47 protein-coding genes and 6 pseudogenes are annotated in these 51,374 nt (G+C 62.7%); 25 read left to right on the top strand and 28 right to left on the bottom strand.

Features of this window, described 5'->3' with window-relative positions; translation table 11 throughout:
- Positions 1-53: 53 nt before the first annotated feature.
- From LH400_RS00260 to LH400_RS00250, 3 genes and pseudogenes are all read right to left on the bottom strand, one after another.
- Positions 54-2,922 (bottom strand): annotated as a pseudogene (locus tag LH400_RS00260) (Tn3 family transposase); the annotation flags it as partial.
- 3 nt (positions 2,923-2,925) lie between these two features.
- Positions 2,926-3,510, bottom strand: coding sequence for a recombinase family protein (locus LH400_RS00255; RefSeq protein WP_229150644.1), 585 nt, complete (start codon positions 3,508-3,510; stop codon positions 2,926-2,928).
- Between the two features lie 342 nt (positions 3,511-3,852).
- Positions 3,853-5,001 (bottom strand): annotated as a pseudogene (locus LH400_RS00250) (ISKra4 family transposase); the annotation flags it as partial.
- A gap of 144 nt (positions 5,002-5,145) precedes the next feature.
- On the opposite strand from LH400_RS00250, the gene LH400_RS00245 reads away from it, so the two are divergent.
- Complete coding sequence (locus tag LH400_RS00245; protein WP_229150643.1) at positions 5,146-5,955, top strand: tyrosine-type recombinase/integrase; 810 nt, start codon at positions 5,146-5,148, stop codon at positions 5,953-5,955.
- Here the strand turns inward: LH400_RS00245 and LH400_RS00240 are convergent.
- Together LH400_RS00240 and LH400_RS00235 are read right to left on the bottom strand one after the other, a co-directional pair.
- Positions 5,933-6,622 carry a plasmid pRiA4b ORF-3 family protein gene (locus LH400_RS00240; protein ID WP_229150642.1) on the bottom strand — a complete coding sequence of 230 codons (690 nt, stop codon included), beginning with the start codon at positions 6,620-6,622 and terminating at the stop codon, positions 5,933-5,935. The two genes, LH400_RS00245 and LH400_RS00240, sit on opposite strands and share 23 nt — an antisense overlap.
- Positions 6,623-7,683: 1,061 nt before the next feature.
- Positions 7,684-8,274 (bottom strand): recombinase family protein, encoded by a 591-nt coding sequence (locus LH400_RS00235; protein WP_229150646.1) that lies wholly within the window; start codon positions 8,272-8,274, stop codon positions 7,684-7,686.
- Positions 8,275-8,633: 359 nt separating this feature from the next.
- Here LH400_RS00235 and LH400_RS00230 point away from each other — a divergent pair, with 359 nt between their 5' ends.
- Both LH400_RS00230 and LH400_RS00225 read left to right on the top strand, forming a co-directional pair.
- The gene (locus tag LH400_RS00230) at positions 8,634-8,918 is read left to right on the top strand and encodes an AbrB/MazE/SpoVT family DNA-binding domain-containing protein (RefSeq protein ID WP_229150641.1); all 285 of its coding nucleotides are present in this window, start codon (positions 8,634-8,636) and stop codon (positions 8,916-8,918) included.
- Positions 8,915-9,307, top strand: a complete 393-nt coding sequence (locus LH400_RS00225) for a type II toxin-antitoxin system VapC family toxin (protein ID WP_229150640.1) — start codon at positions 8,915-8,917, stop codon at positions 9,305-9,307. The genes LH400_RS00230 and LH400_RS00225 overlap by 4 nt, the downstream gene beginning before the upstream one ends.
- Before the next feature lie 35 nt (positions 9,308-9,342).
- Here the strand turns inward: LH400_RS00225 and LH400_RS00220 are convergent, their stop codons facing one another.
- From LH400_RS00220 to LH400_RS00210, 3 genes and pseudogenes are all read right to left on the bottom strand, one after another.
- Positions 9,343-10,026, bottom strand: coding sequence for a Mu transposase domain-containing protein (locus LH400_RS00220; RefSeq protein ID WP_229150639.1), 684 nt, complete (start codon positions 10,024-10,026; stop codon positions 9,343-9,345).
- An 18-nt stretch (positions 10,027-10,044) separates the two neighbouring features.
- The gene (locus LH400_RS00215; protein WP_229150638.1) at positions 10,045-10,599 is read right to left on the bottom strand and encodes a helix-turn-helix domain-containing protein; all 555 of its coding nucleotides are present in this window, start codon (positions 10,597-10,599) and stop codon (positions 10,045-10,047) included.
- Positions 10,600-10,788: 189 nt separating this feature from the next.
- A pseudogene (locus tag LH400_RS00210) lies at positions 10,789-10,980 on the bottom strand (transposase); the annotation flags it as partial.
- Positions 10,981-11,492: 512 nt separating this feature from the next.
- On the opposite strand from LH400_RS00210, the gene LH400_RS00205 reads away from it, so the two are divergent.
- The 3 genes and pseudogenes from LH400_RS00205 (at position 11,493) to LH400_RS00195 (ending at position 12,422) form a co-directional block, all read left to right on the top strand.
- The gene (locus LH400_RS00205) at positions 11,493-11,705 is read left to right on the top strand and encodes a cold-shock protein (protein WP_229150637.1); all 213 of its coding nucleotides are present in this window, start codon (positions 11,493-11,495) and stop codon (positions 11,703-11,705) included.
- Positions 11,706-11,919: 214 nt separating this feature from the next.
- Positions 11,920-12,044 (top strand): annotated as a pseudogene (locus LH400_RS00200) (ribbon-helix-helix domain-containing protein); the annotation flags it as partial.
- 63 nt (positions 12,045-12,107) lie between these two features.
- Entirely contained in the window at positions 12,108-12,422 is a 315-nt protein-coding gene (locus tag LH400_RS00195) for a hypothetical protein (RefSeq protein ID WP_229150636.1), read from the top strand.
- Positions 12,423-13,298: 876 nt separating this feature from the next.
- On the opposite strand, the gene LH400_RS25920 is transcribed toward LH400_RS00195, so the two are convergent.
- Together LH400_RS25920 and LH400_RS00190 are read right to left on the bottom strand one after the other, a co-directional pair.
- The gene (locus tag LH400_RS25920) at positions 13,299-13,430 is read right to left on the bottom strand and encodes a hypothetical protein (protein WP_255616727.1); all 132 of its coding nucleotides are present in this window, start codon (positions 13,428-13,430) and stop codon (positions 13,299-13,301) included.
- A pseudogene (locus LH400_RS00190) lies at positions 13,408-16,234 on the bottom strand (Tn3 family transposase). The gene LH400_RS25920 and the pseudogene LH400_RS00190 overlap by 23 nt, the downstream one beginning before the upstream one ends.
- A gap of 95 nt (positions 16,235-16,329) precedes the next feature.
- Here LH400_RS00190 and LH400_RS00185 point away from each other — a divergent pair.
- Positions 16,330-16,950, top strand: a complete 621-nt coding sequence (locus LH400_RS00185) for a recombinase family protein (RefSeq protein ID WP_229150635.1) — start codon at positions 16,330-16,332, stop codon at positions 16,948-16,950.
- On the top strand, positions 16,947-17,504 hold the full coding sequence (locus LH400_RS00180) for a hypothetical protein (RefSeq protein WP_229150634.1): 558 nt from the start codon (positions 16,947-16,949) through the stop codon (positions 17,502-17,504). The genes LH400_RS00185 and LH400_RS00180 overlap by 4 nt, the downstream gene beginning before the upstream one ends.
- 619 nt (positions 17,505-18,123) lie before the next feature.
- On the opposite strand, the gene LH400_RS00170 is transcribed toward LH400_RS00180, so the two are convergent.
- Positions 18,124-19,497 carry a hypothetical protein gene (locus LH400_RS00170; RefSeq protein ID WP_229150633.1) on the bottom strand — a complete coding sequence of 458 codons (1,374 nt, stop codon included), beginning with the start codon at positions 19,495-19,497 and terminating at the stop codon, positions 18,124-18,126.
- Positions 19,481-20,098, bottom strand: coding sequence for a recombinase family protein (locus LH400_RS00165; protein ID WP_229150645.1), 618 nt, complete (start codon positions 20,096-20,098; stop codon positions 19,481-19,483). The genes LH400_RS00170 and LH400_RS00165 overlap by 17 nt, the downstream gene beginning before the upstream one ends.
- Here LH400_RS00165 and LH400_RS00160 point away from each other — a divergent pair.
- Positions 20,090-23,170, top strand: coding sequence for a Tn3 family transposase (locus LH400_RS00160; RefSeq protein WP_229150632.1), 3,081 nt, complete (start codon positions 20,090-20,092; stop codon positions 23,168-23,170). The genes LH400_RS00165 and LH400_RS00160 overlap by 9 nt on opposite strands.
- 1,380 nt (positions 23,171-24,550) lie before the next feature.
- Here LH400_RS00160 and LH400_RS00150 read toward each other — a convergent pair.
- From LH400_RS00150 to LH400_RS26205, 4 genes are all read right to left on the bottom strand, one after another.
- Positions 24,551-24,937, bottom strand: coding sequence for a helix-turn-helix domain-containing protein (locus LH400_RS00150; RefSeq protein WP_229150631.1), 387 nt, complete (start codon positions 24,935-24,937; stop codon positions 24,551-24,553).
- A gap of 389 nt (positions 24,938-25,326) precedes the next feature.
- Entirely contained in the window at positions 25,327-25,629 is a 303-nt protein-coding gene (locus tag LH400_RS00145; RefSeq protein WP_229150630.1) for a WGR domain-containing protein, read from the bottom strand.
- The gene (locus tag LH400_RS00140) at positions 25,626-26,195 is read right to left on the bottom strand and encodes a recombinase family protein (protein WP_229150629.1); all 570 of its coding nucleotides are present in this window, start codon (positions 26,193-26,195) and stop codon (positions 25,626-25,628) included. Before LH400_RS00140 ends, LH400_RS00145 begins: the two co-directional genes overlap by 4 nt.
- Positions 26,196-26,207: 12 nt before the next feature.
- Positions 26,208-26,711, bottom strand: a complete 504-nt coding sequence (locus LH400_RS26205; RefSeq protein WP_370638294.1) for an SH3 domain-containing protein — start codon at positions 26,709-26,711, stop codon at positions 26,208-26,210.
- Positions 26,712-27,021: 310 nt separating this feature from the next.
- Between LH400_RS26205 and LH400_RS00135 the strand changes: the two genes are divergently transcribed.
- The 3 genes from LH400_RS00135 to LH400_RS00125 all read left to right on the top strand — a co-directional run bounded on the left by LH400_RS00135 (position 27,022) and on the right by LH400_RS00125 (position 28,392).
- Entirely contained in the window at positions 27,022-27,453 is a 432-nt protein-coding gene (locus LH400_RS00135) for a hypothetical protein (protein ID WP_229150628.1), read from the top strand.
- A gap of 270 nt (positions 27,454-27,723) precedes the next feature.
- Positions 27,724-28,092 (top strand): hypothetical protein, encoded by a 369-nt coding sequence (locus LH400_RS00130; RefSeq protein ID WP_229150627.1) that lies wholly within the window; start codon positions 27,724-27,726, stop codon positions 28,090-28,092.
- 117 nt (positions 28,093-28,209) lie between these two features.
- A complete protein-coding gene (locus LH400_RS00125; protein WP_229150626.1) occupies positions 28,210-28,392 on the top strand; it encodes a hypothetical protein in 183 nt (60 codons plus the stop codon).
- A gap of 257 nt (positions 28,393-28,649) precedes the next feature.
- Here LH400_RS00125 and LH400_RS00120 read toward each other — a convergent pair whose 3' ends face one another.
- The 8 genes from LH400_RS00120 to LH400_RS00085 all read right to left on the bottom strand — a co-directional run bounded on the left by LH400_RS00120 (position 28,650) and on the right by LH400_RS00085 (position 36,230).
- Positions 28,650-30,839: a putative bifunctional diguanylate cyclase/phosphodiesterase gene (locus LH400_RS00120; RefSeq protein ID WP_229150625.1), complete on the bottom strand. Its 2,190-nt coding sequence runs from the start codon at positions 30,837-30,839 to the stop codon at positions 28,650-28,652.
- 205 nt (positions 30,840-31,044) lie between these two features.
- Positions 31,045-31,446: a response regulator gene (locus LH400_RS00115; RefSeq protein WP_229150624.1), complete on the bottom strand. Its 402-nt coding sequence runs from the start codon at positions 31,444-31,446 to the stop codon at positions 31,045-31,047.
- 61 nt (positions 31,447-31,507) lie between these two features.
- The gene (locus LH400_RS00110; protein WP_229150623.1) at positions 31,508-32,560 is read right to left on the bottom strand and encodes a sensor histidine kinase; all 1,053 of its coding nucleotides are present in this window, start codon (positions 32,558-32,560) and stop codon (positions 31,508-31,510) included.
- A gap of 405 nt (positions 32,561-32,965) precedes the next feature.
- Positions 32,966-33,736: a DUF998 domain-containing protein gene (locus LH400_RS00105; RefSeq protein WP_229150622.1), complete on the bottom strand. Its 771-nt coding sequence runs from the start codon at positions 33,734-33,736 to the stop codon at positions 32,966-32,968.
- A 197-nt stretch (positions 33,737-33,933) separates the two neighbouring features.
- Positions 33,934-34,365, bottom strand: a complete 432-nt coding sequence (locus LH400_RS00100; RefSeq protein ID WP_229150621.1) for an EF-hand domain-containing protein — start codon at positions 34,363-34,365, stop codon at positions 33,934-33,936.
- 96 nt (positions 34,366-34,461) lie between these two features.
- Positions 34,462-35,160 (bottom strand): PRC-barrel domain-containing protein, encoded by a 699-nt coding sequence (locus tag LH400_RS00095; RefSeq protein WP_229150620.1) that lies wholly within the window; start codon positions 35,158-35,160, stop codon positions 34,462-34,464.
- Positions 35,161-35,229: 69 nt separating this feature from the next.
- A complete protein-coding gene (locus tag LH400_RS00090) occupies positions 35,230-35,574 on the bottom strand; it encodes an EF-hand domain-containing protein (RefSeq protein WP_229150619.1) in 345 nt (114 codons plus the stop codon).
- A gap of 215 nt (positions 35,575-35,789) precedes the next feature.
- Positions 35,790-36,230, bottom strand: coding sequence for a DUF6328 family protein (locus tag LH400_RS00085; protein ID WP_229150618.1), 441 nt, complete (start codon positions 36,228-36,230; stop codon positions 35,790-35,792).
- A gap of 290 nt (positions 36,231-36,520) precedes the next feature.
- Here LH400_RS00085 and LH400_RS00080 point away from each other — a divergent pair, with 290 nt between their 5' ends.
- On the top strand, positions 36,521-37,534 hold the full coding sequence (locus LH400_RS00080) for a TerC/Alx family metal homeostasis membrane protein (protein ID WP_229150617.1): 1,014 nt from the start codon (positions 36,521-36,523) through the stop codon (positions 37,532-37,534).
- 700 nt (positions 37,535-38,234) lie between these two features.
- Here LH400_RS00080 and LH400_RS00075 read toward each other — a convergent pair.
- Positions 38,235-39,587, bottom strand: a complete 1,353-nt coding sequence (locus LH400_RS00075; protein WP_229150616.1) for a GumC family protein — start codon at positions 39,585-39,587, stop codon at positions 38,235-38,237.
- A gap of 300 nt (positions 39,588-39,887) precedes the next feature.
- Positions 39,888-41,315 (bottom strand): TrkH family potassium uptake protein, encoded by a 1,428-nt coding sequence (locus LH400_RS00070; protein WP_229150615.1) that lies wholly within the window; start codon positions 41,313-41,315, stop codon positions 39,888-39,890.
- A gap of 262 nt (positions 41,316-41,577) precedes the next feature.
- Here LH400_RS00070 and LH400_RS00065 point away from each other — a divergent pair, with 262 nt between their 5' ends.
- Positions 41,578-41,985, top strand: coding sequence for a hypothetical protein (locus tag LH400_RS00065; protein WP_229150614.1), 408 nt, complete (start codon positions 41,578-41,580; stop codon positions 41,983-41,985).
- A gap of 39 nt (positions 41,986-42,024) precedes the next feature.
- On the opposite strand, the gene LH400_RS26200 is transcribed toward LH400_RS00065, so the two are convergent.
- Complete coding sequence (locus tag LH400_RS26200) at positions 42,025-42,579, bottom strand: SH3 domain-containing protein (protein WP_370638292.1); 555 nt, start codon at positions 42,577-42,579, stop codon at positions 42,025-42,027.
- A 289-nt stretch (positions 42,580-42,868) separates the two neighbouring features.
- Between LH400_RS26200 and LH400_RS00060 the strand changes: the two genes are divergently transcribed.
- The 4 genes from LH400_RS00060 to LH400_RS00045 all read left to right on the top strand — a co-directional run bounded on the left by LH400_RS00060 (position 42,869) and on the right by LH400_RS00045 (position 44,815).
- The gene (locus LH400_RS00060; RefSeq protein WP_229150613.1) at positions 42,869-43,063 is read left to right on the top strand and encodes a hypothetical protein; all 195 of its coding nucleotides are present in this window, start codon (positions 42,869-42,871) and stop codon (positions 43,061-43,063) included.
- Positions 43,056-43,448 (top strand): hypothetical protein, encoded by a 393-nt coding sequence (locus tag LH400_RS00055; protein ID WP_229150612.1) that lies wholly within the window; start codon positions 43,056-43,058, stop codon positions 43,446-43,448. Before LH400_RS00060 ends, LH400_RS00055 begins: the two co-directional genes overlap by 8 nt.
- Before the next feature lie 370 nt (positions 43,449-43,818).
- A complete protein-coding gene (locus LH400_RS00050; protein ID WP_229150611.1) occupies positions 43,819-44,268 on the top strand; it encodes a hypothetical protein in 450 nt (149 codons plus the stop codon).
- Between the two features lie 283 nt (positions 44,269-44,551).
- Entirely contained in the window at positions 44,552-44,815 is a 264-nt protein-coding gene (locus LH400_RS00045; RefSeq protein WP_491014606.1) for a DUF6894 family protein, read from the top strand.
- 193 nt (positions 44,816-45,008) lie between these two features.
- On the opposite strand, the gene LH400_RS00040 is transcribed toward LH400_RS00045, so the two are convergent.
- On the bottom strand, positions 45,009-45,710 hold the full coding sequence (locus LH400_RS00040) for a Crp/Fnr family transcriptional regulator (protein WP_229150609.1): 702 nt from the start codon (positions 45,708-45,710) through the stop codon (positions 45,009-45,011).
- Positions 45,711-47,488: 1,778 nt separating this feature from the next.
- On the opposite strand from LH400_RS00040, the gene LH400_RS00035 reads away from it, so the two are divergent.
- The 7 genes and pseudogenes from LH400_RS00035 to LH400_RS00005 form a co-directional block, all read left to right on the top strand.
- Complete coding sequence (locus LH400_RS00035; RefSeq protein ID WP_229150608.1) at positions 47,489-47,698, top strand: hypothetical protein; 210 nt, start codon at positions 47,489-47,491, stop codon at positions 47,696-47,698.
- The gene (locus tag LH400_RS00030) at positions 47,695-48,366 is read left to right on the top strand and encodes a DNA methyltransferase (RefSeq protein WP_370638291.1); all 672 of its coding nucleotides are present in this window, start codon (positions 47,695-47,697) and stop codon (positions 48,364-48,366) included. Before LH400_RS00035 ends, LH400_RS00030 begins: the two co-directional genes overlap by 4 nt.
- Positions 48,367-48,730: 364 nt before the next feature.
- The gene (locus tag LH400_RS00025) at positions 48,731-48,934 is read left to right on the top strand and encodes a hypothetical protein (RefSeq protein ID WP_229150606.1); all 204 of its coding nucleotides are present in this window, start codon (positions 48,731-48,733) and stop codon (positions 48,932-48,934) included.
- Between the two features lie 4 nt (positions 48,935-48,938).
- Positions 48,939-49,541 carry a Fic/DOC family protein gene (locus LH400_RS00020; protein WP_229150605.1) on the top strand — a complete coding sequence of 201 codons (603 nt, stop codon included), beginning with the start codon at positions 48,939-48,941 and terminating at the stop codon, positions 49,539-49,541.
- Positions 49,542-49,716: 175 nt separating this feature from the next.
- Positions 49,717-50,355: a nucleotide-binding protein gene (locus LH400_RS00015; RefSeq protein ID WP_229150604.1), complete on the top strand. Its 639-nt coding sequence runs from the start codon at positions 49,717-49,719 to the stop codon at positions 50,353-50,355.
- Positions 50,352-50,651, top strand: coding sequence for a hypothetical protein (locus tag LH400_RS00010; RefSeq protein WP_229150603.1), 300 nt, complete (start codon positions 50,352-50,354; stop codon positions 50,649-50,651). Before LH400_RS00015 ends, LH400_RS00010 begins: the two co-directional genes overlap by 4 nt.
- 262 nt (positions 50,652-50,913) lie before the next feature.
- Positions 50,914-51,330, top strand: a pseudogene (locus tag LH400_RS00005) (Tn3 family transposase); the annotation flags it as partial.
- Between the last annotated feature and the right edge of the window lie 44 nt (positions 51,331-51,374).

The following is a 51,374-nucleotide window of genomic DNA, read 5'->3' as shown; positions in this document are numbered from 1 at the left end:
CGCAAAACAACGATCTCACCCCCGGCCCGCAAGGCGGCTCACGCCGTAGGAATACCGAGCGGGGACAGATGGGCGAGGTGTTCGTCGGGAACCGGGCTGCCTGCCTTGGCGAGCGCCGCGAGGGCCGCTTGCAGATAGGTCGTGTTCCATAAGACGATCGCGCCCACCACGACGTTGACGGCGCTGGCCCTGTGGGTCTGCGCCTGGAGACCGTGATCGCGAAGGCGGCCGACGCGATGGAAGAAGATGGCGCGCTTCAAGGCGTTCTCGGCCTCGCCCTTGTTCAGCTCCCTCGTGGTGCGGCGGCGCTCGTCCGGGCTGTCGATCCAGCCGAGCGTGAACAGGGTGCGCTCGACGCGGCCGATCTCGCGCAGCGCCAGGGCGAGCCCGTTGGCCCTGGGATAGGATCCCAGCCGTTCGAGGAGCAGCGAGGCGCTGACGACGCCGGTGCGGATCGATGTCGCCATGCGCAGGATGTCCGGCCAGTGGCTTTCGATAAGGCCCTCGTCGATCCTGCCGGCGACGAAGGGGGCAATCGACGGCCCGGGAATGTGCCCGGCGAAGAGGTGCAATCGGCGCGCGCCGATATTGGGAATGCGCGGCGCGAAGCGGAAGCCGAGGAGGTGGCAGAGCGCGAACACATGGTCGGAGACCCCGCCGCCATCGGTATGGTGGTCGGTGATCGCGAGATCGGCGGCATGATGGAGAAGTCCGTCCAGGACGTGCGCCGCCTCGCCGGCGGTGGCGGAGATGACCTTTGAATGGAAGGGCGCATAGCGGTCGGAGACGTGAGTATAGAAGGAGACGGCCGCCTCCGAGCTCTTGTGTGGATTGACGGCACCGGTCGCCTGGGCACGTCTGTCGAGCGGGAAGTGCTGACCGTCCGAGCTCGAGGATGTTCCCGAACCGAACCGGTCTGCGAGGGGCAGGCGGTGCTGGGCGTCGACGAGACGGCCCAGGGCGCGGCCGTAGGTGCCCTCGCGCAGGTGCCAGGCCGCCAGCCAGGACAGTTGTCGATGGCTGGCAAGGCTGCACGCATCCGCCATGCGGCGCAGGCCGAGATTGGTAGCGTCCGCCAGCACCGCGGTCAGGATGGTGCGCGGATCGTCCGCCGGCTGGCCTGTGTGGAGATGGGCGAAGGCGTCGGTGAAGCCGGTCCAGCGGTCGACCTCGGCGAGAAGGTCGGTGATCCGGACGAAGGGCAGGCAGGCATAGAGAGGCGAAAGCGCGGCTTCGGTCTCGTCGGGCGTGACGGCCTGGAGCGGGGTGATCCGCATCCGCCCGTCTGACAGAACGACGTCCTCCAACGTTCCGAGATCGGCCTTGCGGCCGACGTCGGCGAGGCGGCGATCGAGCAGCGCTCGCCGCTCGATGAGCCAGGTTCGCGCGTCGGCTGGGACGGCGATCGGCAGGTGGCCCGCATCCTGCATGACGGTGAAGAGATCGCGGGGAATGAACTGTTCCTCGACGGCCCGGTAGCGTCGGCTCCCCTGGATCCAAACATCGCCGGCGCGCAGCCGATCACGAAGCTCGACGAAGACGCAGAAGGCGTAGAGGTTGCGATCGGGAAGGCCGTCGTTCTCGATGCGGCGCCGCCAGCTTGGGCGGATGAAGCCACGGGGCGCATCGGCGGGAAGCCGCCGCAGGCGACCGGCATGGAGATCGTTCAAGAGGGTGGCGGCACGCAGGAGCGAAGCACAGGCAGGAACCGCGTCGAAGCGGAACGCGCCGAGAAAGGCCGGGCCAACCTTCCGCAGGATAGCTTGCGCCCCCGCCGCGATCTCGACGGGATCGAGGCCGTCGGGCCGGACCAGCCGGCGCGCCTCGTCGACTTCGCGTCCGAGGTCGTCCCAGCGGATGACGGCTTCCACGGCACCGTAGGCTTCGCGCCCATCGCGCCGTGCGGTCAGAAGAGCGTCGCCGAGACGGGCCAGGAGGCGGACCTTGGCGTTGATCGCCCCGCGATCCCGCTTGAGAGCGGCTTCCGCATGCCGCTCGGCGCGTCGGAACAGGCGACCGACGATCCGGTCGAACATGAGGACCGCGTCATCGGTGCGGGACGCGATGGTTTCCAGCACGGTTGCGACCAGGACGGCATGGCGACGCGCGGGGCGGATCGCGGCAAGGTGTTGGGCCGTCAGGCGAGCGCCCTCCTGGGCAAGCTGGCGGAGCCGCTCGGGATGGACGCCATTGGCGCCTTGGCTGGCGACCTCTGTCGCCCGCAGGATCGTCAGGCGATCCAGAATGTCGGTGAAGGCACGGTGCCCGGCAACGCCCGGAGGTTGGCGGACCCATGCGAGCGTGACTGACCGCTCGGCCCGGTTCGATGCGGAGAAGCCCATCGAGGGCGGCTCGCGTCGAAGCATCGAGCGTGCCGGCGAGGATCGCTTCGACGCGCTGTTCGGCTGTAAGCATGGCCTGCCCGCTCATGCGCTCCAACGCCGAGACGCCCGGAATGATGATGCGACGGCGCCGGAACTCCGCCCCGAGGCGTGCAGCCAGGTCCGCCCCGTTCGTCGTGGTGAGGGCGACCGGTAGGAGCCAAGCCTGGAGGGACGCCCGTTCGGGTCGGCTGAGCGTGGCAAACCCGAACAGTTCGCGCAGCGTGCCCAGTTGCTCGTAGCGGGTCGGACCACGCGCGGCGTAGTCGGCGAGTGCGTCCGATGGGACCGCCAACTGTCCGGCCACGAACCGCAGGGCCTCGTCCGGAATGAGTTCGCCCGGACGCAACAGGCGGCCGGGATAGCGCAGGGCGCAAAGCTGGACGGCGAAGCCGAGGCGGTTGTGCGGCCGACGCCGCCTGGCGATGGTCGCCAAGTCCTTGTCACCCAGCACCCAATGACGGGCCAGCGTCGCCTCGTCGGTCGGGATCGCCAATAGCCTATCGCGCTGCGCCTCCGTCATGAGAGCGCGGCGCGGCATGGCTCAGGCCCTCTCAGGGGCGGACCAGCCGATGCGCGCCAGCGTATCGATCAGCGTCGAGCGGGCGACCTTGAAGCTGCGGCAGACGGAGGCCTTGCTGGCGCCGCCGGCAAGGGCGGCGGTGATCTGTTCGACCTGTTCGCCGGTCAGACTGGGCGGACGCCCGCCACGGCGTCCCCGTCGTCGCGCCGCCGCCAGTCCCGCCACGACGCGCTCCCGGGTCAGCGCCCGCTCGTATTGCGCGAGAGCGCCGAAGAAGGAGAACAGGAGTTCACCATGCGGGGTTTGCGTGTCCATCGCCTCGGTCAGCGAGCGGAAGGCGACCCTGCGCGCGCGCAGGTCCGCGACGATCGACAGGAGGTGAGGAAGCGAGCGGCCGAGGCGGTCGAGCTTCCAGACCACGAGCGTGTCGCCGGGCTTCAGGTACTCGATGCAGGCCTTCAGTCCCGGTCGATCGTCCCGCGCTCCGGACGCCTTGTCGGAATACAGATGCCGCTCGTCCACCCCGGCCGCGATCAGCGCGTCGCGCTGCAAGGCGACGGACTGGCGATCGTCGCCGGAGGAGACGCGCATGTAGCCGACGAGCATGTACGGAAATCCTTCGATCGAGACTTTCCGTACGCCTATTCAATCCGACAGGGTTTGTCGCGCAAAATTGCAAGGTCCCTGCCAACGACAAACCGGTTCTCGCTTACCCTGCCGGGAAACAGGTGTTTTCCGACAGGTAAGAGTCGACCCGGTCGAGCCGTTAGCGGACGGCTAGCTTCAACCGCCGCGGTGATCGGTTAGCGTATATCTGGGTCCGTTCTATGTGCTGACCCCGGCTGCGGGAGGTAAGTACCCCGAGGATCTTCCGCCCCTCTGATCATATGCCGCGTTCCTGATTTGTCCGCTTAACGTGGTTTGGTGCCCGCTCTATGTCGGCTCCCCGTTGCGCCGGATATAGGTGGCGAATTCCTCGGCCGTTTTGATGAACGCCTTCAGCTTTGGATAGGCGCAGTCCTCTTCGAGCCCGTACAGTTCGTCGACCAGACCCTCGGCCCACAATAGCCCGGCCCGGGAGTTGCCGTGCCACAGGTATCGTTTAATCCGCAGAAGATCGCGGGCGATCCGCTCGCCCTCATTCCTGTCGTGGTTGACGAGGCCCGTGGCGAATTGGCCGAGGACGGTCAGACGCATGGTGACGTGGAACCAGTCGAGGTGATGTTCGGCGTAGGGGGCCATTTCGGCCGCCAGATTGCGGACATCGTCACCGCCGTCGATCAGGAAGGTGACGGTCTGGTTCATCTGCAGGCCTTGGGAGCAAAGGAGTTCCCACAGCCGGCGCTTCGGCTTGGCATCGAAGCTCTGCACCAGGCCGAGATAGCGATCCTGGCGATCGCGCGGCAGCGACTTTCCGACGAGAACGCCGAAATGATCCTTCTTGTCGGCCCAGTCGCGCACGTAGCCACCGTCGATCCCGACCACGATTTCGCCCTCTGGCGGCGGCAACTCCCGCCAGTCGGCCTGGCAGCTGTCGATGAAGTTCGGCCGCTCGTCCCCGAGCGCGGCTTCGGCGCGCACCGCAACCCGATGCAAATGGTTGCGTACGGTCTTGGGATTGAGCCTGGCGTCGATCGGCAGCACGTCCTTCAGGAGGTCGACGGTCATGCCGTAGGAGACCAACGACGCCCATTTGCTTTCGAGATAAAGCAGCTCGGGCGCGGTGTGCGAGGTGAACAGCGCGGGCAGCGGGCTGAAGGTTTGCGGTCCCGCTGCATCCGTGCACCGGCAGCGATGGAGGCGCGGACTGTCGAGCGGCACATTGCCGAACGGCGTGCGGAAGGTCAGCGAGGTGCGCCCTTTGCTGCGCAACGGTCGAGCGCAGTGCGCACAGCACCGTCGCTCGGTGACAAACGCTGTGGCCTGAGTTGCGATGAGGTACTGCTGCACGCCAGCCAGAAGATCCTTGCCCTCGGCAAGAGACAGGCCGATCGCCTCCAGCCGATCATGGCGCTTGTCGAGCGCGAGCACCTCCGCGTCATCGCACAGGATTTCGCCGTCGCCGCTGACGACCCGCAGTTGGACTTCGACGCGCATGGCTGCTCTCCTTTTGATTGGGTTGCCACAATGCGGGGAGAGGAAAGCTCATGACGCTCCCTTCGCCAGCTTCCCCTGTCAGGAGGCGCCGTTTCGCGGTAGCGTGCAAGCCTGTTTGTTCTCCAGAACCGTCAAAGCAAACTCATGGTCGGCTACATCGAGCGCATCTCCGATCAGGTCGCTGCTCTCATCGTGAAGAACGGGCTGGACTATTTGCAGACCAAGGCGGTGTTCAAGGAGGCCCGGCGAAAGGCGAACCTGTCCGCTCCACCGGTGAGGCGCGGGGCGCCGAACCGGCTGACGCTTGAGGAGGAGCTGCGGTTCATCGACGGCGCTTATCAGAAGGGCGGCCAAGTCGGACTGATGATGCAGACCCTGCTTGAGACCGGCGCACGGGTGTCCGAATTCGTCGCGTTGAAGGTCGAGGATGTCAGCCTGGCGGAACGAGTGGTGATCATCCGCGCCGGCAAGGGCGGCAAGCGCCGTGAGGTGCCGATCCGCGACGAACTCGCCCGCCTCCTTGCCCTGCATATCGGCAAACGCCGCGGCGGACCGCTGTTCGTCAGCCGCGAGAAGGGATCGGGCGAGACCGCTTACGTCTACAGCCGTCAGCGGGTCGGTCAGATCGTCCGCACGGTCGCCCAGGGCGCCGGCATCGCCAAGCGCATCTACCCGCACCTTTTGCGTCACACGATGGCGACCCGGCTTCTCGGCCTCGGCATGGCGATCACCGATGTCCAGCGCATGCTCGGCCACGAGGATATCGGCACCACCCGGATCTACGCCGAGACCAACGCCGCGCTGCTGCGGCGCGCCTTCGACAAGCTCACCGTGCCCCTCGGAAGACAGGTCGTCCGCGAGATCGACGATGCCCGCGGTGCCGACGCGGCAGTGTTCGCCGCCGAGGTGCTGGCGGACCGGGAGCGTCGTCTCAGCAAAGGTGCTGGTGCTTGAAGACATGATGATCGCCAGCATGCAGCCGCGCGTTCACCGCGCGTCGGGAGAAACGGTCTTTCCAGAAGGGCTCACGGGCCCGGTTCCGCTCCAGGGTGTCCTCGAGCTGCCAGCGGATCGCCTCGTCGGCCAAGAGATGTGGCTGGCTCTGCAGGACGATCTGATCAAGAAGATCGGCAATCGTGTCCATGTCCTCGAAAGCCTCCAATCCCAGCGCTTGCGCCCTGCGCTCGTCGTAGCCGCGTGGGCCGCCGCAGTCTTCGGGCGGACAGGCGCCTTTGCCGCCGATGCAGACGGGATACCGCTTGCGGGGCTGCGGCCTGATCCACGCCTCGACCCGGACTTCATGCTCCCAGAAGTCGGTCATGTCGTATTCGTAGACGAACTTGTCGCCGTCGCGGAGATTGAAACTGCCCAGCGTCCGATCAGGCATTTCCGCTCCCAGGTCCCAGGAGCCATAATGCACGGCGTGGATCCGAAACTGGAAAAGGTGCAGGCTCCGCCAGCCTATCGCCACCTGAAAGACGCCGTGCAGATCGTGAAGCGTCATGGTCGTCGGCACCAGCAAACGCCGCCAGGTCATCGGGCTGATGTCGATCAGGCGAACCTTCAGCTGCAGGATCGAACAGCTGTTTCCGTCCAAGGGATCGGTCGTCACATCCGGCATGCGAGGGTCCGGTTCGGTGCCAAGGCGACGAGCCTACCGCCGGTTTGACCGGGACACCACCGGCATCACCCCACAGATTTTCCTGCTCCCCCTTGCAGAGGAACTTCGACAGGTTCGACGGGTCGATCGCAACGCCATGCTGGCCCTCGAGCCAGGCGGCCAGGTCCGGCATCGTGACGTCAGGCTTCTCCTTCACCTTGTCGATGATCGCTTGCCGATATGGCCCGAGCTTGCCCGACCCCTTGGGACGGCCTTGCTTGGCCGGCGCCACCGAGCCGGTCGCCGCATAGCGCGCCTGCACCCTGACCGCCGTCGAGGGCGCCACTTCAAACCGCGACGCCATCGACCGGCGCGAACTCCCCGCCTCAATGCCTCGCACGATCCGGAGCCGAAGATCCGCCGAAACCGATTTGCCCATGGTGCACCTCCGGCCATAGGGAATCAGCATTCACATCAAAAGGAAATCCTGCGATTCATACTTCCTGCCCGATGCTCTAAGGAGTTCCCACCCGGTAGCGACGCAAGGTGAAAGCGGAAATGGTGGTATCCGTCGTCAAGGCGTATCGCTCCTCTGGAGGTTCGGACTGGCTTCAACAGCTCCGCCGATACGCCGCCTTTCCCACACCGTCATCACCCAGACTCCGCCATAGCTGCAGAACCCTTGATCGTAGATCTTCCGCGCTAAGCGGGCCAAGCGATCTTCTGGGATGGTGCCGGCCTGGTGCTGGTTGCCAGGGGCTGGAGACGGCGCGTTCAAATGGCCGGGTATCGCGGGCGGCTCCATTCGCCTCAGCGCGGCGCAGTTCTCGGCGCTTCTCGAAGGACTGAATTGGCGCCGGGTTGACGAATCCGGAAAGACGAAGGTTCCCGAAGCGGTGAGTTGAGCGGCATTGGCGGCAACAATACTCTCGCCGAGAGCGCGGCGTCGAACCAGCATCCGTCCGCAAGCTACCGCACAAGCGTTAGATGTAGCCGCTTGTGCCGTTGGCACCGGCCGCCAGTGCGCCAACCGGATGGCCTGCGAGAGCTGCGGCCAGTCAATGGGATAAAATTCACGATGTTCAGGCCTCATTGGCATCGGCGCCTTCCCGTACCCGGCGAATGGTCGTACGGCTAACGCCGTAGCGCCTGGCGAGAGCCGAAACCGACGCCCCCTCACCCAGTGCCGCCACCACGTCGCATCGTACCGCCGCAGCCAAACTGGGCCGGCGGCCGAGCCTTTTTCCCTCGGCCTTTGCGCGTTCGAGGCCAGCGCGCGTGCGCTCGATCAAGAGGTCGCGCTCGAACTCGGCGACGGCATTGAGGACGCTCATCGTCATGCGCCCCGCTGAACTCGTTAGATCGACCCCGCCCAGCGCCAGGCAGTGGACGCGGATTCCAAGTCGGTCGAGATGCTCGACCGTGGTGCGCACATCCATGGCGTTGCGGCCGAGCCGGTCGAGCTTGGTGACGATGAGAACATCGCCCTCCTCCATCCGGTCGACCAGCTTGGCAAAACCGCTGCGCTCGAAGGCCGCGACCGAACCGGAGACGGTTTCCGTAACGACACGCTTTGGCTTGACGTCAAAGCCTGCGGCCTGGATCTCGCCAAACTGGTTCTGCGTGGTCTGATCGCTGGTGGAGACGCGGAGATAGGCGAAACTGCGAGACATGAGGGAGCCAAGGTGGATAAATACGCCGTCAACATATCGTCCATAGACGAAATGGCAAAACCCTTCTTTTCGTTCATCTGCCCAGCGAATGGATAAAAACGGTCGATTCCGGGCAGAGCCAATGGCACTCATTAACCCCTATTAGCACCATTAACCCCATCAGATCAGATTGGGTAATATAGCAGGCTTTGCCTGTTTTTGCCACGAGCGTTCTGTTCCCGGAGAAACAGCCGCCCGGAGGAATAAACCATGCAGCAAGACATATGGACAAGAGGGGATCGGTGACCTAAATTGATGATAGGTCGGTATAAGGATAGCAGATCCAATTGCGGCTCTTGGACTACATAGGATCAATTGCCATGAAGCGCTATGAAATCCCAATGCAAGAGAATGGGCGCATCATCTTGCCCGCGGACCTTCGGAAGTCGCTTGGGATCGGGAAGGGCGATAGGGTTCTAATTGAGGCGGACGGCGATCATGTAGTGCTCACGACAGTTCGCCTCCGTCGCAAACGCGCGCAGGAGATCGCTTCGCGCTATGCAAAACCCGGTGTCAGCGTCGTCGAGGGTTTTCTGGCAGAAAAGCGCACCGAGGCCGAGCGCGAGATCGACAGGATTGATGCCAGCGAAGCGGACGCGTCGTGAGCCGGTGCGTCATCGATACTTCGGCAATTCTCGCCTACGCCTTCAGGGAGAGAGGCGCGACAAAGGTCGAGCGCTGGATTGATGGCGGAGCTGCCGTCTCGACCCTGACCATTCAGGAGACGGCCTCGAAACTTTGCCAGAATGCCATGCCGCCGGACGAGATCGAGGAACTGGTCGTTTCACTGGGTCTTGCAGTTCACGACCTCGATCTCGCTCTCGCCTTTATGGCCGCGAAAACATTTGCGATCACAAAGCCCTTCGGCCTCAGCCACGGCGATCGCGCGTGTCTGGCTCTCGGCTTGGCATTAGGCGTTCCAGTGGTCACCGCGGACAAGGCTTTGTCAGAGGTGGCTGCGGATCTCGGAGTGCAGGTCGAGCAATTCCGATAACTCCGCGTCATCCCCGTTGCGAGCCCGCAAAATCGCTACAGAAGAAACCGACGGCGGTAGGGGCGGAAGAAATCAACCTTCCGCCGCGGGCTATCGCTTCCAGCGTGGTAGATGACGTTTCCAGCGTTCGCCGATCGTTTTGCGCACCGCCCGGCGGGATCTGCGTCGACCTTTCGGAGGAGTATGCCCCGGTGGAAGATCTCGATCGTCTTCGCCGTCGCCCGGACATCGACCTGCTGTCGGATCAGGCCGTGCGGCACCGAGTAGAAGAAGCTGTCGAATTCGACATGGTAGTCGGTGCCGACGCGGGCGAAGCGCCATTCGGCGAACTCATAGTCGTTCCCCGACAGGTCCGCGAGCGCTGGCCGCTCGACGGTCTCGAAGAGATGCCGACGGCTGACACCGAGCCGGCGCATGACGTGGTCGTTGATGCGATCGAGCGCGCCGGCGATTGCCGCGTTGGCCTCGGCGAGCGAGAAGAAGGTCTGCTTACGCAGTCGGCCCAGGATGCAGCTCTGGGCGAACCGCACGCCGTTCTCGACCTTCGCCTTGTCGCGCGGCTTGCGGGGCCGCGCCGGCAGGACGCCGACGCCGTAATGGGCGGCCATCATGCCGTAGCTTCGGTTGATCTCCGGATCGTAGAACGAGGCGCGGTTGACGCCGGACTTCAGATTGTCGGGCACGATCAGGCGCGGGACGCCGCCGAGAAAGCGGAACATGCGCACATGGGCGCCGATTCAGTCGGGAAGTGCCTGCGTCCACGTCGCCTCGGCATAGGTGAAGCCGGAGGCGCCGACGACGGCGATGAACAGCTCGGCCTCGCGGATCTCGCCGGTCCGGGGATCGACGATGGCGATCTTCTTGCCGGAGTAGTCGACGAAGACCTTGTCGCCGGCCACGTGCTCCTGGCGCATCGTCGGCGAAAGCCGACGCTCGAAGCTGCGGAACAGTTCGCAGAAGCGGCTGTAGCCGTAGCCGCCGGGATGAACGGCCCGATACTCGTCCCAGAGGATCTGCAGGGTGACGCCGGGCTTCTTCAGCTCCACGGCGACCTCCGCCCAGTCCGGTTCGGGACGACGCCGCATGCCCTGCTTGACCCCGGCATGGTCAAAGAGCCTGTTCTCGATGACATCGTCCGTCATCTCGCCCGGCAGCGGCCAGCTCAGACCGGCCGCCGCGGCGCGCTTCAGGTTGTCCTGAATGGTGCTCCTCGCCACGCCGAGCGTCTCGGCGATCTCCCGGGCACTGACGCCGTCCCGGGCAAGCCGAAGCATCTGTCGTAATTGTCTCATGGTCAGCCTTCTCTTTGCCGGCATCACGCTCTCCTCGTTCGACAAGGAGGGTGATGCCCGAGTTGCTGACCCAGGGGCTTCAGACGCCGGAGGGTGGCCGGTTATTGATCGGAATGCTGGCCGGCTTCATCCCGGAATGGCGGCCGACTTCAAATTGGAATACCCGGCCGGTTTGAATCGGAATCCGCATGCCATCAGCCGGGTCGTCAGCGGCGGATGGCCGGGCGCGTCCGTGTAGACCGCGCCGAGCCGCTCTTCCAGAAATTGCCAGTCGATCGCCCGGCCGAGCCTGGCGAGAGCGTGGTTCGTGTCGACGATCTGGTCGAGCCGGGCACGGAACATGTCCGTCTGCCCGCTGTCCCGCCGCTCCTTCGGACGCATCCCGACGCTCCCGATTCATGGACCCGAAAGCCATGGAATCACGCCAGCCGCCGCAACGCAATTTGCAAGTTTCTCAGCCCACAGACGGGCCAAACTGGCAGAAAGCAATTCTTTCCTGAAACCGATCAGACCGCCATTTCAATGGCTTCGACATACTTCACGGGAGACGCTTGACTTCCACCGTGAAGGGTTTGGACTGCCGTCTCATAATATCTCGTAGAATGGGATGAAAAACGCCACGGGCGGAAACGTGTGAGACATCACACGTCTCTCCGTTCGGGTCGTCTCATTATGGGGCCGCACAATTGCCTAATCCAGAAGCAATTTTGCTTCCCCATAAAAAACCCCGCTTGGCGCAAATCTTCCGACGAACGCCCGTCGTGGACTGTTTCAGCCCGTCAGGAACTCCCAAGGTTGGTGCAAGATCTGGCGTCCATCTTGCCGCGCGGGCTGGTTACGGTGATGCTGAACGCATCAGGCAGCGTGTTTAGGGATTAGAGCGGATCATTCGCATGGCACAGACAGGCACCGTGAAGTTCTTCAACGCGGATAAGGGGTTTGGTTTCATCAAGCCGGATAACGGAGGTGCAGATGTTTTCGTCCACGTCTCGGCCGTTGAACGCTCCGGCCTTTCGACTCTCACGGAAAACCAGAAGGTGACCTTCGACACGGAGCCGGACAATCGCGGTAAGGGGCCGAAGGCGGTTAACATCAAGCTGGCCTGATCTCAGCTGCCAGGGAACGAATGTTCCGGGCCTTTTCCAGTAGCCGCGAGACCGCGCTGGAGCACCAGCACGGGGTGCAGGTCACGTCCCGGCCGCGCGGGCAGGAGTGGAAGGCGGAGGCACGGCGTCAACTAACCCTTGAGGCCAAGTGTCAGAAATCCGATAGATTTAAATGTGTCGTGTGGTGTAAGGCTCCATGACGGAAGTCACAGCCATGCATACCACACAATCTCTCCGCATCACCCCGCCCCTGGAATTGGCGCAGATGTGAAGGACAAAGTCAGCTCCGGCGAGTATGCCAGCGAGAGCGAAGTCATCCGCGACGGTCTGCGGACCCTCTGGCTATTCCAATTCATTTCTTGCTAGAATTGCTTAATTTGCCGTTACGGTATGTTAACTCCTATGTCCGAGCTGCACCAGCTCAATCTTCGAGTTCCTCGTATTGCCTCTGCGGAGATGCGCGATGTCGCCAAAGCGCTACGCGAGGATCCTGCCTTCCGCCATCAGGTGCGCCGGCTCCTCGACGAGCGGACGAACCCCGCGGTTCTAGCCACTCATGGCCAGCGGCTTGATCGGCTGGAAAAGCAGTTGGCGGAACTGACAGAGAGCATCCAACCTGGACGACAGGCCGAACTGACGAAGGAAAATGTCGAACCCAATCAAGGCGACTTATGCCCCTCATTGTCTGAAGCTCGGAGACATGGTTTCACGCGCTGAACCGGCCGGATTGGCGTGACTTCTCCTGTTTCTGCGGGAGGAGAGACAGCGAGGCCGGCGGCGGGGCAAGCCGCTGGAGATCTGGTTCCAAGACGAGGCGAGTGTCGGTCAGCCGGGTATCTTGACCCGCATCTATACCCCGCAGAAAAGCGGGCCGCGCGATCGGCTCTTCAAGTCGCCTACATCTTCGGTGCCGTCTGCCCAGAGCGGGCGAAGCCCAGCCCTGGTTCTGTCCAGCGCCAACGCGGAGATTGCTGTCGCTGCATCTTGCCGAAATCGCAGGTCAGGTCGCGCCTGACACGCATGCCGTTCTCGTTTTTGCCTGCACCGGCTACCGCGCTGTCCGCGATCTCGTCATTCCTGACAACATCACGCTCCTGAAGCCCCATTATCCGCCCGGCTTGAACCCGATCGAAAACGTTCTGCAACGGTCACCAATTAGGACCCGTATAACACAGTTTTTAAGTACTTCTTGTGATGCCCTAATATTACTCAGCCTCCACCAGTTTGGCAGGTAGGCAGACATCTCTTCCCGTTTGCCGAGCAATACCCTATAAAAATTGCACTTCAGCAGCGACCTAGTCCAGCCTGAAGAGCAAGCCGACGTCCGCTCCCGCCAATGCCCCAGGAGGAGCGGACGTCGACGCAATCCGCCGAAGCGGACATCGGCCTTAGATCATCTTCTATGCAGATAAAATACGACGAAATGCCTCGGCAGATATCGATCCACAACCATGTCGGGAGCGGATGCAGGCATTAATGTCCGCTGTGCGCCGCGTCCAGCGGCCTCGCCATCGAGAACTTGATCGTTCGGCCGACGAAACAAATGATGATCTTCTCGTTCTGGCCCGTGGACGAACTTGGGTCGAGATTCGGTCAAACACAGAAGGCGATGATGGTGGCGAGGGTGACGGCGTAGAGGAAGTTCGCGGCAAGCCTGTCGTAGCGTACTGGGGAGCCGACATAGAACGGGCACCAAACCACGTTAAGCGGACAGATCAGGAACATTAAGGTTCTGCGCTGCTGGGGTTCGGTTGAGCGCGCGGAATCCATCGGCCTCGATCCGCGGCTCGTCGGACCAGATGTAGTCGCCGGTGAGGTTGATGTGCTGCCAGCCGAGGGGCGCCAGATGCGGCAGCCATTCGGCAGGAACGTCCTCTCCGCGGCCGCGCAGGTGGTGGATGACGCGGTTCATGTAGACCGTGTTCCAGAGGATGATGGCGGCGACCACGAGGTTGAGGCCGCTGGCCCGGTGCTGCCGGCTCTCGGCGGTCCGGTCGCGCAAGCGTCCGAGCCGGTGGAAGCAGACGGCGCGGGCGAGGGCATTGCGGGACTCGCCCTTGTTCAGCTCGGCGCTGGCTTGCCGGCGAAGCGAGGGATCGTCCAGCCAGTCCAGCGTGAAGAGGGTGCGTTCGATCCGTCCCACCTCGCGAAGGGCCAGGGCCAGCGCGTTCTGGCGCGGATAGGAACCGAGCCTTCGCAGGAGGAGCGAGGCGGGCACGACGCCCATGCGCACCGACGTTCCCGCGCGCAGCATGTCGTCCCAATGCCTTGTGATCAGCGGCTCGTCGATCCGGTTCCCCAGGAAGGGTTCGAGCGTCGGCCACCGGCTGGACGGGGCGAAGGCATGAAGCTTTCGGTGGGAGAGGCTCGGAATGCGCGGGGCGAAGCGGAACCCGAGCAGATGGCAGAGCGCGAACACATGGTCGGAGACGCCGCCGCCGTCGGTGTGATGGACGGCAATCTCGACCTCGCTCCCCAGAAGGCCGTCGAGGACGTGGACGGCTTCGCCCTCGGTCGCCGAGATGACCTTGGTGTGGAAGGGCGCGTAGCGTCCGGAGACGAAGGTGTAGAACGAGACGGCGGGGTTCGACCCCTTGTGCGGGTTGACCGTACCGGCGACCTCGCCCCGCCCGCCGAGCGGGAAGTGCTGGCCGTCCGAACTCGACACGGCGGCGGACCCGAAGGCGGCCGACAGCGGCTGGTCATGCTGGGCGGCGACGATCCTGGCCAGGGCTCGGCCGTAGTTCTCCTCGCTCAGATGCCAGCCTGCGGTCCAGGCGAGCTGACGGTAGCTGGTGTGGGCGCAGGCCTCGGCCATGCGCGTCAGCCCGAGATTGGTGGCGTCCGCCAGCACCGCGGTCAGCACGACGCGGGGATCGGCTGCCGGCAGTGCCGTGCGCGCGTGGGTGAAGTCGTCGCACAGGTTCGTCCAGCGCGCGACTTCGGTCATCAGGGCCGTGATGCGCACGCGGGGCATCAAGGTCTGGATCCGCTCGGCGAGCCGTTCGGCCGCCGCGGGCGTGACCGCCTGCGGCGGCGTGATCCGCAAGGCGGTGCCGGTCACGCGGACATCGGCCAGAAGATCGCGACCGGCGCGTCGTTCGATCTCGTCCAGCCGCTCGGCGAGAAGCGCCCTACGCTCCTCGAGCCAGTGCCGGGGATCGTCCGGGACGGCGAGCGGCAAGGGACCGGCCTGCCTCATCGCCCTGAACAGGGGCGTGGGGATCATCTGATCCTCGACGGCGCGGTACTGACGGCTGCCGACGACCCAGACATCGCCCGCGCGCAGCCTGTCGCGCAGCTCGGCGAACAGGCAGAGTTCGAAGGCCGCGCCGTTGATCCCTCCCTCGTGATGGACGGCGTTGCGCCAGCTCTTGCGCACGAAGCCGGTCGGGAGATCGGCGGGGAAACTGCGGCGCGATCCCTGGTAGAAGGTCCGCATGGTCTCGACGCCGCGCAGGAGGCTGGCGCAGCTTGCGATCCCCACGAACGCGAACCCGTCGAGGAACGCGGGGCCGATCCGTCTCAGGAGCGCGTGGCTGGCGCTCGCCAGCGCGACATAGTCGGGTCCGTCCGGACGCGACAGGCGGTCCGCCTCGGCGACGGCGGTGAGGAAGTCTGCCCAGGGGATGACGGCATCGAGCGCCGCAAAGGCGTCACCATGCGCATTCCTCGCCTCGGCCAGCGCGCCTCCGACCCGTGCGAGAAGCCGGATCTTCTCGTTCGTGGCGCGGGCGTTGACCTGAAGGTCCCGTTCGGCCCTGCGCTCAGCGCGGCGGAACAGGCCGCCCACGAGGCGGTCGAACAGGCCGATGGCCTCGTCCGTGAGGCGCGTGATGGAATCCAGCGCCGTCACGGTGAGAATAGCCCGTCGCCGCGGCCCCGGGAGACTGGCGAGCCCAGGCCATTGGGCTCAGGACGGCGCCGGCGGGAACCTCCAGGAGCGCGTCGAGATCAAGGCGCTTGCGATCGTCGAGACCGGCATCGATCTGCCGTTCGACATGGCGTTCCGCCTGGGACAGGGCAGCCGCGACCAGCCGTTCGATGACCGTCGGCCCTGGAGCGGCGACGGCACGACGGCGAAGTTCCTCGAGGAGAAGAGCGGCCAGCGCGGCACCGCTCGTGGTGCCCAGAGCCGGGGCGAGAAGCCATCGCGCCATCTCGGCGCGGTCGGGGCGGGTAAAGGTACGGAACCCGTAGAACGCATAGAGGGCATTGAGCTGGTCGTATCGGGTCTGCGAGCGCACCGCGTAGTCGGCCAGGGCCTCTGGAGCCAGGTCGAGCTGGTCGGCCAGAAAGGTCAGGATCTCTTCGGGCACGACCTCGCCCGGATGGAGAAGGCGTCCCGGATAGCGAAGGACGCAGAGCTGAACGGCGAAGCCGAGGCGGTTGTGGGCTCTGCGCCTTCGCGCGATCACGGCCAGGTCGGCGGCGGACAAGGTGTAGTGCCGGACGAGATCGGCTTCGTCCGTGGGCAGCGCTAGCAGGGCTTCGATCTGGCCCTGCGTGAGAGCACGGCGACGTGGCATGGCAGGCCTGTCCCAGTTGGAGTAATGTCTGTTTGCGATGCTATCCGTGTCAGGCGGGACAGGGCCTTGCGAGGCCTCGCGCCGGGAGGGTTCAATTGGGACAGCGGGCCGCGATCTACTGCCGGGTGTCGACCGCCGATCAGTCCTGCGAGCGTCAGGAGCGCGAGCTTCGTGCTTTCGCCGACCGCGCCGGCTACGAGACCGTGGAGGTGTTCCGGGAGACAGGCTCGGGTGCGAAGGTGAACCGAGCCGAGCGCCGCAAGGTGATGGCGCTCGCCCAGAGCCGGAGCATCGACGCGGTGCTCGTGACGGAACTGTCGCGCTGGGGCCGCTCGACGCTCGATCTCCTGGAGACGCTGCGCGAGCTCGAAGCGCGCCGCGTCTCGGTCGTGGCGATGACCGGCATGACCTTCGACTTGTCCAGCGCCACGGGCCGCATGATGGCGACTGTGCTGGCCGGGATCGCCGAGTTCGAGCGCGACCTGTTGCGAGAGCGCGTTCGCTCGGGTCTGGCTGCCGCCCGTGCGCGAGGCCGGGTCCTCGGTCGACAGACGGGCCAGCGGCCGAAGTCCGATCGCCTGGCACCGAGGGTCCTGGCGCTGGTGGAGGCGGGACGCAGCTACCGGCTGATCGGGCGGGAACTGGGCCTGAGCAAGAACACCGTGGCCGCGATCGTGCAGCGCCATCGCCCGCCGGTAGCGGAACGCGCCTCGTGAGCCGCGCGAAGGGTCCTCCGTCCGATCCGTATCGCAAGGCCCGGTTCCGCGAGGAGGCACGCGACATCGTGGCCAAGGATCGCTGGGAGCGGAAGTACGGCCGCGCTGTCGACACAGGCGGCGCCATTGCCCGTGCCCTGGAGCGGGCCTACAAACAGGGCTTCAGCGATGCGCAGGGCGATCCGCGTCCCGCTTTCACCGCGATCCCGGCGAATGGCCCGCTGGACTGGGCGCTCATCCCGCCAAGGCCCCGCAATGCCTTCTGGTCCTGCTGTCTTTATATGTACGGTCGAAAGGGCGACCGGGAGCGGCCCGGGTGGCTGGAACCCGCCCCGACCAGCCGCGGCACGATGGGCTGGCGTCTCGTCGTCGATGGCACCAACCCTGAAAAGGTCATCGGCAACAACTCGATCGGTCCGTTGGTCGATCTCGACCTCATCGAACGCGTTCCCGGCACCCAGGATCACATGACCATCAGCGCGCGCGGCCGCGCAACGTGGGAACGCTTCCTCGCTGAGGGAGGACAGTACCCCGACGATCTTCCGCCCTTCTGATCACCGCAACTGTTCATCGTTTGTCCGCTTAACGTGGTTTGGTGCCCGTTCTATGTCGGCTCCCCGTACTGCGATGCGTCGGAAGTTTTTCAGGCGCAGCGATCGCGGTAGCGTCGCTTGTCGCAGGCGATCGGCCCCTCGGTGGGAGCGTCCAGGCAATCACCGGCGTGCAACCCATCACACAGAGAGGCGCCGCCGCAGGGCATTGGAGTCATACCTCTTGTCGGCAGTGAGCCAGCGCACCGGTCCCGTTACTGTCAGAGGTTGTCCGCGGCCCCCATGTCGCTGACGGTGCCAAGCGTCGCCGGAGGATCGCTGGGCGGCCGACGCAGTCGGTGATGGCATGGATCTTGGTGGTTTGCCTGCCTCTGGAAGGTCCGATCGCCTGCGCCTTCGCCCCCATTTCTGCCGTGGGCGGAGCGCTGGGCCTTTCAAATAGGTAGAGTTGATTAATGCCGACCGGCCCGAGAAACCCGTCGCCACCAGTGCTTTTAGAATGTTGCTCTAGATGCGGCACCATAGGTTGAAGCGGTTATTGATCGTCGTGGAAGGATCGTGTCCGCTGGGCAGTCGCTGCCAGGCCCCTGTGCATTATTGGGGCACGGATTCACGGTAGAAGTCAGCGTCGCAGGTCTTCGAGGCCGAGTTCCTTCCACATCCAGCCGAAATCGTAGGATGCCATGGGATCGGTGGGATCTCGGGCCTTGCGGGACTGGTTCTCGAGGTATTTGAGCCAGTCCACGGCCTTTACGCGGTGGACGTCGCTGGCTGCGGCGGCACGTGGAGACAGTCCCCCCAGCATTGGCACCGGCTCATCGAGCGTGCGGCGATATTGTCCGTCGAGGAGGCGATGCACCAGAGAGGCGGTGATCTCGGGCGGAATCTCCATGTCTTCATCGAGATCGGTGTCGTCGTCGAGGAACGCCTCTTCGGCCATGTCGTCGAGCGTCTCTATCCGAACCGTCGGCTCAAGGATGCGATCGCCGAGAGCTTCTCGAAGCATGGCCGTCGCCTGGTCGGCGCGGGAAACCGAATTGGTTGTGAGGATCAGGGTCCGACCCTCAAGTTCGACATGACCCAGGATAATCCGGCCATCGGGCCTAATCGCTTCCGCGACTGCGCCGGACGCCCTATCGCTATCCGCCGTGACACCGTCCGGTCGCTCGCCGAGCCAGTCCCAGATCTTTGTCCGCACCGGCGTCAGAACGCCGGTCGCGTTCAGCAGGACTGTAAGATCCTTCTGCCGAATGCCCTTGGCCAGTGGATAGCGGAACTGGTGGAACACCGGTTCTTCGCCGTCGCTGTTCACCATGGCCGGCATCTCCCCGAGCGCCCTCGGCAGGACGTCAAGCAGCCAGGCCGTGGTGAAGAGCGGCCCGGCGCGACACAGAGCCTCTTCGTCGATCGGAGGCGTCGGTTCGGCTTGTCCGAAATCATCCGCCTCATCGCCGCGCAGTCCGCGCAGTATCGCGTCGGACGCCTCGGGGCCGAAGGGCAGCAGTCCGCCGCCAATGACGGTGCGCTCGCCAAGATCGACCAAGCGTGCGCCGATCCTGTCCCAGGGCTTCAGGGACTGCGTCGCGCTCTTCTCGTGGACGAGACGCGGCTCGCCGCCCAGGATGAGATCACGCGCCCGAAAGGACGCGCCTGGCACGATGTCGCTGACCTCGTAGAGGCTCATGAAGGAGGACCGGAGAGCCGCCATGTAGCGTCTACCTTGAGCGCTTTCCTTCCAGCCGCGGCGCTTCAGGTAGTCCTCAACAAGATTGCGACCGGTCGGGCCGCCCCTGCGTGTCAGGAAGTCCTCGAAAGCACAGCCCCACAGCGTCCCGGCCCAGTGCTCCCCAAGCAGGTCCGGGATTTCGTCATAGTCGAGATCGAAGGCCTCGAGCGCCATGGCGAAGTGCTCAGCGAGAACGTCCTCGAACGCCTCCGCCCATTCCGGGCGGCCAACGAACTTCATCAGGCCGGCAAGTTCATGTCCGCTGTTCATGGAAGGGGCCTCCAAGGGCGATCGGACTCTGCCGGAACGCGGCAACGATGCGTGAGACGGTGGGTTCGCTGACGCCATAGAGCCGGGCCATCTCGGCACCGGACTTACGGCCCGAGAGGACTGACTCGGCGATCTCGCGGCGCTGTTTCTCGCCAAGCTTGCGCCGGCGCCCGCCGATGCGCCCTTCGGCGCGCGCTTGGGCGAGCCCGGCGGAGGTACGCTCGCGGATCATGGCCCGTTCGAATTCGGCGAAGGAACCCACCATCTGCATCATCATCCGGCCAGCGGCCGTGGTCGTGTCGATCGCTTCGGTGAGTGAGCGAAAGCCGGCGCCGGCGAGTTCGATACGCTCCATGATGTGCAGCAGGTCCTTCAGGCTGCGTGAGAGACGATCAAGCTTCCAGACGACCACCACGTCGCCCTCGCGCAATTGTCCGATCATTTCCTGCAGCTTCGGTCGATCCCAGCGCCCGCCACTGGCGGTCTCTTCGAAGACACGCCGGCATCCGGCAGCGTCGAGCGCGCGGCGCTGAGCCGCGTTCGACTGATCGTCGCCTTTCGAGATGCGGGCATAGCCGATCAGGTAGGGAGGATGGCTCACGCTGGCTCTTTCACAAACGGCCGTATCCGGAGGATGAAACGTCCTCACGGCATTGCGCCACATTCCGTCTTTCATAATCCTCTTTCATTTCAACGCCGAAAGGCAAGAGATTTTTGGAGGCCGGACGTGCCAGGACACATACCCATGACCAAGAGACAGCGCGCGGACCTGCTCGCCCTGCCGGGCAGTGAGACGATGGTGGTTCGCCACTACGCCCTTGATGCGAACGACCTAGCTGCTGTCGCGACGGCGCGCACGCCGGCAACCCGGCTTGGCTACGCCCTCCAGCTCTGTGCCCTGCGCTATCCGGGCCGCCATCTTCGTCGGGGCGAGCTGATGCCGGCAGCCATGCTCGACCATATCGCAGAACAGGTCGGGGTCGAAACCGATGTCATCGCCGACTTCGCGCGACGTACTCCGACGCGCTACGATCAACTCGCCGCCATCAAAGCCCGCTTCGGATTCAGCGATCTCAGCCGTCCGCTGCGCGCCGAGCTGATGACATGGCTGACGCGGGAAGCCGAGACCATCGTTGATGGCCGCGTTCTCCTCGACCGCCTGCTGGCCGAGATGCGCTCCCGCTGCATCGTCATCCCCGGCATCAGCGTCGTCGAGCGCATGGCGGCCGAGGCGATGCACCGGGCCGACGCCGCGTTTGTCGCCACGATCGATGCCAGTCTCGAGGGCGACATGCGAGTGCGTCTCGACGCCTTGATCGACGATAAGGTGCACGAGCGCCAGAGCCGCCTGTCCTGGCTGCGTGAGCCGACACCACGCGTCTCGTCCGCTTCGCTGAGCGAGATCCTGGAGAAGGTCGAGGCGATCCGCCAGACAGGAGCAATAGACACTTCCGTCGGGCCCCGACACGAACCACGCCTCACCCAGTTCGCTCGTGAAGGCGTCCGCTACACCGCGCAGGCCTTCCAGCAGATGCGCCCGATCCGCCGCCGCGTCGTTCTCGTCGCTACGCTGCGCGAGATGGAAGCCACGCTGACCGACGCGGCGATCGCGATGTTCGACGCGCTGGTAGGCCGCGCCCATCTTCGTGCTCGCAAACGGCTCGAGCAACGGGTCGCAGCGTCCGGACGCGAGGGACGGGAGCGGCTGGTGCGCGTGGCGAACGTCCTCGAGGCGATGACCCGGGCGGCGCGTTCAGGCGCCGATATCACGCTTGCGGTGCAGGCGATCGCACCGCTGGAGACGATTGACGCCGATGCCAGCATCATTCGTCGTTCCGCCTCACCTCACAAAGGCGACGTACTGGAGGAGATTGCGGCGGAGCATCGGACATTCAAACGGGTGGGACCCGTCTTCCTGCGGGGCTTCGACTTCCAGGGCCGGCCCAGCACCGCTGCCCTTCGTCAGGCAATGACAACTCTATCGGCTCAGGGCGGTGACGGGCGCAAGCCGTTGCCGTCGCACATACCGCTCGACCATATCGAGCGGCGCTGGCTCCGTCAGGTCATGGTGAACGGCGAGATCGATCGCACGCATTGGGAACTGGCGACCTACAGCGCGCTCGCCGACGCCTTGGCGTCTGGAGCTATCTGGGTTCCGTCCTCCCGGACGCATCGTTCTCTCGGCGTGATGCTCGCCGCGCCGCCCGGCGCTTCGCCGCGACAGGCTTTCTCGCTCGGCGATCCTCATGCCTGGCTGGAAGAGCGGTCTGCGCGGCTCGACCAGGCGCTGCGCGAGGTCGCCAGCAATCTCGGCGGCCGCGATCCTGCTCTCTTTGCCGGCGATCGGCTGCGCTTTCCCAAGGACGGGAACGCGGGAGACCATGACGATGCAAGGCCGCTCGCCCTGGCCTGCTACGGCATGGTACCGACGACGCGCATCACCGACGTCCTATCGCAGGTCAGCCGTTGGACCGGTTTCGTCGACCACTTCGGCCACGTCTCCACGGGTCTCCCGCCGACTGACGAACGCGCCTTCCTCGCCACGTTGATCGCGGAGGCCACCAATCTCGGCCTGGCACGTATGGCCGAGGTCTGTGGCGCCGCCTCTCGGCGCGTTCTTCTGCGGATGCAAACCTGGCATATGCGCGAGGAGACGTTCCGCGCGGCGCTCGCCTGTCTCACCGACGCCATCCATGCCGAGCCCCTGGCAGCCTGGTTCGGTCCAGGTCACAACGCGTCTGCCGACGGGCAGGCCTACTATCTCGGCGGTCCCGGCGAAGCTGGCGGCGCGGTGAACGCCCACTACGGGCGCGATCCCGTGGTGAAGATCTACACCACCGTCACCGATCGCTACGCCCCACTGCACCAGACCGTCATCGCCGGAACGGCGGGCGAGGCCATCCATGCCCTCGATGGCATCCTCGGCCACGACAGCGACGTCGACCTCACCGCGCTGCATGTCGATGGCGGCGGCGTCTCCGACATCGTCTTCGCCGTCATGCATCTCATCGGCCTTCGCTTCGAGCCGCGCATTCCCCGGTTATCAGATCGCCGCCTCTACGCCTTCGAGCCGCCCCGGCGCTACGGCAGGCTCGCGCCGCTGTTCGGTCGCCGGCTCAACCGAGAGCTGATCGTCGGGCACTGGTCAGAGATCGAGCCGGTGATCGGGGCGATGCGGGATCGAACCGTGACGCCGTCGCTGATCCTGAGGAAGCTGGCGGCCTATCGCCAGCAGAGCAGCTTGGCCGCGGCACTGCGCGAGGTCGGCCGCATCGAGCGCACCCTGTTCACGCTGCGCTGGTTCGAGGACCCGGCACTGCGCCGCACGGTCACTGCCGAGCTCAACAAGGGCGAGGCGCGCAACAGCCTGGCGCGCGCTGTCGCATTCCATCGTCTCGGCCGCTTCCGTGACCGCGGTCTGGAAAACCGGACAACGCGTGCGGCCGCTCTCAACCTAGTCACCGCCGCGATCATTCTGTTCAACTGCCGCTATCTCAGCCGAGCTATCGATGAACTACGGCGCCAGGGCCGGTCGATAGACCCGGCCCTGCAGGCGAGGCTCTCGCCTCTCGGTTGGGATCGCATCAACCTCACCGGAGACTACGTCTGGTCCGACCAGCTCAATCTTGGTGCGGACGGCCTCATGCCGCTCCTGACCGACGCCCTACCGTGAATCCATGTCCCAATAATGCACACGGGCCTGCCAGCGACCGCCGATCTTGAGCACGTGCAGGATGCCGCTGATCACCTGGCGATCATCGACCTAACGTGCACAAGGCTGACTCGAGTTTGGAAAGGATTTTTCTACAAGTAGTAGTACAAATGCTTTGGACGTTCTTTTTCGCCGCGTGGGCCCGGTGGAAATTCAGGTCCCTAGGCTTCTTTCATTTTCCTATCAAAACACTGCAGGCTGCTCGCAGCCTTGATTCCCTTGCGTTAATAATGTTTTATTACGCTGCGTGAGGTAAACTCTCCCGCGCGCGTGAGGCCCGACGGGTTCGATATGCTCTCCCCGTCGGGCCGTTCGGCGAGAGTTCTGTGGTCACCGTTTAAACTCATCCAACGTCATCGCAGGCTCGTCCGACCAGCCCAGCCAAGCTTCGTGCAAGCCTCCAAGGCTAACTTCGACCCTGATGACGCTAGTGCTGCGGTGCCGCCACATCCGCAGCGAAGGCCCGGCGGGAATCTCAGCCCCGCTGGGCCTTCTTGCGGGGTCTGTCTGCGGATCCTGATGCGCCGGTTCGCCTGCAGGAACCTTTCGTGCGGACGGTGGACCTTCATTGAGCCCCTGTAGGCTCTTCCCGACCATTCGCCCGTCGCTCCGCCAGCTACGGGAAGTCCAGCGACACCTTCTCAGCGCGAAGCCGCCGAACATCTCTCCCATTGTCTTGGCATGCGTACGAGCGCCAGCACCTTTTTGCGTCTTGTGCGCCCGGGACAGGGTCGCTGCGGCCGTGTCACCGCAGCCCCCATCCACGCCTGACTGGACTGCTTCACTGTGCCACACCTCTATGTCGAAAAATCGCCGATGACGTTGCGCGCGCCCCGGCGCGGCAACATCGAGCGGCCGGACTTCCTGGTGGGGGTACCCAGCCTTGATCTTCTGGCCTTTGATGTGAAGGCCAAGGCGCTGTCGACGGGTGGAAACTTTCGCGCGGCTGTTTCACGTCACGATGATTTTCGCATGCCTATCGACGGAGCCAGACGGGTGCGCCCAATGGGTCCGACTGACCGACCTGGAGAACACCCCTGCTGATCCCCCAGCGTCGCAGCCAGGCGGTGCTATGCGTATTGCAGGGCGCGTGATGGTGGTGGAGAGCGCTACGCCGCTTCAGACTTTTCGCTGATGGCCTCGGCCTGATCGGCCGAGTGGCAGGCTCCGGCTTTCTATGGCGCGCATTGAGGGCGCGTTCACCTCCGCCTGCCTGGCTTGCCAGATCTGCTGTTACCAGACGGGTTATTGCTGAGTGCTGGAAATGGGCTTCCTGCCGCTCCACACAAAGTGCGGGAGAACCAAAATTCACGCGGCATTGACACGAGCGACCGCTCGCGATCAGCCAGTGGATGCATCCTTGGCCAACGCTTCAACCAAGCCGATCAGGCCGCGGCGCACTTCACGGTCGGAGATCCTTGCAAAGGCCCGATTGAGGGCGTTGCCAGTCCGTGTGGAGACGAAATGCGTGAGACCGCCGTCATCGATCTCGGAAGCGCTGGAGTTGTCGAAGAACGCGGCAACCGGCAGTTCAAACAGTTCGGCCGTCTGCTGCAGCCGGCTGGCGCTGATGCGGTTGGTGCCCTTCTCGTATTTCTGAACCTGCTGAAAGGTCACCCCCAGCACTCGTGCCAAATCTGCCTGACTCATGCCGCGCGCGAGGCGGAATGTCCGGATACAACGGCCCACTGCAGCATCGATCGCGTCTTCGGTTTGTGTCTTGGTCATCGCCCCTCCGATGGGGAATGCTACCCCGCCGACCAGAGCTCAGCAATCGAGGCGTGCTGTCGCGGGGCGGGTAGAAGCCCGGATGTTCACCGACGATTGCCGCCCTGTGGGCAGGTTCGCCTATTCGGAGCTGCTGCCGAAACAGAAGGTGACGATCGGCACCATGTGACGGGCAACCGTTCTGAACAAAGCCGCAGATCCTCGGACCTGCGACTTAGAATTGATCCAGGCGCACCGACATACCGCAAGACGCCCTGAGCATCTGCGCCGACATGAACCTAACGTGGCGCAATTTCATGTAGCTGATCGACCATGCGGACGGTCATCGGCTGTCGCTACCGGACGGAATTCACGCGGCATTGACAATCGGCTGACGCGATTGCCGCCGCTCAGGCGGCATATCCTCGCCTCACCTTGGCGCGACGCTGCCGGTCGAGTGCCAAAGTGGCATCGCCCTCGTAGGCGAAAACGGTCGACTGCATCTGGCCGCTGCCGCGGCTACCGATGCGTCCCCAGCGGCGGACCAGCGCGTACTCGCCGAACAGCGTGCGCTCGACCGTGAAGGCGTAGTAGCGGGCCATGTTACGGGCAGGATCGATCCGCTGCAGCAGCACGGCAGTCTCCGCGTCCGCGGGACCTGTTGCCGGGTCCTGGCCGGCGAGCCAGTCAATCAGGTCGAGCTGCTGCATCATGGCTTCAGCCTCGAAATCGTCGAGTGGCTGACATTGTAGCTGCGGGCGATCTCGGTCAATGTCTCCTCGCCGGCCTCGCGCCGGCGCAGTGCCTCCTGGCGCTGGTGCGGGGTCAGCTTGAAATGCGGACCAAGTTTGACCCCGCGCGCCTTGGCGCGGGCCCTGCCCTCGCCGGTGCGCACCCGGATCAGCTCACGCTCGAATTCAGCCAGACCGGCGAGCACGGTCAGCGTCAGGCGGCCGTGGGCGGTGGTGGTGTCGGCCCAGGTGTCAGTGAGGGAGCGGAACGCCGCGCCCTTATCGGCGATGGTGCCGAGGATGTTGAGGAGATCCACCGTCGACCTGGCCAGCCGGTCGAGGCGGGTGACGAGGACGACATCGCCAGGATTGAGGGTGGCGAGCAGTCTGGTCAGCTGCGCGCGCTCGCGCTTGGCGCCGCTGACCTTCTCCTGGAACACGCGGGAGGCCCCCGCCCGCTCGAGCTGGGCGACTTGGGCCTCGAGGGTCTGCCCGTCGGTGGAGACGCGGGCATAGCCATAAGTGAAGGGTTCGGGGCGGGTCATCATTGTGCACGTATATTATGCACAGGCTAACCCGTTGGCGCAGCGGGGGCAAGCGTTATGTGCATAATTCTTCAGCTTCTCACCGGGGTAGACGCCCCAGAGGGATGACTGCTCGATATATCCGGACATGTCGTGCCGTGTGAGAGCGACGCTGCACCATGTTCCGTCACACGAGAGATCCTGGAGAAGCACGCCGGGCTCCAGACGTGCCACAAGACCGCTTTGAGATGAGCGCCCACTGTGCAGCGGCACCGCCCTTGTCATCCAGGGTGCCACGGTCGCCGTACGCTCGCCGGACAACAGCGCTCCGTATATCCAGCCGGTCTTCGCATCTGCTCCGCGGATGCGGCGCCAGTTTCCAAATTCTTGATAGATCTCAAGGGGGATTCTGCTCCGCACATAGGTCCAGAGAATGGGATAGTGGAGACCGGGTCCACGGCGCACGTGCGCTTCGGAAGCCTTCAACGATACGAACCTGGGAAGCGGCAGTTCCGTTCGGGCTTGGGTCGACGGCGTCATCACCATCAGACCCGCCATGGCCACCGCGATGTGCAGCAGTGGCCGAGAGTGCTTCTGCTTCAGTCTCATCCTTCCTCGTAGCTGCTAATCCGTTAAGCGGCGGTTGATCGTACCCGGTCTGATCTTCCGTCGGTTGAAGAATGGCTGCGGGCAGCGTACCTTGTATTTCTCTGCGGCGCTCAACGCATTTCGGAATAATTCTGCAAACTCCAGAAATAAGTTTGAGGTACCCTCGATGCGAATGCTACTTTGCCTGATTGGATTTTCTTTCATAGGAGCGGCGTCCGCGTCTGCCGCAGCTCCGGACACCATGCGCGATGCTGTTCGAGGCATTGCTGCGTTCACTGGGCGCGAAGAGGTTGTAACCACCTGTGACAACCCATTGTTCTGCAGCAGGGTCGTCAACGGCCACTGGCTCGAGGCGACCGAGTTTTCGTTAGCAGTGCGCCCGATTCTGGAGAACTCTGCTGAGGAATATCGACTGCTATGCAGCGGCGCGCTGGTGGGACTGGCAGGCCTTCCTGGAGATGCGGCAAAAACAGCTTTGACTGACACATTTGCAAGAGCGAAGAAGTCTCTCGACCACGCGGCTTCTGCCGAGTACAGCGGCGTGCAGGTCCGCATTAGCCCATATCCGGGATTTGGACCGGAATGTTCGTTCTGGCGCGGGCCAACTGCTGCTGAGCGAACCGGAGCCGTCATCTCAAAGAATTCCGCCTCTCCCAAGCCGAGTATTGATTAGTCAGCAGTGTGTATCGGCGCGGGATCTCCGCGCCGATCGGGCGTGATATGTCGTTGAACGCGTTGAGGTTGACGGGGTCAACATGCGCAGCCGATTGACATCAAAGTCAACCCCAAGATACCCAAGCTTCATCCCATGAAACGGTTCCGTGATGATCTAAATTTCTGCCGTGCGCATGCCGAAATGATATTCTAGTTGCAACGAAGGTTGCATGAAATCTGCTGATCGTGATTAAATGGAATTCTAATTATTCAAAAAGGGAGGTTCATCATGGCGAATCGTGAATGGGTAAAGCCCGCAGTTTGGGGTGCCGTCGGCGGCGCCATCGCTGCAATGGTAGTAGGTTTTTTTTGGGGAGGCTGGGTGACCGGCGGGACGGCCGAAGAGATGGTCTCGGCAGGGGCTGAGACTGCAATCGTATCTGCATTCACGCCGCTTTGCGTCGCCAGAGCAGAGAAGCAGCCGGAGCAGATCGCCCTCTTGGTGGAAGAGAGCTCCTGGCAGCACGATGATTTCGTCATTGAAGCCGGCTGGGTCCCCAACGTGAAGGAGAGATTCCAAGCCGAGGTCGCTCGGGCTTGTGCGTCGGCGCTTGTGGACGCGATGGAAGCAGAGCCGGCTGCTCCTGCTGCCGACTGATTCCACCCTCCGCTGCCATCGAGCTACGGCGGAATGTGGGTGATGACTGCATGATGAGGGCGGCGTATCGAGGCGGGTGCTGAGCCTGCCAGAACCTCTCGAGGAGAGTGATACGCCATGAGTACAGATAGCACCGTTGTTGTCTTTCAACATCCCGAAGACGTGGAGGATCCTCTGACCAGCGTGCTGCGCGAGGGCCACCGCCGGCTGCTGGCCGAAACGATCGAGGCGGAAGCCGAAGCGTTCCTGGCCACGATGAACGAGGAGCGGCTTTCTGTGTGGTTCGGCGCGGCGCTATGACCCTGCTTCATGGTACGCTCCGCTGCTATTTCAAACGCTTACCAGTGTGACCCCACGCCGATCGGCGTCGGACCCCGGCGCCGATTCACAGCCCGCCTGCGGCACCCGCTCGACGAGATAGGCGAGCTCCTCAAATTCATCACGGAATGGCGGGAGTTTCCGAAGCGCTATGCCTCGTCGGCGCGCTACGTGGCCCACAGTCACGAGCAGGCGGTGCTGCTCGCCAAGGGTGTCACCCGAACGTCGTTATCGCCGCGTTATACCACCACTGATTGTTGATCTCGTACAACAGATCCTAGAGCGTATCGCCGTTCAAAGTCTTCGACCGACATCGGACGGCCGAAGAGATAGCCTTGTGCCTCTTGGCAGCCCTTATGGGCAAGGATGTCGCGCTGAGCCTCATTTTCCACTCCTTCAGCGATGACGGCGAGACGAAAGCTTCTCCCAAGATAGAGGACTGCGCACACGATGGCGACGTCTTCGGCCGAGGTGCACATCCCGCGCACGAAGCTCTGGTCGAGCTTGAGTTTCGTCAGTGGCACCGATTTCAGCATGCTGAGCGATGCGTAACCGGTGCCGTAGTCGTCGAAAGCGATTCCCACGCCCAGTTCCTTCAACTCCTGGAGCGGTACGGTCATCTCGCCGTCATGTCGCAGGATAATGTTCTCGGTAATCTCTAATTCGAGAGCCGTGGGAGGCAGGCCCGTGGCAACGAGCACCGACCTTACGCGTTCGCTGAGGCTGTCCGTCCGGAACTGCGCGCCAAAAAGGTTCACGCCAACGCGGAATGCAGGCGCGCCGTGACGGCGCCAGTGTGCCCCTTGCTCGCAGGCCTTGGTGAGAACCCAATTGCCGACGGAAGCGGCCAGGGGCCCTGCATCCAAGGTTGGCAGAAAGGATGCCGGAGCCAACATACCAAGGGTCGGATGCCGCCACCGCAGAAGCGCTTCCGCACCCAATAGCGCCCCATCCGCCAAACGAACCTGGGGCTGGTAAAAGAGTTCGAACTCGCCCCTTTCATAGGCGAGCCGCAGCTCGAAGTCCTGGGTGCGCCGCTGCACGGCTCGATCACGCAGTGCTGGCATAAACATCCTGCGGCAGTGTCTGCCCTCCGCCTTAGCCTGATAGAGGGCAAGGTCGGCGTTGGAGATCAGGTCGCCCGAGTCTTGGCCAAAGGTCGGATGGATGGCAAAGCCGACGCTGGCGCTGACATTGACCGACTGACCCTCAAATACGAAAACTTCCGCCACGGCTGCGATGACCCGGTCGGCAACCACCGCGGCCTGAACTGGATCCCCGACGCCTGGCAGCAGCATGACGAATTCATCGCCGCCTATTCGGGCAACGGTATCAATCGGCCGTGTGCAGGCCACGAGCCGACCCGCCACCGAGTTAAGCAGAGCGTCGCCGACCAAGTGTCCCAGCGTGTCATTCACCTCTTTGAAGTCATCAAGATCGATGCTGAGAACGCAAGCAGCCTCCGAGTTCTTGCCGATGGCATCCAGGCGCGCCTTGAGGACGGCGCGGTTCGGCAGTCCCGTGAGCGCGTCGAAATGGGCAAGTTTGAAGAGGCGCTCTTCGTTCGCGCGCCGTTCGGTGACGTCACGGACGATACAGCCGAAGCTCGACAGGGCTCCATCCCGCCACTCGGTCAGCGTCAACTCGATTGGAAACTCGGCTCCATCACGCCTCGCCGCAGTGAGTTCGATACTCCTTCCAACCAAAAGCTCTGATCCGTCTCCAATAACTTTCAGTCTTGGCTCCTCGGCCGATTTGGATGGCATGATGATGGTAATGGGGTGACCCAGGGCCTCCTCGGACGGGCGATTGAACATCAGCTCGCAGGCGGTATTCCAAAAGGTGATGATACCACTGCCGTCAGTACACAAAATCCCATCCGGCGACGCCTCAGCAGCCGCAACGAATCGTGCGTGGCTTTCCTCTCGGGCAACTTTCATCCGGTGGAGTTCCAGCTTGTCGAGAACGACAGCTGCCAGTTCTGACAAAAGAACCTTGTCGCCATCCGAGAAGCTCGCGCGCGGCTGGGTGTCAACGATGCAGAGCGTCCCAATCGTTTGCCCATTCCGTACTGTCAACGGCGCCCCCGCATAGAAGCGTATATGTGGTGCACCAATTACCAGAGGATTGTCGTCAAACCGCCGATCCAGCGAGGCATCGAGGACGACAAAGATGTCGGCGCCATGGATGGCATGGGCACAGAAGGAAATTTCCCGATCCGTTTCACAAGCTTCGAGACCGACCTTGGCCAAGAACACCTGCCGGTTCCGTTCGACGAACGACACCAGCCCCATTGGCACCTGGAACACGCTTGAGGCAAGAAGAGCAATCCGGTCGAGATCGGCGCTGATGGATTCGATGCCGGTCTGGTATTCGGCGACGGCGTTTAGGCGCTCTTTCTCATCAATGGAAATTGGCGCAGGGCGCATGGTGGGGGCACTCCGAAGGGCGCGAGATTGGTTAAGCCGGCGCGTATGTAATGACAGTCCAGATGACCGCAGTACGCGGATCGCTTGCAACTATCTGAATCTGAGAAAGGGCTTTCGCGGCAGGCGCGCGGTTTTCCGCTCTTATTGAAGAGCGGTGTTTCCTCACCCGTGAAAGTTGATGAGATCCATGGCGGGCCTCATTGAGTTAGCAGCCACGTTCATTACCGATGAATGAGTCGTCGGCAACGAGAAGTTTGGCCATTGCATCTCTGATGGAATGTTCATCATACGGCTTCGAGAAGAACCTGCTTCCCTCTGGTAAACAAGTTTCCTCGATAATCGCTTTTCCAGAGGCAATAAGCAGTTTTACCGGTGGCGACCGATCGCGGATGTAGTGGGACAATTTGATGCCATCCATCGTTCCCGGCATCTCAATATCAGTAAAAACGAGATCCACGTCGGATCGCAACTCTAGGATACGAATTGCCTCATCCGCATTGCTCGCCTCGAGGGCTTCGTAACCAGCTGAGATAACGAGGTCGACGGCTCCCATCAGAATGATCGGGTCATCTTCGACCACAAGGACAACCGAATTACCATTATTCATAATCTACTCAGTTTTTTTGGAACGAAAAACTAAATCGTGCTGTGTAGGAACCATTAAATTACTATGCGGCCGTCAGAAGGATAGTGGAATTATCGGCATCTTCTCGATGACTGATTGTCACAGCGGTACCGGGACCTGCATCACTCAACTGGATTTCGCCCAGCAGGTTCTTGGCAAGCGCCTCGACAATTCCGGTGCCTAGTCCCGCCTTTGGAGGAGCGCCTGCCACCTGCATGCCGATGCCATTGTCAGTAACCGACAGAGACCAGTCTTTGCCTGACGAGCCGTAGGCGATCAAAATCTTGCCCGAGCGCTGATCAGGGAATGCGTGTTTGAGAGCGTTGATCACAAGTTCTGTGACGATAAGGCCCAGGCTTATGGAAACATCCGCGCCCACGGCGCTGTCGTCAACGTTCACCCCTATGGAGAGCCGGCCAGGGTCCGCGATCATTGACACAGCAAGGCTCTGGGAAAGCTGGATCAAATACGCGCGGAGTTCGACTTTCCCGCCGGTAGATACTGAGAGCTGCCGCTGCAAGGTGGCGATCGACATCACTCGATGATGGGCGTTTTGGAGATGCCCCCGGGCTTCTTCTGATTGGACCCGGCGAGCGCTCTGCATGAGAACGCTCGCTATGATCTGGAGGCTGTTCGCGACCCGGTGCTGGACTTCCCGCATCAGAGTGGCCTTGTCGCGTATTAGATCATCTTTCTCGCGGGCCTCGGCGCGCGCATCGGTCACGTCGGCTACAGCCAGCAGAAGGCGAATGTGTTTTTTGTCGCCGTCATCCAGCGTACGGGCATTGACAACCAGATTGCGAGTTTTCTGGCTTGGTCTCTCGAGATCGATTTCGTACGCCTCGATCCGCGCGCTTCCCGATGCGGTAGCCTTCAGCAGGGAGGCGAGTTTGGGCATCGCCCATTCGCCGGTTCCAAGGTCGCCAAGGCGTTTACCGGACACGGTTGCCGGATCGATTGCAAATGTCCGACAGAACGATGCGCTCGCGGCCAGGATCTTTTGGTCTTCGGAGAGGAAAAGCAGCGGTTCGTTCGATGACACCACCACAGCAAGTGTGCTCGCCGCTTCGAAATGCACAATCACTTTTTTTGACATAAAAGCCCCTAAAGGGGGCCGGAGACTCGCGGAGCGAGCCATTGCTCGGCAGAACGCCGTCAAACATGACTGAGCCGTCGACGTAATAGTAATAATATCATGCGCACGCCATCGCCACTACACTTATATTCAGGCTCCATCCTTGGAGCTTGGTATGCCGCGCTGAGGAGCAGGAACAATCCTGCCATTTGCTCCCACTCACCAAACCGCAGCAGGCGTTGAGTTGCTCCACGACAATGCGGCTCTCCCGTTAAATCCGCCCTCTCCATCGCGGCCAGAACAGTCGGGGTGATGGCCCCGGCAGCCCGCCCGGCAAGGCATCCAACCGTATCCCTGAAGGGAGCCCCTCGGCCGGAGCCTCCTGCCCGCTAATGATGGGCAAGCATCATGTGCATGATCCTTGATTTATGAACAACGTGGTTTCGAGCCGCGCGCCTGATCAAGCTCTCCTTGCATCAGGAGCCATGAGACAAACCCTACCCACACGACCAACATCAGCCCGAGGAATCGCTCGTATGCCCCGTCCCACCCGGTCGGCACGAGGAGAAACACTGGCGCGAGAATAAGCCATGCCACGCCAAGAACGACGGTGAAGCGGCCGAACGACCGTCGGATCCGTCGCAGACCGGGTCCCGACAGAAGTGTGGCAAGGAGGAACATCGCCGCCAGCACATACGTCGCATTCGAATGGATATCGGCGCCGACGTTGGTGGTTCCGGCGTACTGGTTGAAGTAGGCGATGACCCCGACATCGACGCCGAGGAGGATGAGAAGGCCTCCCGCTGCAGGCCAGGCATAACCGCCTTGCCACCAGCGGAAATAACCAACGCCGCAGGACGCGCATGCAATAGCGAAGGCGTACAGACCGCAGTCCTGGATCCAGGCGGCCTGGCCGACGGCAAGGGCGCTGATGGTTTCGCTGATCGGGCTGTATCGGTCGACGATGAACATGGCGATCAAGTCGGTCAGAACGGCAGCCACCGCCCCGACAAAGCCTATGATGCCGCAGATCGCCGCGATGCGATCGTGATCGCCGCCTGTCACAGGCTTCCTTGTCCGGTCCGCTCCTATGGACATCGAAGGCAAACTCATCTCATCCCTGAATTCCGACGTCTTGGCGTCAGCTTGTTTTCGGTGGAATGGCCGGCTGAAGCGCAGGGCGGCAGGCTCGTCCAATGGGGCGCATATCCCAGCGCACTGCGATCGGCCTCCGATCTTGCACGGCGGAATATGCTCGCCAGCAGGGGTAACGCCGCGGCAGAGGTGCCGCCTGGTCCAGAAAGGCACGGGAACGTCCCTTCATCTGTCCCGGCTTTTCCAGACGAAGCCGATTGTCGTTGGAGGGACGTTCGAGCGACTATGCAACAAGCGTGTCAGTAGCCGGTGTACATTGCCATATATTCGTCGGACGAAACCATGCCGTTCCCGTCCTTGTCGGAGTTCTTGAAGGTTGCTGCCTCTAGGTAGCTCTTCTCGAACTCGTCCCGGTCAACCCCGCCGTCGCCGTTGGCGTCGTAGCTCGACAGGTCGACTTCGCCGAACATCGGGTTCTCGTGCGCGTATTCCTGCTCTTCCAGCGTGGCACTTCCGTCGGTGTCCACGGACGTGAAAAGCGCGCTTGCCAGCTCATTTCCGTCGAGGCCGCCGCTCTTGTCGCTATCGGCCTGTTCGAATGTGATAGAGGGGGCGGCGCTCGACGACGAACTGCCGGAGGCCCCTTCGGAAGCGTTGTTCGCGGCAAGCGCCGGTGCCGATAGGGCGATGGAGGCGACAGTGGCCGTGAGGGTACGTTTCCAGTCGATCATGTTATCTCCTTATTGGCTAGTTGTGACAGCCGGGGGAAGCCGACCGCGCGAGGCAGGCGTTCTCACGCCCTTACGTGGCCGGCGAAGCACGAATGCTCAGGAGCCGAGGACGCCTCCATCACGAAAGCCTTCATAGTCGATCGAGACAGCCTTCCGGATGCCGTCGCTGTCGTAGGGCAGCGAAAGCGTTGCCGCATAAGGATTAACGGTTGATCCAGCCACAGTATCTCCGTCAAAGGGAAAGGCATAGTAGCCGGAAGCGCCGAATGCGACATCCGGTTGCACGACAACGGCTTTGACATGACCCTGCTGATCGAAGGCCAAGTCGGTGAGATAGCCGTAGTCCGAGCCGTGCTTCAGCTTGACATCGTCGCCTAGCAGGGCCGAGACGCGATAACTCGACTTCTTCGCGGCGTCTGCCTTGTTCGGCCCGAAGATCGAGTAGCTGTCCGTATCGTCTTCTTCGATGTCGGCGCGAATGCCGGGCATCTGCGGCGTGAGGTCGATCGCGCTGAACGGCACCGCGATCACGGTCTCGTCGACGCCAAGGAAGCCATCAGAGTTGATGATGACGCGCGTGATCGACCCATTGTCTGCGATCTCGAAGTTGATGACCTCGCCGATCGGCTGTCCATCCTGTCCCGCGACGTCCTGCTGCAGAAGACCTTCGGCGCTGAAGCCGCTGACGCCATCGAGGGAGATCCCCGGCGTCTTATCGTTAGAACCCTGAGCCTGCGCGGCGAAGGTGGCGAGCAGAGTGCCTGCGAACGCAAGCGCGGTGGTGGTTTTGAACATGCCTGGAACCTTCCGTGTCTGATCAGCGAGAGGGGCCCAGAAGGACTTGCCTCCTGGACCGGGTCGGGATCAGACGTCCCAGAAGCCGCCGTCGCCGATGTCATCGCCAACGTCACCGAATTCGGGCTCTTCGATCGTACCGCTATTGTCACGGTCGTAAGCGCCGAAGACGCCGGTATCGAATTCTTCCTGGCTCAGCGCGCCGTCGCCGTCCTTGTCCCAGGCCTTGTAGGCGCCGTTCTGGTCGAAGCCAGCGTTAAATTCGTCCTGCGAGACCGAGCCGTTGGCGTCGGCGTCCCAGCTCTTGACGTCGTTCATCTTCGGCGTCGCATTGTCCTGGGCGACCGCGGGAACGGCAGCGAGCGAAAGGAGAATGGCGGAGGCGCCGGCGAGCGTGGAAATCCTGTTCGTCATGTGGTGTCTCCAGTTCTGATGATCGCGCCGGCCCTCACGACCGGCACTCAGTAGGTCAACTGGACAACCATCGGCACGTTCCCCAACAATCCGGGCCAAGAACATTAGTTAATGTTACCCAGGAACATTACAATTTGGAAAGATAGTCTCAATATCGCTTTGGTGTTACACGCCTGTAGCGCAATTATGCTATCTGTTGAGCAGGGCTGCCGGGATCATCTCGTCATGGGAAGCAACAGCCAGAGGCCGGAGGCCGCCGCTGCGACGGCGACGGCTCCTCCGATGCCAATCGCAAGGCTGTCGAACAGAAACCTGACAACGACGAACATGGCGCAGCTCATCGCCAGCGCGACGAGGAACATGCCGCAGAGCGCGGTTCGGACACCGAACTGCAACCGCTCCTGACGATCCTTATAATCGGCGAGACGATGATGAGCGGCGGGAGAAAGGAACAGGACCGTCGCCAGCGCGATCGCGACGAGGGAAACCAGGAAGACCGCCCGTCCGAGCGTGTCGATCTCGTCGAAGTGGCTCGAGAACGGCACCGACAAGAGGAAAGCGAACAGCACCTGGGCGCCGGGGATGATGGTTCGAAGCTCTTCGAGGAGCTCGCGATATCGAACCCGGTCCTCCTGATCACCTTCCGCGTCCTTCATGCCCCGTCCTCCTTCAAGGGGCTCGGACCAGCTTTGATGCCGCATCCAGATCGCCAACCCTGGGTGTGGAACCATACCTGCAACGCCAAGAGCGGCGGCTGTCAAGGCACGCCGCATGACTTGCAGCACAGCGACGGGCGTGTAGAAGCCGAAGAGGTCTAAGCGCTGCAGCCCCCCTTGCTGCGTGACTTTTCCCCGTCGGAGCGCTCCGTCTCCCGCGATCCTGGTCGGCGCCTCGGCCGCAGCGCGACGGCCGGACCCTCGGCTTGACGAGAGTGGAGAACCGATTGGTGGATCTAAGTTCGGGGAGCCCTGCGGATGCTGCGACGCCGCTTTGGGTCTGGTTTGCAACGATCGGCGGGATTGCGGGCCTCTTCGTCTTCGATTTCCTGACCCATGTGCACAAGCCGCATGAGCCGAGTTTGAAGGAAGCCGGCTTCTGGTCGGCCGTCTATGTCGGGATCTCCATCCTCTTCGGCGCAGTCCTGTGGCTGCTCTGGGACCATGCCCACGGCATCGAGTTTTTCGCCGGCTACATCACCGAGAAGAGCCTCTCGGTCGATAACCTCTTCGTCTTCGTCATCCTGATGAAGACATTTCAGGTCCCGCGTGCCGACCAGCAGAAGGCGCTATTGATCGGCATCGTCCTCGCGCTGATCATGCGCGGGATTTTCATCGCGCTCGGCGCGGCCGCGATCGAGAGGTTCTCCTGGGTCTTCTACCTTTTTGGCCTGTTTCTGCTCTACACCGCCGGCCACCTCGCGGTAGAGAGCTTTTCGAAGGGCAAGTCCGTCGACGAGGAGTATGAACCGAATTTCCTGGTGACCTGGCTGCAGCGGCGGTTGCGCACCACGTCCGAGTTTCATGGCAACGCCCTGACGGTGAAAAAGGACGGCACGCGCTACTTCACGCCGATGGTCGTGGTCATCGGAGCGCTCGGCATCACCGACCTCCTCTTTGCGCTCGATTCCATTCCCGCCATCTACGGCCTTACCGATGTGCCCTACATCGTCTTTACGGCCAATGCCTTCGCCCTGCTCGGCCTGCTCCAGCTCTACTTCCTGCTCGGAGGACTTCTCGACCGCCTAGTCTATCTCGGCTTCGGTCTTGCCCTGGTCCTCGGCTTCATCGGCATCAAGCTGATCCTGCACGCCCTGGAATCCAACACCCTGCCGTTTCTCAATGACGGTCAGCCATTCAGCGGTCTGCCGCACATCTCCACGCCGCTGTCGCTCGGCGTCATCGTCGGCATTCTCGCGATCACGACGGTCGCCAGCCTCATTCGCAGCCGAAGCCGGATATGAGGAGTGAGAGGTCTCTGGGATCGTAGAGAGACGATGAGCTCGGTTTCAGCGAGGCTCATCTGAGCGGCGTGATCCCATCACGCCCCGCTCCCTAGCCTGAAGCGGAATCAAAAGCTGGACGAAGCCCCCCCGAAGGTGACGGGCTGTTGCCCAGGGGTGCATCCTTCATGGCCTCGCGAATGGATCCGATGTCGATGATCGGAACCTTGGGAGTCAAGCGCAGGGTCAGCTTGCCCGTCTGATCGTAACGGTATCGCGCTTCCAGCGCTTGCGCTGTGAGAGGCGTCACCTGAGGCACTAACCTTGCGTTCTCTGCACGGCCGGAAAGGCTCTGCCCGATCGGGGCCCGCTGCTTCGCGGGCGCAGTGGTTGTCGCTCTGGTCGGTGTCGTTGCCTCGGATTCCGCAGACGCCTTCATCGCCGACGCAATGCGTCCGTCATTCGGTCCGGAGCCGGCCAGCCGCTGACTGGCGTATTGGTCAAGCTGCGCAAGTTGGCCCGTTCGGTCCTCTGGAGCCTGCGCCAGCGAACAGCTCGAAAGGGCAGCCAGTGCGAGAATGATGATAGTTCGACAGAGCATGATGTTCCTTCTAACGTTCCGGGCACACCTAACACATCGGCGGCTTGTGTTCCGCGGATCGATCCGCAGTGGGCGCAGCTGAAGGTCTTCGCCCCAGGCAGCCCGGTGAACCGCCATCGGCTACTGGCTAGCGCGTCCCGCGCGGTACCGCATCGCCCTCGGGAACTTTACCAAAGGGGTGAGCGAGAACCCGGTAAGGAGCCCAGCGAATGAGCCAAGCAGGGCCATTGCCAAAGGTGAGAGGCTGGACGGCTCCAGTGGTGGCGTCGCTTTTCTAAGGATCCTTGCATTCGTCAGGTTCAGCCGCGCCTGCTCGTCGACCTCGCGGGCGCGCAACAGGAATGCCTGGTACACAGCGCGTAACGCGCTCACCTCGCGTTTGAGTTCACGCAGCCTGGTGAAGAATTGGCGGGTCAAGAATCGCTTCCGCTTCAAAGTTTCGAGACGATCGGCAAGCGCGGCGTTGGTCGCCTCGGCCCGCGCCAGCTGCGTCCGCGTTGCCGAGACAATCCGCTTCCGCTCCGCCTGAATCGATTGTCGGACCGAAGCCAAAGCGCGCCTGCTGGCCGCATGTTGAGGATGACGCGGGCCGAGTGTGGATGCGAGCCCGGCTGCCCGCTGCGACAGCTCGAAATAGAACGAGCGTAGCCCGATGAGCGTGCGGGAAGTCAGTTCCTCGGGAAGCGTCCATCTGACTGCGGCGCCGGCAAGGGCGGTGACCGTCTGTTCGACCTCGGCCTTTAGCTCGGTAGCCTCGGCGCGTCCTCGCGCGAGCCGCTTGTTCACCTCGGTCAGGTAGGATGCGTCGGGAAGGTTACCGTCGAACCCGACCAGCCGGTTCTGCGCTTTATATGCTTCGACCGCCTGTTCGGCGTTCAAGACAGCGCGTCGCAATCCCGGCACCCGGGATGCTAAAGCGTCGCTTGCGCGCGCCGCCATGCCGGCTTGCGTGCGGCCGAGCCGCTCGATGAAAGTTCGGGCGATAGCGTTGGCAAGTCTGGCAGATTTGTCCGGGTTGCGCGTGGTGAGTGCGATCTCGAGGACGAAGCTCTTCGCCAGGCGGTCAACCTGCATTTTCTCGCGCAGATTCGAAAGCGCCACGAGGAAGGGCTGCTGCTCGGCGTCACCGCGGAACAAGTCGAGGAAGGAGGTCAGCGGCGAAGGCAGCGCGTTACCGGTGCCGTTAAACTCCGGATCGTCCAGCAGCTTCTCGGCATCAATTACCCGCGACAGGAGGCCGGTAGAATAGATCCCCGGAATCTTGCTCTCGATGGGCGCGAGTGTTGCCTCGCTCGGCAAGCCGTTCGGCGCCACTTCGTTCTGCACAACCATGATGTCGCGCGGGTCCACGAACACCTGACTGGTCGCGGTGTAGCGCGTCGGCATCGAAAGCGTCATGAGCAAGGCCAGGGAGGTGCCCAGGATGACCGCAAGCAGCATCGCAAGCCGTGACGACCAGAGCGCATCGACCAAGCAGGGCCAGTCCAATCCAGGGTGCAGAGGGCGGGTCGACGGCGGGAAGAGAGGCGATTTTTGCTGCTGGCGCACGGCGGGGGACAATGGCATCTCCGCGTAAAGGAACAGCAGATCCGTCGATCAGCGTGCAGGGCGCAACCTGCGCACCTTAGCCAAAGATCGGGTTAAGGATGGATCTGCGGTCAGACTCAGACGCCAGCTCCCGATCAAACTTTGGGAGGCAAACCAGAGCCGGCACTTGCTTTCACTGTCCGATTTTGCGGTGGGCTGGTCGCGGCTCGCCTTTGGGGCCCTCCGCTATTCTCTCCGCTCCATCTTTCCGATCCGCCCGCGTCGGTCTGACGCCTGCCAGAAGTCCGGGAGGAGCACGACATAGACGGTGGCGAGTTCCAGCCGCCCGAGCAGCATCGCCGCCATCACCACCCATTTGGCGGCCTCCGGCATGTGGCCGAAATTCGTCGCCGGGCCGACCACCGGGCCGAGCCCCGGCCCGGCATTGGCCATGCCCTGCGCCACCCCCGAGGTCGAGGACAGAAAGTCGAGGCCGGTCGCCATCGCGGCGAGCGACAGGACGACGAAGGTGATGAGATACATGAAGAAGAAGTTGCGCACGGCGGCGATCGTCGGGTCGTCGATCTGCTTCTGCTGGTAGCGCAGCACCAGGATCCGGCTCGGCGAGAGCGTCGTCTTGAGATGCCGGAGCGCGCTGACGAACAGGATCTGCCAGCGGAAGATCTTGATCGCCCCGGCGGTCGAGCCGGCGCAGCCGCCGATGAAATAGAGGACGAAGAACAGCCCGATCGCGAAGCTGCCCCAGGTCGAGAAGTCGGTCGTGGCAAAGCCTGTGTCGGTCAGAATTGAGGTGACGTTGAAGGCCGAGACCCGGAGGGCGAGGAAGGGCTCCATCCCCTGCGAGATGTTCCAGACGGTCGCGGCAGCGATGGCGACGGCAAGGATCTTCAGGAAGCCAAAAATCTGCTCATCCTCCAGGAGCGCCCGGCCACCGCGCATTAGGAAACTCGCATAGAAGACGAGCGGCAGCGCGCCGGCGGTCATGAAGACGATCAGCACCACTTCGATCCCGACCGAATTGTAGAAGCCGACCGAGGCGTCCTTGGTCGAGAAGCCGCCGGTGGCGATCGCCGCCATGGCGTGATTGACAGCATCGAACGCGCCCATGCCGGCGACCATCAGCCCGGCCGTGCAGGCGAGCGTCAGCCCGACATAGACCGCGCCGATCGCCCGCGCGAACTGCCCGACGCGCGGAAAGGTCTTGCCGGAGACGTCGGAGGATTCCGACAGGAAGAGCTGCATGCCGCCGACATGAAGAAGCGGCAGCATGGCGAGCGCCATGACGACGATGCCGATGCCGCCGATCCACTGGAGGAGCGAGCGCCAGAGGAGAAGGCCTGGCGCCATCGTGTCGAGGCCGGAAAGCACGGTCGCCCCGGTCGTGGTGAGGCCGGACACGGTCTCGAACAGGGCGTCGGTCATCGAGATGTTCAGCGAGGAGACCGCGAGCGGCAGCGAACCGAAGAAGCTGACCGACAGCCAGGCCGTGAGCGTGATCAGATAGCCGGTGCGGCGGTCGAGCGTGCCCGTGCGCTCCTGCCGGAAGGCCGCCGCGAGGAGGCTGCCCGTGCCCCCGACGAGAAGGGCGCAGATCACGAAGTTCTCGGCGTCGCGGTTGTTAGTGCCGAAGTCGACAAGGGCCGGCACCAGCATTGAGGCGGCGAGGCCGATCAGGAACAGGCCATTGACGAACAGCGTGAATTGGAAGCGGGACGACAGCGTTGTGGCTCAAGCATCAGTTCAGCAGGCAGCCTGACTGGCTTCCCGCCTCCTATCAGAGTCGTCGCTGTGGAAACATATTCCATCGCATAAACAATTTATGCGCTGTTTATTCCCGTTGATCGCCTTCAATCGACGGCCCTCCAAACATAATTGGGCGTCGCGAAGAAGATGAGTTTCATGCTCCTATCTAGCCTTGGATGAGGCTGGCGCGACGTTCGCCGTCAGACGTATCGCGGTCACGCAACATGCCGGCAGCATCAACGCAAATAGGGAAATGGCGGTGGCAGGCGGGCCGATTCCCGCTATTTCCATCTCCTCATCCAAGGACTGGAAGGATACCATGCCGATCTTCCCCAAGAGGCCGCGGGGCCCTCGAGGCGACGATTTTTCTGCCCGATACAAGCCGCGCCGGCGATCGGATTGGGTCTTGCTCGCCGCTGCCTTCACTCTTCTGGCCGCCACCAGCCTGGCCCTGATGCGCTCTCCTTTGATGAGCGCCCAGGTCCGGCAGGGAGAGACCCGCATCCTGGACATGGATCTTGCAGCCGATAGACGCGACAGCATTGCCTGGGATCTGGCACCACACCGGCGGGAAGGGTGAGAGGTCACCGCTGACGACCTCTGATCAGTCCTGTCGGTCCTAAAGGAAGGAAAGCCAGTTCCACCCTTCCGACCAATTGAGCGTCTCGCCAGGATAAACACCCCATAGAGCGGATTGCCTGACATACCCGGTGACGTCAGGATGCTGGACCGATACCCGGCACCATGTGCCGTCGCACGACAGATCATGAAGAAGCACCCCAGGCTCGAGATGCGCGACAGGAGCACTCTGAAGAGAGGGTGACGGCCGAAGCCGAGCCAGATCAGAAACCCACGGTGCCACCGTCGCAGTCCGCCTTCCCGAAACAAGGGCTGCATAAATCCAGCCGCTTTTTCCGTCGCTTCCCCGGATGCGGCGCCAGTTGCCGAACTCCTGAAAGATTTCGACCGGGATTCCCCGGCGAACGTAGGTCCACAGGATATTATATCTTAGCCCTGGGCCTTGCCGGACGTTCGCCGCACTGGCTTTCAGGGAGACGAAGCGCGGAAGGGGAAGCGTGGTCCGCGCACCGGCGTCCTGCGCCGTCAGATGCACCGCAGACACGCAAAGCGCGGCCAAAAGCAGCGCACGGCGTATGGTTCGTTTCACCCGCATAACCCGCTCTTATGCGCCGAAGCTTAAGGTCGGCTTGATGCCGTCTCCCCGCTCCCCACAAGGACTGGCACAGCTGCGGGCAGGATTGCGGCCCTGACACCCGCGATGAACCCGGGGCAGGGCTTCAGCCGCCGTTCAGGTCCGATCTCCTACTCCTCTTCCTCTTGGTCCCATTCAGCGATCGCCAGCCCGCGCCTTACATGAATTTAAGAAAAACCCGATCTGCGATCAGGTGCAGCCGGCTGGCAACTCCGTTACGAACACGACGGCGACGCCTAAACGCAATCCAATGACGTCGATGCGCGATCCCATACCAGATATAGCCTCAGAAAACCTGCCTATGACAATCAAAGTGGTCCTCTGGAATGCGCTCTTCGTCCTGATCTTCATAGCGTTGATGTTCGGCTTTGGGCTGCTTGCTGTCGAGGTCAAAGAGGATTTGCCCGCTCCCGCAACCGCGACCGATGGGAGCGGTCATGCATGAGCGCTTCCGGGCATCCATGAGAATTACCGCATCGATCGCCGGCGCGCTGCTCTTGCTGGCTGGCTGCGCGAGCGAAAACGTAGACGTCGCTCGCGATTTACGGCCTGCGCCGAAAGCGTTGGGGCCGACCACCACCGTCGTGCAGACCCCCTACGGTATCTACTGGGTCTTCGATAGTCCGGCCTCGCAGCGGCTTCTGATAACGCCGAGCGCCGGGACGGCGTATCGGGCAGTCCGGCGGCGATTTCCGGAGATTGAGAGGGTTCAGGCTGCCGCCAACGGCTATTTTCATCGTCAGCAGCGATTTTGCCATATCGTCCAAACGGACCGCATCCAGATCTTTCAGTGGCGCATTCGCTATCGATGCCGGAAACGGGTCTCATAATGAATAAGCGCGGACCTGCAGATCATGCTCGGGTCTCACATCATCTCTTTTCAGCCGTGTACTTGATGAACGCCCTATCGAGCTCTTGAAGCTTCAAACGCATATCCTCGGGCAAGCCGAGCGGCGTTCGGAAGCTGGAAACATTCTGCATACTGCGGCGAACATCCGATTGAACACCATGATTCGTAATGACTTTCGCGAGTTCTTGCATGGATTCCATATCTCGCTTCCCAGACAAAATTTTGCCACCTAATGACCTTAATCCCGGCTAAATCAGAAGGTTCCTGCCTGGAACAGAATTAGCAATCCGATTTCACGTCCCACTCCTGACGGTCAATGCTTCCGGAAATACGCCAGGGCCTGGTCGGTAGTGGAGAAGATCCGCACCAATCCGCCTCGGGTGAAGCGCATCGCGGACGTCGTGGTTCTGGTCGTAGTCGTAGACCATCAGCTGAATGAGGCGGCCAAAAAGATGACGGCAAGCGCCACGATCACGACGACGCACACCACCAATCCGATCCAGACGGCATCTTCGTCCTCTTGTGGTGGTGGTCGATCGAACAACATCTGGAAGACATATTCCCCAGACGCGAAACGACCGCTGCCCTTACGGGTGCTCGGCGGACGCAAAAGCGTGATGCATCCTTTTGCCGCAGCGGACGGCCAGCGCTTCAGCTGTTGCCGCTTTCCCCGCGCGTCGCGTCGTCGCGCCGCTAGTCGGGCGATCGAGACCTTGCTCCACGAGGGCGAGATGGCTCTCCTTGAGGAGCCGAAGGGCCACCTGGGCAGTTCGCTCGATTCAGTGCCTTGCGCGGGCTGATCGTAGCCGACGCCCCGGTCCTTCCGTCAGGCAGCACCATTCCCCTCGTCCCCTGACCGCAGGCCGGGCAGTCGGTCTCTTGCGCCGTCAGGGTCTCCCGTAGCCTCCTTGCCCGCCAAGGTGGGCAAGCATCACGTGCATAATCCTTGATTTGTGCACGGTAGCGGAAGGGGACAGTGAAACTGGATGCACATGTCCTGTTTCAACTATCAGCCGCCAACGCAATCTTCTCACGATCCGCGCACCTGAGAATGAACCTCCGCAAGCCATCCGTATTATCGGAATGTCCTGCTGGGAGCGTGCCATGCCTCTATACTATTTTGATACAGATGACGGAAAGCACAGTATGATCGACGACGAGGGATACACATTACCAAACGGGAAGACCGCGAAAGATGTCGCCATTCTGGCCCTGACTGATATGGTACGGGGTGAGCAACCCGAGAGCAACGAGCGGCGTTTCCAGGTTGTGGTCAGAGATACGCAAGGCAGGCGCATCTTCTGTACACGCCTGGTTTTCGAGGCCGACGACAGCCGCGCCAGCTGAAACAGCATTATCAATCCCCGTTCCAGATCCGGCGAAGAGCGTGGCCAAGCTGCTTAGCGGAACCCGGTAAACGAAGGCTCTCTGGGCCAGCGTCTTCATGCCGGCGTCAGGTTCGCCAGAGCGGCTTCCACGTGAGAATCCCTCCGCGCGTCATCGACCCGCCCGGCAAGGAGCAAAGCCCCTCCCAGAAGCTCTAGCGGCGCCGAAGCAAGGAGGAAGGAAACTCGCAATCACTGCAGAGGCGGTCCCAGCCATGGATCGTGAGAACACGGCTCTCGAGCGTGATCTGGCCTTCAGCCCGCAGCTCCCGCAGCGTGCGGTTAACCTGCACGATCGACAGGCCCGTAGCGTCGGCGATGATCTCCTGCGTGAACGGAAACGAGCATCGCTCGACCGACCCCGGCAATCTCGAGGCGAGCATGACCTCACAAAGAAATCTCGCCACCCGCTGGCGCGCCATGCGGCGGCCCACGTTCAGCACCCAATTGCGGGCACTGGCGGCATTCGCCAGTGCAAGTGCCGCAAACGCTGTCGCCAGCATCGGGCGCACCTGCATCAGGTCCAGGATATCAGCCTTCGCCGCACTCGCGACCTGGCAGTCGATTACGGTCTCGACCGAATGATCCGATGAACCAAAGAACAGGATCGGCAAATTGCACAATCCGCCGGAGAACACGATCCCGACGATCTGGCGCGCGCCATCCGCCGTCATCTTCGCCCGGTAGGCAACGCCATCAACGATGGCCAGAAGCTGGTCGCTTGGCCTGCCCTCCAAAACGAGGGTGGATTTGCGGCGCAAGAACAACCTCTTTGAGAAAGCCGCCGTCAGCGCGGCCTCATCGTCCGCCGGCACGTCGATCGGCAAAAGGATAGGATTGGACCCCCGGCCCGGCATTCTGGCTCCATGACATGAAGACGCTGCAGCTCTTGGTTCAGAAATAAGATCTGGAAGTATGAAGAATTGTAACCCGCTATGGCTTTGCCGTTCCATAAACCAGGTCCAACCACTCCATCTCTTCTGGAGACGGAGCGGCGCCCTCCTCAATGCTCCAGAGGCGCCGGGCCGTGAGTCCGGTCGCGGTCGAGACGGCATCGATCGTAAAGCCGAGACCGATCCGGAGCTCGCGAAGCGACCCCGGCGCCAAGGCACCGGGGCGGGTCAATTGGATCGTTCATGGAGGCGGTGATCAGGCGGCCGCGGCCGTGGGTCACTCTAAAGCCGTCTCAGATGGCTGCGGTGCAATACCCCGGACACCGTCGAAAGCAGTTCGAAAGAGCAACTTCTGGCGGCTTTCGAATGACATAGCGGCGAGTGTGCCGAAGACTCGTTCGTGCAGGCATAGCAGCCATATTACCTCCTCCACCGAAAACCCCGCCTGAAGCGCCGCATGAGCAGGCCTAAACTTTTGGATATATTCTCTTTTCGTCATGGTAGGCACTCCGGCCTCGCCCCCTTCCGAGATCGCATAATCGATCGACCGAAAAGCACGGCAAAGATGAGTACGCACCTAATTCCCCTCGCCACAAGGGCTATCGTCGTAGACGTTCAGTAGTGTTCGATAAGTTTCGATAGAATTCCCTATCCCGATCGTCATTCCAGTCGGTCTATTACGCGATGCAGTGAGCTGAGAAGGCTCGCAGCGAGAAAATAGGACAACGTCTCCTAGGTGGCTTCGCTCACCGCGCAACTCGATGCCGCTTGATCAGTAGGAGGAATCGGCTTGGGGGCAGAAGGGAGTGCCCGATTGTCAGACGATTTTGCTTCCTGTAGCAGCGCATCGGCCAACGGAGGCATGAGGACCCCGAATCTCACCCGGGTCTTCGCAGTGTTTGGTGCTGGAACGTTGCCGCCTTCTCCATCCCATCGGCCGAGCGAACGCGACATGAACGTGTCGTACACACTTTCCTCCGCATCCGACATTGCGAGCAACTGCGGAGAAGGGTCCACCAAGGGGGGACCAATAATATAGGGATATTTCTGCATGTAGGCCATTAATATCTCCTGACTTATAAATGGTTTTACATATTCGCACTTGAACGTAGTTCTTGCGCGCGAATATTCTATCGCTGTTCCACTATGAGCTGCTTCTTGCGCCATGGTACGCGCACAAATGCCGTCTTGGCATTTAGTCCCTGTATTTTTATATATGACGCAATATGAAAGGGCTAACGTTAGTAAAATTAGGTATTTTTGCCGCAAAATACAAGGTGGAGGCCTCGAAGACCATCCCCAATCGCTAGTTTTCGTGATTCAATCAGCCTCGACAGGATTGGGAGGTATGGATGCGGGGACAGCCGGGGTTGTGGGATACCGACGAGCGCTATGGGCGACTGAGCGAGGCAGGTCCCACAAGAAATCAGACGCGAATGTCGCACCGATAGCCATGACCTGAACCCGCAGATTCGGGCGAGACCTCGACGGAAGCCGATCGTTAAGACTGTGGCTGCCAGGGCGAGGCGCTGTCAGGGTCTCCCGTGGTCCCGGCCACGCCGGTCACGGCCAGGACGGTCGGTGTGATGCCACCGGCGGCCCGTCCGGCAAGGCATCCAACCGTCTGCCAGAGGGATCCCTCGGCCGGAGCCTCCTTGCCCGCCAGTCCTGGGGCCGTTGGCGAAGATCTCCCCGACCGGCCGCGACAGGCGCAGCCGGGACAACCAACGGGAGAACACCCCATGACAACCAAGAGCAAATCCTCAAGCCCCAGCCACACGGTCTATGTGGTCGAGGGCGAAGGCGACCGCGCCTTCTGGACCAAGGTCGGCTCGGCCTGGTTCCACGACGACGGCGAAGGCTTCAACATCCGCCTCACCGCGCTGCCGATCGACGGCCGCCTGATCATCCGCAAGGCCAAGGCCAAATCCGACCAGGAGATGGGGCGATGAGCCCCACCCCCTGCCCCGCGCGGGCACCGGGAGAGACGATGCCCACCGGCAGCGTACTCCGCGGGGATTGCGTGGAGGTCATGGCCACCCTGCCGGCGGGCTCGGTGGACTTCATCCTCACCGATCCGCCCTACGTGGTGCGCTACCGCTCCCGCGACGGCGCGCGCCTCCTCGGCGACAGCACGGTGGACTGGCTCGAGCCGGCCTACCGGGCGATGCACCGGGTGCTGCGCGACGACAGCCTCTGTCTCAGCTTCTACGGCTGGCACCACCTGGTCGAGTTCGCCCTGGCCTGGAAACGGGCGGGGTTTCAGCCGGTCGGGCACCTGGTGTTCCCGAAGCGCTATGCCTCCTCCCGCCGCTACCTGCAGCACAGCCACGAGCAGGCGGTGTTGCTGGCCAAGGGGCGCCCGCCCCTGCCCCGGCTGCCAGGCTCGGATGTCTGCCCGTGGGCCTACACCGGCAACCGCCGGCATCCGACCGAGAAGGCGGTGACGCTGCTCGCCGCGCAGATCGAAACGTTCTGCCCCGCCGGCGGGCTGGTGCTGGACCCGTTCTGCGGCTCGGGCTCGACGCTGCGCGCGGCGCAATCGGTCGGCCGGTCCTATCTCGGCATCGAGCTCGACCCGCGGCACTACGAAACCGCGATGCGGCGCATGCTGGTGTGAGCGGTCGCGGTTCCCTTCCCCGCCGCTGGCGGGGATTTAGGGGTGCTCAGGCTCACCAAGGGAATCCCTCGCAGTCACCATCACAGGGCGACGCTCGCACGGGCCGCCAGCGCCGCAAGCCCCGGCCTTACGGCCGCCTGACGGTTACAGGGCTTGCCGCCCTAGCTTGACCCCGTGCGGCTCTTGCCCCGCGATGGCGGCTCCGAGGGAATCCAGCCAGGCGGGCGACAGGGCGGCGGTGGATATGCATGCGGCTGTACCCGTCTACCCCTATAAAGGTATGCCCCGATGCCTTTACTGACAGCCGGAGGGCGGTGACAGGTTGTCTTTGCCGGGCTTGTGCGAGCTGTGATAAGATCCTGCCATGAAGAAAGCGCCTCCCCCTCCCGGCAAGATCCTCGTCAGCGGCGCGAAGCTAACCCGCAGCCGTGCCGAGAAAATCAGTGCCGTCGAGGGCCTGCGCCTGTCGCCGAAGATGGCCGCGCGCTTCAAGACCTTCGATCAGCAGGGGCTCACGCCCGAGGAGCGGCGAGCCGCGATCCGCGCGGAGTTCGCCAAGACCCGCTGATCCGGTGGTCTACGCCTCTGAAAACGATCCCCTGTGCTATCCCGGCACCGATGTGCTGGGGAATAAGGCAGGCATCGAGGACCCGGAGGCTCTGGCAGAGTTCGAACTGTCAATGTTCCTCATCCGGGCCGACGAGGAGTTTCCTCCCGGCGCGCTGGATTATGCGCACTACCGTGCGCTCCATCACCATCTGTTCCAGGACGTCTATGCCTGGGCCGGCGAGCCGCGGCGCATCCGGATCGGCAAGGGCGGCAACTGGTTCTGCTATCCGGAATATATTGACCGGGTGATGATCCGCATCTTTTCGGATCTGGCCGCGGAAAATCATCTGATGGGCTTGGCGCCTGCAGCCTTCGCTGCGCAGGCGGCGCATGTGCTGGCCGAAATCAATGCGGTTCATCCCTTTCGCGAAGGCAACGGCCGCACGCAACTGACCTTCCTGACGCTCCTCGCGGAAAACGCCGGCTTTACGCTCGATGCTGACGTCCTTGAGCCGCAAACCGTGATTGGCGCGATGATCGACAGCTTCTCCGGCGACGAAGTCGCCCTTGCCGCCTTGGTGGAGTCAGCGCTGCACGGAAAACCGCAGGGGGGTTTAGCGGCGTAGGGGTATAGCCCTATAGCGGCCTCCAGGTGAACCGCTCCACCTTCACACCAGCACGGCATCATACCCCTACACCTTTATAGGGCTGCACCGTTGTGCAGCTTCGCCGCCACACCGTTACGCCCCTTTAACGCTTCGCCGGTATGCCTGTGTGGCGGTTCAGGGCTATACAGGCATCATGCATATCATCACACTGACCACCCAGAAGGGCGGCGCGGGGAAGACCACGCTTGCCACCGCGTTGGCCGTGGCCGCGCAGGAGGCCGGCGAAACGGCTGTCATGCTGGATCTCGATCCCCAGCGCTCTCTGCTGACCTGGGCTGAGACAAGGACAGGCGACGCGCCCCACGTGGAGGCATTCCCTGCCGACAAGATCGCCCAGCTGCCAACCATGGTCCGCCGCCTGGCCTCATCATTCAGCGTCGCCATTCTCGACACCGCCGGAGCTGACAACACCGCCACCCACAAAGCCATGGAGGCCGCGACGCTCTGCGTCGTCCCCCTGCGGCCGACGCGGCTGGACGTGAACGCCGTGCGCCCGACAGTGCAGGCAATCCTGCGCGGCGGCACTCCGTTCGCCTTCGTCCTCAACCAGTGCCCGCCGCAGCCGAACAACTCCCGTGCGGCGGAAATGGCCGCGGGTCTTGCCGCAATCGGCAGCCTGGCCGAACCGATCATCATCCAGCGTGCCGACTACCAGGACGCCTATGCCGTAGGGCAGGGGGTCACCGAGTACGCTCCGAACGGCAAGGCTGCCGACGAAGCTCGCCGTCTGTGGCGCTGGGTCGCCAAACAATCGAAAGGAACCGCATCATGAGCCGCTCAGCGCAGCCACGCCCATCCGTGTTTGCCGATGTCGACCTCAATATTGCGAAGGAAGCGCCCCAACCGGAGCCCGCGCAGACCGCCGCAGAAGCGCCGCAAGCCAAGGCGGACAAAGAGGTCATCAAGACCAGCACCTATCTGCCACGGCCGGTGCATGACGTGCTGCGGGAAATCGCCTTCCACGAACGCAGCAAGGTGCATGACCTGCTGATGGAAGGGGTGGAACACGTCCTCAAAAGCCGCCGGCATCCGAGTGTCGCTGAGTTAAAAGCGCAGGACGGCGCCTAGCGGTATAGGGCTGTACCCCTATACCGGCACACCATTAAGCCCTGGTCAGGGTAGCTGCCGCCAATGCGGTCAAAAAAGTCATAGGGCATGATGAGGATTTGCGCGGCTTTTGGGGCCGCGATTCCCGATTTTTGGTGCTGGTGTTCCCGTTTTGCACTAAGCTGTGATTCATGACTGATGCCCTGCCACCCGATCGCCGCGAGCAAAAGCGTCGTAATCGCAAAGAAATCCTCACGGAAAGCAAGCGCGCGCTCAGCGAAGAGACGGCCTTCTAGGGGGCGAGGTCGACATCACCGTCCACCACACAGACGGCGGCGGCGTCTCCGACCATGTGTTCGCACTCTGCCATCTGCTCGGGTTCCGCTTCGCCCCGCGCATCCCGAACCTCTCCCACCGAAAGCTTCACGCCTTCGGCCCGTCCAGCCGGTGGCCGACGCTCGAACCCTTCTTCGGGAACCGGATCGACGAGCCGCTGATCACCAGGCATCGGGACGACATGCTCCGCGCGGGAACGTCGGTGCGCATGGGCCTTGTGCCCGCCTCGCTCCTTTTGCGAAGGCTCGGCTCCTATCCGCGCCAGAACGCGCTGGCCCTGGCCCTTCGCGAGGTAGGACGCATCGAACGAACTCTCTTCACGCTGGACTGGCTGGACGATCCCTCGCTTCGCCGTATTCCTACGGCGTGAGCCGCCTTGCGGGCCGGGGGTGAGATCGTTGTTTTGCG

The organism is Jiella soli (assembly GCF_020615385.1).
In the GTDB taxonomy this organism is placed as follows: domain Bacteria; phylum Pseudomonadota; class Alphaproteobacteria; order Rhizobiales; family Rhizobiaceae; genus VKMB-3413.
The sequence above is the reverse complement of the archived record's forward strand: the minus strand, read 5'-3'. Positions and strand labels throughout refer to the sequence as shown.

What these genes read in the sequence shown, in the direction of transcription:
- LH400_RS00195 (WP_229150636.1), top strand. Translation starts at nt 12,108, where the DNA reads ATGTCCGAGCTGCACCAGCTCAATCTTCGAGTTCCTCGTATTGCCTCT.
- LH400_RS00130 (WP_229150627.1), top strand. Translation starts at nt 27,724, where the DNA reads ATGGCGAATCGTGAATGGGTAAAGCCCGCAGTTTGGGGTGCCGTCGGC.
- LH400_RS00170 (WP_229150633.1), bottom strand. Translation starts at nt 19,497, where the DNA reads ATGAACAGCGGACATGAACTTGCCGGCCTGATGAAGTTCGTTGGCCGC.
- LH400_RS00100 (WP_229150621.1), bottom strand. Translation starts at nt 34,365, where the DNA reads ATGATCGACTGGAAACGTACCCTCACGGCCACTGTCGCCTCCATCGCC.
- LH400_RS00135 (WP_229150628.1), top strand. Translation starts at nt 27,022, where the DNA reads ATGCGCGATGCTGTTCGAGGCATTGCTGCGTTCACTGGGCGCGAAGAG.
- LH400_RS00215 (WP_229150638.1), bottom strand. Translation starts at nt 10,599, where the DNA reads ATGAGACAATTACGACAGATGCTTCGGCTTGCCCGGGACGGCGTCAGT.
- LH400_RS00160 (WP_229150632.1), top strand. Translation starts at nt 20,090, where the DNA reads ATGGCTCACGCTGGCTCTTTCACAAACGGCCGTATCCGGAGGATGAAA.
- LH400_RS00145 (WP_229150630.1), bottom strand. Translation starts at nt 25,629, where the DNA reads ATGATGCAGCAGCTCGACCTGATTGACTGGCTCGCCGGCCAGGACCCG.
- LH400_RS00015 (WP_229150604.1), top strand. Translation starts at nt 49,717, where the DNA reads ATGCATATCATCACACTGACCACCCAGAAGGGCGGCGCGGGGAAGACC.
- LH400_RS00220 (WP_229150639.1), bottom strand. Translation starts at nt 10,026, where the DNA reads ATGTTCCGCTTTCTCGGCGGCGTCCCGCGCCTGATCGTGCCCGACAAT.
- LH400_RS00120 (WP_229150625.1), bottom strand. Translation starts at nt 30,839, where the DNA reads ATGCGCCCTGCGCCAATTTCCATTGATGAGAAAGAGCGCCTAAACGCC.
- LH400_RS00245 (WP_229150643.1), top strand. Translation starts at nt 5,146, where the DNA reads ATGGTCGGCTACATCGAGCGCATCTCCGATCAGGTCGCTGCTCTCATC.
- LH400_RS25920 (WP_255616727.1), bottom strand. Translation starts at nt 13,430, where the DNA reads ATGTTCCTGATCTGTCCGCTTAACGTGGTTTGGTGCCCGTTCTATGTC.
- LH400_RS00255 (WP_229150644.1), bottom strand. Translation starts at nt 3,510, where the DNA reads ATGCTCGTCGGCTACATGCGCGTCTCCTCCGGCGACGATCGCCAGTCC.
- LH400_RS00230 (WP_229150641.1), top strand. Translation starts at nt 8,634, where the DNA reads ATGAAGCGCTATGAAATCCCAATGCAAGAGAATGGGCGCATCATCTTG.
- LH400_RS00115 (WP_229150624.1), bottom strand. Translation starts at nt 31,446, where the DNA reads ATGAATAATGGTAATTCGGTTGTCCTTGTGGTCGAAGATGACCCGATC.
- LH400_RS00045 (WP_491014606.1), top strand. Translation starts at nt 44,552, where the DNA reads ATGTCCTGCTGGGAGCGTGCCATGCCTCTATACTATTTTGATACAGAT.
- LH400_RS00090 (WP_229150619.1), bottom strand. Translation starts at nt 35,574, where the DNA reads ATGACGAACAGGATTTCCACGCTCGCCGGCGCCTCCGCCATTCTCCTT.
- LH400_RS00055 (WP_229150612.1), top strand. Translation starts at nt 43,056, where the DNA reads ATGCATGAGCGCTTCCGGGCATCCATGAGAATTACCGCATCGATCGCC.
- LH400_RS00095 (WP_229150620.1), bottom strand. Translation starts at nt 35,160, where the DNA reads ATGTTCAAAACCACCACCGCGCTTGCGTTCGCAGGCACTCTGCTCGCC.
- LH400_RS00235 (WP_229150646.1), bottom strand. Translation starts at nt 8,274, where the DNA reads ATGTCTCGCAGTTTCGCCTATCTCCGCGTCTCCACCAGCGATCAGACC.
- LH400_RS00140 (WP_229150629.1), bottom strand. Translation starts at nt 26,195, where the DNA reads ATGATGACCCGCCCCGAACCCTTCACTTATGGCTATGCCCGCGTCTCC.
- LH400_RS00240 (WP_229150642.1), bottom strand. Translation starts at nt 6,622, where the DNA reads ATGCCGGATGTGACGACCGATCCCTTGGACGGAAACAGCTGTTCGATC.
- LH400_RS00150 (WP_229150631.1), bottom strand. Translation starts at nt 24,937, where the DNA reads ATGACCAAGACACAAACCGAAGACGCGATCGATGCTGCAGTGGGCCGT.
- LH400_RS00205 (WP_229150637.1), top strand. Translation starts at nt 11,493, where the DNA reads ATGGCACAGACAGGCACCGTGAAGTTCTTCAACGCGGATAAGGGGTTT.
- LH400_RS00085 (WP_229150618.1), bottom strand. Translation starts at nt 36,230, where the DNA reads ATGAAGGACGCGGAAGGTGATCAGGAGGACCGGGTTCGATATCGCGAG.
- LH400_RS00070 (WP_229150615.1), bottom strand. Translation starts at nt 41,315, where the DNA reads ATGCTGGTGCCGGCCCTTGTCGACTTCGGCACTAACAACCGCGACGCC.
- LH400_RS00010 (WP_229150603.1), top strand. Translation starts at nt 50,352, where the DNA reads ATGAGCCGCTCAGCGCAGCCACGCCCATCCGTGTTTGCCGATGTCGAC.
- LH400_RS00110 (WP_229150623.1), bottom strand. Translation starts at nt 32,560, where the DNA reads ATGTCAAAAAAAGTGATTGTGCATTTCGAAGCGGCGAGCACACTTGCT.
- LH400_RS00125 (WP_229150626.1), top strand. Translation starts at nt 28,210, where the DNA reads ATGAGTACAGATAGCACCGTTGTTGTCTTTCAACATCCCGAAGACGTG.
- LH400_RS26200 (WP_370638292.1), bottom strand. Translation starts at nt 42,579, where the DNA reads ATGCGGGTGAAACGAACCATACGCCGTGCGCTGCTTTTGGCCGCGCTT.
- LH400_RS00030 (WP_370638291.1), top strand. Translation starts at nt 47,695, where the DNA reads ATGAGCCCCACCCCCTGCCCCGCGCGGGCACCGGGAGAGACGATGCCC.
- LH400_RS00040 (WP_229150609.1), bottom strand. Translation starts at nt 45,710, where the DNA reads ATGCCGGGCCGGGGGTCCAATCCTATCCTTTTGCCGATCGACGTGCCG.
- LH400_RS00035 (WP_229150608.1), top strand. Translation starts at nt 47,489, where the DNA reads ATGACAACCAAGAGCAAATCCTCAAGCCCCAGCCACACGGTCTATGTG.
- LH400_RS00060 (WP_229150613.1), top strand. Translation starts at nt 42,869, where the DNA reads ATGACGTCGATGCGCGATCCCATACCAGATATAGCCTCAGAAAACCTG.
- LH400_RS00025 (WP_229150606.1), top strand. Translation starts at nt 48,731, where the DNA reads ATGAAGAAAGCGCCTCCCCCTCCCGGCAAGATCCTCGTCAGCGGCGCG.
- LH400_RS26205 (WP_370638294.1), bottom strand. Translation starts at nt 26,711, where the DNA reads ATGACGCCGTCGACCCAAGCCCGAACGGAACTGCCGCTTCCCAGGTTC.